Origin of the sequence: Roseivirga echinicomitans (genome assembly GCF_001592935.1) — a bacterium.
GTDB classification, from domain to species: domain Bacteria; phylum Bacteroidota; class Bacteroidia; order Cytophagales; family Cyclobacteriaceae; genus Roseivirga; species Roseivirga echinicomitans.
Window position 1 is genome coordinate 461,372 of record NZ_LRDB01000001.1, and the last position, 57,671, is coordinate 519,042.

Annotated in this window: 49 protein-coding genes (2 of these 49 running past the window's edge); 23 read left to right on the top strand and 26 right to left on the bottom strand. The window is 41.2% G+C overall.

What is annotated here, in order from left to right:
* The 4 genes from AWN68_RS18890 to AWN68_RS02005 all read left to right on the top strand — a co-directional run.
* Positions 1-2,032 carry the 3' end of a PKD domain-containing protein gene (locus AWN68_RS18890; protein WP_068410704.1) on the top strand. Its footprint begins 6,143 nt before the window's first position, so 2,032 of the gene's 8,175 nt are visible here — the last part of the coding sequence; its start codon lies beyond the left edge, outside the window; it ends in the stop codon at positions 2,030-2,032.
* A 13-nt stretch (positions 2,033-2,045) separates the two neighbouring features.
* Complete coding sequence (locus tag AWN68_RS01995; protein WP_068410707.1) at positions 2,046-3,074, top strand: PorP/SprF family type IX secretion system membrane protein; 1,029 nt, start codon at positions 2,046-2,048, stop codon at positions 3,072-3,074.
* 125 nt (positions 3,075-3,199) lie between these two features.
* Positions 3,200-3,448 (top strand): hypothetical protein, encoded by a 249-nt coding sequence (locus AWN68_RS02000; RefSeq protein ID WP_068410710.1) that lies wholly within the window; start codon positions 3,200-3,202, stop codon positions 3,446-3,448.
* 6 nt (positions 3,449-3,454) lie between these two features.
* Positions 3,455-3,766 (top strand): type II toxin-antitoxin system RelE/ParE family toxin, encoded by a 312-nt coding sequence (locus AWN68_RS02005; RefSeq protein WP_068410712.1) that lies wholly within the window; start codon positions 3,455-3,457, stop codon positions 3,764-3,766.
* 176 nt (positions 3,767-3,942) lie between these two features.
* Here AWN68_RS02005 and AWN68_RS02010 read toward each other — a convergent pair whose 3' ends face one another.
* Together AWN68_RS02010 and AWN68_RS02015 are read right to left on the bottom strand one after the other, a co-directional pair.
* Positions 3,943-4,389 (bottom strand): DUF2141 domain-containing protein, encoded by a 447-nt coding sequence (locus AWN68_RS02010; RefSeq protein ID WP_068410714.1) that lies wholly within the window; start codon positions 4,387-4,389, stop codon positions 3,943-3,945.
* Positions 4,390-4,658: 269 nt separating this feature from the next.
* Entirely contained in the window at positions 4,659-6,311 is a 1,653-nt protein-coding gene (locus AWN68_RS02015) for a hypothetical protein (RefSeq protein ID WP_068410716.1), read from the bottom strand.
* 750 nt (positions 6,312-7,061) lie between these two features.
* Between AWN68_RS02015 and AWN68_RS02025 the strand changes: the two genes are divergently transcribed.
* Positions 7,062-7,619 (top strand): hypothetical protein, encoded by a 558-nt coding sequence (locus AWN68_RS02025; protein WP_068410721.1) that lies wholly within the window; start codon positions 7,062-7,064, stop codon positions 7,617-7,619.
* 187 nt (positions 7,620-7,806) lie between these two features.
* Here the strand turns inward: AWN68_RS02025 and AWN68_RS02030 are convergent, their stop codons facing one another.
* A complete protein-coding gene (locus AWN68_RS02030) occupies positions 7,807-8,571 on the bottom strand; it encodes a type III pantothenate kinase (RefSeq protein ID WP_068410723.1) in 765 nt (254 codons plus the stop codon).
* A gap of 42 nt (positions 8,572-8,613) precedes the next feature.
* Positions 8,614-10,314 carry an amidase gene (locus AWN68_RS02035; protein ID WP_068410725.1) on the bottom strand — a complete coding sequence of 567 codons (1,701 nt, stop codon included), beginning with the start codon at positions 10,312-10,314 and terminating at the stop codon, positions 8,614-8,616.
* A gap of 73 nt (positions 10,315-10,387) precedes the next feature.
* Here AWN68_RS02035 and AWN68_RS02040 point away from each other — a divergent pair, with 73 nt between their 5' ends.
* Together AWN68_RS02040 and AWN68_RS02045 are read left to right on the top strand one after the other, a co-directional pair.
* Complete coding sequence (locus AWN68_RS02040) at positions 10,388-10,813, top strand: hypothetical protein (RefSeq protein ID WP_157716035.1); 426 nt, start codon at positions 10,388-10,390, stop codon at positions 10,811-10,813.
* Between the two features lie 47 nt (positions 10,814-10,860).
* The gene (locus AWN68_RS02045; protein WP_068410734.1) at positions 10,861-11,310 is read left to right on the top strand and encodes a DinB family protein; all 450 of its coding nucleotides are present in this window, start codon (positions 10,861-10,863) and stop codon (positions 11,308-11,310) included.
* On the opposite strand, the gene AWN68_RS02050 is transcribed toward AWN68_RS02045, so the two are convergent.
* Positions 11,311-12,807 carry a DUF5723 family protein gene (locus tag AWN68_RS02050; RefSeq protein WP_157716036.1) on the bottom strand — a complete coding sequence of 499 codons (1,497 nt, stop codon included), beginning with the start codon at positions 12,805-12,807 and terminating at the stop codon, positions 11,311-11,313.
* A gap of 182 nt (positions 12,808-12,989) precedes the next feature.
* Between AWN68_RS02050 and polA the strand changes: the two genes are divergently transcribed.
* A complete protein-coding gene (gene polA, locus AWN68_RS02055) occupies positions 12,990-15,803 on the top strand; it encodes a DNA polymerase I (RefSeq protein WP_068410738.1) in 2,814 nt (937 codons plus the stop codon).
* A gap of 127 nt (positions 15,804-15,930) precedes the next feature.
* Positions 15,931-16,878: a pyridoxal-phosphate dependent enzyme gene (locus tag AWN68_RS02060; RefSeq protein WP_068410739.1), complete on the top strand. Its 948-nt coding sequence runs from the start codon at positions 15,931-15,933 to the stop codon at positions 16,876-16,878.
* 7 nt (positions 16,879-16,885) lie between these two features.
* On the opposite strand, the gene AWN68_RS02065 is transcribed toward AWN68_RS02060, so the two are convergent.
* Both AWN68_RS02065 and AWN68_RS02070 read right to left on the bottom strand, forming a co-directional pair.
* Positions 16,886-17,554 (bottom strand): LytR/AlgR family response regulator transcription factor, encoded by a 669-nt coding sequence (locus AWN68_RS02065; RefSeq protein WP_068410742.1) that lies wholly within the window; start codon positions 17,552-17,554, stop codon positions 16,886-16,888.
* Entirely contained in the window at positions 17,551-19,080 is a 1,530-nt protein-coding gene (locus tag AWN68_RS02070; protein ID WP_068410745.1) for a sensor histidine kinase, read from the bottom strand. Before AWN68_RS02070 ends, AWN68_RS02065 begins: the two co-directional genes overlap by 4 nt.
* Before the next feature lie 137 nt (positions 19,081-19,217).
* Between AWN68_RS02070 and AWN68_RS02075 the strand changes: the two genes are divergently transcribed.
* The 3 genes from AWN68_RS02075 to AWN68_RS02085 are packed head-to-tail and all read left to right on the top strand — an operon-like array spanning position 19,218 to position 21,627.
* Complete coding sequence (locus AWN68_RS02075; protein ID WP_068410748.1) at positions 19,218-19,634, top strand: VOC family protein; 417 nt, start codon at positions 19,218-19,220, stop codon at positions 19,632-19,634.
* Positions 19,631-20,893: a metal-dependent hydrolase family protein gene (locus tag AWN68_RS02080; RefSeq protein ID WP_068410751.1), complete on the top strand. Its 1,263-nt coding sequence runs from the start codon at positions 19,631-19,633 to the stop codon at positions 20,891-20,893. Before AWN68_RS02075 ends, AWN68_RS02080 begins: the two co-directional genes overlap by 4 nt.
* Complete coding sequence (locus tag AWN68_RS02085; protein ID WP_068410753.1) at positions 20,893-21,627, top strand: DJ-1/PfpI family protein; 735 nt, start codon at positions 20,893-20,895, stop codon at positions 21,625-21,627. The genes AWN68_RS02080 and AWN68_RS02085 overlap by 1 nt, the downstream gene beginning before the upstream one ends.
* A gap of 14 nt (positions 21,628-21,641) precedes the next feature.
* Here the strand turns inward: AWN68_RS02085 and AWN68_RS02090 are convergent, their stop codons facing one another.
* Genes AWN68_RS02090 through AWN68_RS02100 form a run of 3 tightly spaced genes read right to left on the bottom strand, consistent with a single transcriptional unit; the run spans position 21,642 to position 24,723 of the window.
* Entirely contained in the window at positions 21,642-22,337 is a 696-nt protein-coding gene (locus tag AWN68_RS02090; protein WP_068410756.1) for an ABC transporter ATP-binding protein, read from the bottom strand.
* Between the two features lie 9 nt (positions 22,338-22,346).
* Complete coding sequence (locus tag AWN68_RS02095) at positions 22,347-23,819, bottom strand: DUF5687 family protein (protein WP_068410759.1); 1,473 nt, start codon at positions 23,817-23,819, stop codon at positions 22,347-22,349.
* Between the two features lie 4 nt (positions 23,820-23,823).
* Positions 23,824-24,723 carry a M28 family peptidase gene (locus AWN68_RS02100; protein ID WP_084362748.1) on the bottom strand — a complete coding sequence of 300 codons (900 nt, stop codon included), beginning with the start codon at positions 24,721-24,723 and terminating at the stop codon, positions 23,824-23,826.
* A 189-nt stretch (positions 24,724-24,912) separates the two neighbouring features.
* Between AWN68_RS02100 and AWN68_RS02105 the strand changes: the two genes are divergently transcribed.
* Positions 24,913-25,860: a hypothetical protein gene (locus tag AWN68_RS02105; protein WP_157716037.1), complete on the top strand. Its 948-nt coding sequence runs from the start codon at positions 24,913-24,915 to the stop codon at positions 25,858-25,860.
* Positions 25,861-25,953: 93 nt separating this feature from the next.
* A complete protein-coding gene (locus tag AWN68_RS02110) occupies positions 25,954-27,474 on the top strand; it encodes a M20/M25/M40 family metallo-hydrolase (RefSeq protein WP_068410764.1) in 1,521 nt (506 codons plus the stop codon).
* Positions 27,475-27,548: 74 nt separating this feature from the next.
* Here the strand turns inward: AWN68_RS02110 and yjjX are convergent, their stop codons facing one another.
* The 4 genes from yjjX to AWN68_RS02130 all read right to left on the bottom strand — a co-directional run bounded on the left by yjjX (position 27,549) and on the right by AWN68_RS02130 (position 34,598).
* Entirely contained in the window at positions 27,549-28,079 is a 531-nt protein-coding gene (yjjX, locus tag AWN68_RS02115) for an inosine/xanthosine triphosphatase (protein WP_068410766.1), read from the bottom strand.
* A gap of 6 nt (positions 28,080-28,085) precedes the next feature.
* A complete protein-coding gene (locus AWN68_RS02120) occupies positions 28,086-29,237 on the bottom strand; it encodes a tetratricopeptide repeat protein (protein ID WP_068410769.1) in 1,152 nt (383 codons plus the stop codon).
* 316 nt (positions 29,238-29,553) lie between these two features.
* Positions 29,554-32,868, bottom strand: coding sequence for a WD40/YVTN/BNR-like repeat-containing protein (locus tag AWN68_RS02125; RefSeq protein ID WP_068410772.1), 3,315 nt, complete (start codon positions 32,866-32,868; stop codon positions 29,554-29,556).
* Positions 32,869-33,047: 179 nt separating this feature from the next.
* Positions 33,048-34,598, bottom strand: a complete 1,551-nt coding sequence (locus AWN68_RS02130; protein WP_068410775.1) for a glycine--tRNA ligase — start codon at positions 34,596-34,598, stop codon at positions 33,048-33,050.
* Between the two features lie 136 nt (positions 34,599-34,734).
* On the opposite strand from AWN68_RS02130, the gene AWN68_RS02135 reads away from it, so the two are divergent.
* On the top strand, positions 34,735-35,274 hold the full coding sequence (locus tag AWN68_RS02135) for a DUF2911 domain-containing protein (RefSeq protein ID WP_068410777.1): 540 nt from the start codon (positions 34,735-34,737) through the stop codon (positions 35,272-35,274).
* 249 nt (positions 35,275-35,523) lie between these two features.
* The gene (locus AWN68_RS02140) at positions 35,524-35,931 is read left to right on the top strand and encodes a hypothetical protein (protein ID WP_157716038.1); all 408 of its coding nucleotides are present in this window, start codon (positions 35,524-35,526) and stop codon (positions 35,929-35,931) included.
* A gap of 70 nt (positions 35,932-36,001) precedes the next feature.
* Here the strand turns inward: AWN68_RS02140 and AWN68_RS02145 are convergent, their stop codons facing one another.
* Together AWN68_RS02145 and AWN68_RS02150 are read right to left on the bottom strand one after the other, a co-directional pair.
* Positions 36,002-37,927: a cation:proton antiporter domain-containing protein gene (locus AWN68_RS02145; protein WP_068410784.1), complete on the bottom strand. Its 1,926-nt coding sequence runs from the start codon at positions 37,925-37,927 to the stop codon at positions 36,002-36,004.
* A gap of 99 nt (positions 37,928-38,026) precedes the next feature.
* Positions 38,027-39,238, bottom strand: coding sequence for a bifunctional alpha/beta hydrolase/OsmC family protein (locus tag AWN68_RS02150; protein ID WP_068411472.1), 1,212 nt, complete (start codon positions 39,236-39,238; stop codon positions 38,027-38,029).
* A gap of 547 nt (positions 39,239-39,785) precedes the next feature.
* Between AWN68_RS02150 and hemH the strand changes: the two genes are divergently transcribed.
* On the top strand, positions 39,786-40,805 hold the full coding sequence (gene hemH / locus AWN68_RS02155; protein ID WP_068410787.1) for a ferrochelatase: 1,020 nt from the start codon (positions 39,786-39,788) through the stop codon (positions 40,803-40,805).
* A 44-nt stretch (positions 40,806-40,849) separates the two neighbouring features.
* Here the strand turns inward: hemH and AWN68_RS02160 are convergent, their stop codons facing one another.
* From AWN68_RS02160 to AWN68_RS02175, 4 genes are all read right to left on the bottom strand, one after another.
* Complete coding sequence (locus AWN68_RS02160; protein ID WP_157716039.1) at positions 40,850-41,191, bottom strand: hypothetical protein; 342 nt, start codon at positions 41,189-41,191, stop codon at positions 40,850-40,852.
* 5 nt (positions 41,192-41,196) lie between these two features.
* Entirely contained in the window at positions 41,197-42,339 is a 1,143-nt protein-coding gene (locus tag AWN68_RS02165) for a cysteine desulfurase family protein (RefSeq protein ID WP_068410793.1), read from the bottom strand.
* Positions 42,340-42,343: 4 nt separating this feature from the next.
* Positions 42,344-43,735, bottom strand: a complete 1,392-nt coding sequence (gene glmM, locus AWN68_RS02170; protein WP_068410796.1) for a phosphoglucosamine mutase — start codon at positions 43,733-43,735, stop codon at positions 42,344-42,346.
* A 94-nt stretch (positions 43,736-43,829) separates the two neighbouring features.
* The gene (locus tag AWN68_RS02175; protein ID WP_068410799.1) at positions 43,830-44,060 is read right to left on the bottom strand and encodes a hypothetical protein; all 231 of its coding nucleotides are present in this window, start codon (positions 44,058-44,060) and stop codon (positions 43,830-43,832) included.
* A gap of 86 nt (positions 44,061-44,146) precedes the next feature.
* Here AWN68_RS02175 and mazG point away from each other — a divergent pair, with 86 nt between their 5' ends.
* The 3 genes from mazG (at position 44,147) to AWN68_RS02195 (ending at position 47,993) form a co-directional block, all read left to right on the top strand.
* Positions 44,147-44,956 (top strand): nucleoside triphosphate pyrophosphohydrolase, encoded by an 810-nt coding sequence (gene mazG, locus AWN68_RS02180; RefSeq protein ID WP_068410802.1) that lies wholly within the window; start codon positions 44,147-44,149, stop codon positions 44,954-44,956.
* 20 nt (positions 44,957-44,976) lie between these two features.
* Positions 44,977-46,752 carry a chloride channel protein gene (locus AWN68_RS02185; RefSeq protein ID WP_068410805.1) on the top strand — a complete coding sequence of 592 codons (1,776 nt, stop codon included), beginning with the start codon at positions 44,977-44,979 and terminating at the stop codon, positions 46,750-46,752.
* Between the two features lie 638 nt (positions 46,753-47,390).
* The gene (locus AWN68_RS02195) at positions 47,391-47,993 is read left to right on the top strand and encodes a thioredoxin family protein (protein WP_068410811.1); all 603 of its coding nucleotides are present in this window, start codon (positions 47,391-47,393) and stop codon (positions 47,991-47,993) included.
* Positions 47,994-48,041: 48 nt separating this feature from the next.
* Here AWN68_RS02195 and AWN68_RS02200 read toward each other — a convergent pair whose 3' ends face one another.
* From AWN68_RS02200 to fumC, 5 genes are all read right to left on the bottom strand, one after another.
* Positions 48,042-49,547, bottom strand: coding sequence for a GH3 auxin-responsive promoter family protein (locus AWN68_RS02200; protein WP_245657936.1), 1,506 nt, complete (start codon positions 49,545-49,547; stop codon positions 48,042-48,044).
* A gap of 33 nt (positions 49,548-49,580) precedes the next feature.
* Positions 49,581-50,312, bottom strand: a complete 732-nt coding sequence (lptB, locus tag AWN68_RS02205) for an LPS export ABC transporter ATP-binding protein (RefSeq protein WP_068410816.1) — start codon at positions 50,310-50,312, stop codon at positions 49,581-49,583.
* 24 nt (positions 50,313-50,336) lie between these two features.
* Positions 50,337-52,037, bottom strand: coding sequence for a single-stranded-DNA-specific exonuclease RecJ (gene recJ, locus AWN68_RS02210; protein ID WP_068410818.1), 1,701 nt, complete (start codon positions 52,035-52,037; stop codon positions 50,337-50,339).
* A gap of 91 nt (positions 52,038-52,128) precedes the next feature.
* A complete protein-coding gene (locus AWN68_RS02215) occupies positions 52,129-52,788 on the bottom strand; it encodes a hypothetical protein (RefSeq protein ID WP_068410821.1) in 660 nt (219 codons plus the stop codon).
* 56 nt (positions 52,789-52,844) lie between these two features.
* Positions 52,845-54,245 carry a class II fumarate hydratase gene (fumC, locus tag AWN68_RS02220; protein WP_068410824.1) on the bottom strand — a complete coding sequence of 467 codons (1,401 nt, stop codon included), beginning with the start codon at positions 54,243-54,245 and terminating at the stop codon, positions 52,845-52,847.
* Positions 54,246-54,547: 302 nt separating this feature from the next.
* On the opposite strand from fumC, the gene AWN68_RS02225 reads away from it, so the two are divergent.
* The 3 genes from AWN68_RS02225 to AWN68_RS02235 all read left to right on the top strand — a co-directional run bounded on the left by AWN68_RS02225 (position 54,548) and on the right by AWN68_RS02235 (position 57,165).
* Positions 54,548-55,246: a LiaF transmembrane domain-containing protein gene (locus AWN68_RS02225; protein WP_068410827.1), complete on the top strand. Its 699-nt coding sequence runs from the start codon at positions 54,548-54,550 to the stop codon at positions 55,244-55,246.
* 120 nt (positions 55,247-55,366) lie between these two features.
* Positions 55,367-56,422: a sensor histidine kinase gene (locus AWN68_RS02230; RefSeq protein ID WP_068410830.1), complete on the top strand. Its 1,056-nt coding sequence runs from the start codon at positions 55,367-55,369 to the stop codon at positions 56,420-56,422.
* Complete coding sequence (locus AWN68_RS02235; RefSeq protein WP_068410833.1) at positions 56,419-57,165, top strand: LytR/AlgR family response regulator transcription factor; 747 nt, start codon at positions 56,419-56,421, stop codon at positions 57,163-57,165. Before AWN68_RS02230 ends, AWN68_RS02235 begins: the two co-directional genes overlap by 4 nt.
* Positions 57,166-57,456: 291 nt before the next feature.
* Here AWN68_RS02235 and AWN68_RS02240 read toward each other — a convergent pair whose 3' ends face one another.
* Positions 57,457-57,671: the final stretch of a TPM domain-containing protein gene (locus tag AWN68_RS02240; protein ID WP_068410836.1), read on the bottom strand. It continues 586 nt past the right edge of the window; 215 of the gene's 801 nt are visible here — the last part of the coding sequence; the start codon falls outside the window, past its right edge; the stop codon is at positions 57,457-57,459.

Below are 57,671 nucleotides of genomic sequence, written 5' to 3' on the forward strand. Positions count from 1 at the left end.
CAACGGATCGGAGGGAAAGGTGCTCAATAACCTTTCCGCAGGTGTATATAGTGTGTTAATCTCCGATGCCGCGGGTTGTGCGACCACTGCTTCTGTTGTTATTTCTGAACCAACACTTGCCCTCGGGGTAACGGTAGATAGGACTGAAGAATTTGCCTGTTTTGGTGAAAATACTGGCTTCGCCAATGCAATTACTTCAGGTGGCGTTGCTCCTTATACCTACTTGTGGAGCAATGGGGCTCGAACAAGACAAATCAATAACCTAATGGCTGGCAATTATACGGTAAGTGTTACCGATGCCAATGGATGTTTAGTTCAGCAGAGCTTTAGTATTCAACAACCAGCAAAGCCCGTCAGCATAAGTGCCAAAGGTGGTTTGCAATTGTCATGTGCTAGCGATGGAGACGGAGCCCTCGAACTGAGCGTGGAAGGTGGTACTGCTCCCTATACTTATCTATGGAGTACGGGAAGTACAGCCTCCAAAATTAAAAATTTAACTGCTGGAGATTATACCATTCGAGTTTCAGATGCAAAAGGCTGTATCACGGAAAAAGTATTCTCAGTGGAGGAGCCAAGCCCTCTGGTTATTGCAGACGCTAAAATAAATGAAAGTCAATGTTTTGATGATAGAAACGGTTCTATTGACCTCGATGTCAGTGGAGGAGTATTCCCTTATACCTATCAGTGGAGCAACGGAGCAACCACCAAAAACCTAGTTGGCATTTCAGCCGGAACTTTCATTGTTGAAATTACCGATGCCAATGGCTGCTCTGTGCAAGGATCTTATACACTCAGCACTCCTGAACGCTTTATTGCAGCTCCTTTTATTTCGGAAGTGAGTTGCGTAGGGGCGAATGACGCTTCCATTTCCCTCAATATTGAAGGTGGAATTGAACCACTCTCCATCCAATGGAATACAGGGGCTTCTACAGAAGTAATTACAGGTTTGGCGCCTGGCCAATACAACGTGCTGATATCGGACAACAAAGGCTGCACCATTCAAAAGTTGTTCAACATTATTGAACCTTTACCACTCAACTTAGACGCCTATATTGAAGAGGCCGCGCGTTGCAACGACCCAAAAAGTGGAAGGGTGAATGTGATCGTTTCCGGAGGAAGAGAGCCATATACCTACCGTTGGAACAACGGACAAACAACGTCCGAACTTGTTGACGTTCTACCAGGAACTTATGTGGTAACTGTATCAGATCAATACGGTTGTGAAGTGCAAGGTACCTACACCGTACAGCAGCCAGAGCCTTTGCGCATAGGGCTCACCTCTGTTCGCGAAGTAGATTGTGAAAACCGACTGGCTGGCATGAGGGTAAAAGCCAATGTAACGGGCGGGTCAGGAGACTACAGCTACAGATGGAGTTTAGGCAGTAGCAACAACAACGAAATTTTTCTTACCCAACCCGGAAGGCTTAGTTTAGAAATATTAGACAACCGAGGCTGTGTTCAATCCAAAGCCATAGACATTTCCATTCCAGATTTTGGAGAAGCAGAATTCTCATACAATGCAGAATCACTCAGGAAAATGGGAGATTTAGCCGCTAATGACCCTGTCAATTTCTATGATAAATCTGTAGGAGACATTATCGATTGGGATTGGGAATTTGGAGATGGTTTCGATTCAGATGAAATCGACCCAATTCATACTTATGATTCTCCCGGAAAGTACACTGTCACCCTTATTACAACAGACAATACGGGTTGTACCTCCTCTAAAACCACTGTTCTGGAAATTACAGAAGGCTACAGAATTATGACCCCGAATGCTTTTAGTCCCAATGGAGATGGCAATAACGACTACTTCCGCCCAGAGTTCTTAGGCCTAGTTACCGTCCAATTCTCTGTTTTCAATACTTGGGGTGAATTGGTTTTCAGTACCACCCTTTTAGAGACCAAAGGCTGGGATGGAATTGTAAAAGGGATTCCTGCGGAAAATGGAAACTATGTCTACAAAATTTCAGGGTTTACCCAAAACGGTTTGAAGGCAGAACGAAACGGGGTTTTCTCACTGATTAAATAATTAAACAAACACTATGAAAAGACTTTTACTTATCACTTTGTGTTTAACCAGTCTCTTCTGGTCAGAAAAGGCGCAAGCCCAAGACCCCCAATTTTCGCAGTTTTATGCCTCGCCCATGTACCTCAACCCAGCTTTAGTAGGTTCTACTGACCGAGGCAGAGCAGGGATCAATTATCGAAATCAATGGCCTTCACTTGCCCATTCCTTCACAACCATGTCGGCCTATGCCGACTTCTTTTCCAAAGCCATCGAGAGTGGTGTGGGTGTTATTGTAAACCAATACAGAGAAAGCTTTTTAAATTATGAATCCAATGAAATTGGAGCCGCTTATTCCTACAAAATGAGAATTTCAGATGCCTTGGTCATGCGCACAGGTATTCAGCTTTCCTACTTTAGCAAAGACCTTAATTTCGAACAGTTAGTGTTCGGAAACCAGATTGACATTGACAACGGGCAGGTCATTGGGCCTTCAGGCGAAGCTTTTGACCGTGGTAAAAAAGTTGATTTTATGAGTGCCTCGGCTGGCGGCTTGTTTTATACCAATACGCTATGGATTGGTGCGGCAGTGCATCATATCAATGAGCCCAACCAATCCTTTTTAGGAGAAGAAAGTAGATTGGCTAGAAAATTTTCCGTTCATGCGGGATATAAACTCAACTTAGGAAACGGTAGAAGACTCCGCACTATTTCTTATGCCTTTCAGGAGCGATCGGTCACTTTTGCGCTCAACTATAAAAAGCAAGCGGGCTTCAATCAATTGGATGCGGGTATGCAGTTCTATTTTCAGCCTTTGGTGATTGGTGGTTGGTACCGAGGAATCCCCGTTCAAACCGTTGATAAAGTCATAAAAAATGAATCCATCATTGGCCTATTGGGCTTGGAAATCACCCCAGACCTGTCCATAGGTTATAGCTATGACTTTACTGTTTCTAGCCTTGCGGGCTCCACCGGTGGCGCCCATGAATTTTCGTTGACCATCAGTTTTGGCCAAATCGTAAAACGCACCCGTAGAGATACCCTTTTGCCTTGCTTTAAGTATTGATACAAACTGGCCTTCCTGCTCGTTTGCAACGAGAAGTAAAACAACACCTCAGATAAACTCGTTTATTCTAAGTGCAATAAATTAGTTGCAATATAACTTTTGTCTCAAATCGTTATCTTTGAATTATGGACATACAAACAGAGAAGCTCCACTTAATAGAACAGCTGACAAGATTACAGGACGTCAGTATTATTAAACGAGTTAAGGAATTGCTACAGAGTGTTCCAAAAGAAAAAATTATTGGATCAACCCCTGACGGCAGCACCATAACGGAATCAGACCTTATTGCTCGTGCCCAAGCGTCCGAACGAGCAATTGAGCAAGGTGATGTAATTAGTATTGAATCACTGGAAGAAGAAACCAAGACTTGGTAAGGCTAAATGAAAGTCCTCATTACAGGCCCAGCCAAAGCCGCATTAAAAGCCATCTTTGAATATTATAAGTCCGAGGGATTTGGCGAATATGGCATCAAGCTTACGCAGGTAATAATCACCAAAGCCAAAAGCCTCTCCAAAAATTATCAGAGAGGACAAAAAGAAGAAATGCTCAAGCATTTACTGAAAGGACATCGTTACCTGATTGCCAAAAAACACTACAAGATCATATATAGGACAGAAGCTGAAATTGTAATAGTAACTGATATTTTCGATACCCGTCAGCAGCCTGAAAAACTGATTAAACGTAATAAGTAAATTCACTCCCACTCTCGTTTGTAACGAGCAGGAACTTCTAAAACATTTTGGTTTCATCATTGTGCAGCATCCTCGTTACAAACGAGGATGAGTGAGGGCATGATGATGTTTTGAAACTCACGAAAACAAAAAAAGCCGTACTCACGCACGGCTTCAATTTATTTGCAAGCTCAGGTTTAGTAGCCTCCCAAATACATCATACTAAAAGAGATTTCGGCATTCTTATTTACTGCAAAAGCAGCGTCATTGAATGATGGGGGGCCATCACTTCCCATAGCATTGTTCGAAAATCCAAAGCCTTCAGTAGGCATTCCATATTCGTTTGTATCCATATCTTCATTTCCGTTTTCATCGTGAATTACCGCTATGGCATAATCTCCGGCAGGCACTCCTTCAAAAGTTATTTTTTTATCAGATGATGATTTTAACGCCACTGCCTGAGTCATATAAGGCTCGCCTTGTGGAAAATCAGCATCCTTATTATATAGTCCGACCAATAACGAACCCGTACTGTTACGAACATTACTTATGGTTACCGTAATGGTGACATTGTCTTGTGGTTGTGGATTGAATGAACTTGTAAATAATAATAGGGCTGTAATAACTATGCTTAAAATTTTCATGGCTTTTGGCTTTAAGTTTTGACTTCGTGTTTTAATGATGACACTAAAGTGAGGGCAAATTGCTAGGCCTAAAAAAAAGAGTTACCGAACCGTAGAATCCGTTGGATGACTTGTAAGAAAGGCCCTCACTCCTTATCGTTTGCAACGAGGAGGAACAACTAAAGCATTTTTAATGCGGTTTACACTGTGCAGCATACTCGTTACAAACGAGTATGAGTGAAGAGTCGAAAATGAGTCAGTCTTCATACATATCTTCCAGCCTTTAGCGACTAATCTTGCACCGTGATGAGCTTCACCTGATCATCCACTCCAGTCATTTGCCAATGACCTAGCGATATTGGAATAGAGCCAATACTATTCAATTCGTCAAAGAAATTCTTGAGAAGAAAGGTTTCTCCTTTGCCTTCGGTCACCCGTGCATAATCTGCCATAGCGCTTTCTAAAAGATACTTACCCGTAATATAGCTGGTGCCATAACCCGGCTGCCTTAAATAAAGATGCTGTTCAAAAAGAAGCAATTCCTTCTCGGTTTTCATCCAACCACGAGGTGTAAATTCTGAATGTATGCCTCCCGCTTCTTCGCTGTTCATTTCGTTGGCATGGGCATAGAGAGAGCCCAATCCTCGCGCTGCCCTTTGCGCAATCATAATGTATACGATTTCGCGCACCCTCGGATCATCATCATACAATCCAGCATCCATAAACATTTCTTCCACAGCGGTGGCGGTGCCTTCATTTCGCGAATCGAAAATATTGTAGAGCAAAGCACCTCGTCTGATTTCACTTTCGTGTGGCTCATTGTCCATTCTTGCCAATTCGAACCAATGGTAGAAATGAGAGTAAAGTGGGCGGGCATCAAAATGCTGACCAATGGAGAAGAAGTTCCTTTTTTCACGCGGCACATATTCACCCAAGTGGGCGTACAAAGCAGTGTCGAAGTAATCTTTTACGGTGACTATTTCCTGCTCATACAAAAAGGTGAGCAAGCCTTTGGCCGATCGATCTGCCATGGCATCGTATTCCTCTGGCGAATTGGCATCCTCAAGCTCCGATAAATAGCGGTTGCGATGTTCTTCCAATTTCAAGGCCGTCCAAGCACGGGCCAATTCTCTTTTGAGAATCATTACTTCATCATCCCAAGTAAGCGGCACCAAATGAACGTTTTGCTGATACCAAGTATAATTCTCTTTACCAATACCCGATGGACCCGTTTTACTTTCCCCCTCACTTTCTAGCCAAGTGACGAAGTCGTTCGTGGAGTTGATTGCCTTATCAATCGCGCTGGTCATTTCATTATCACTGGCTATGCTTTCCCATTTTTTGATGGCGTTTAAGTCATTCGTTTGGTTTCGAATGTCTCTGATGCCCGCAATCCACAGGTCTTTTGCATTGCCCGTGAGGTTCTTTTTGGCTTGCTCATTAAAGGCGGGTATGGATTTAAACCCTCTTAAAAGCTTTGCTTTATCTTCAGTATTTAAAGGGAAATCGTATTTCCAGATATCGATGGCGCCATGGTTCGTTGGGCCTTCGTGTGCGGGAACATCACTGCGCGCCATCCAAATGGTTTTATAAAAAGCAGGGTCTCTTTGCCAAGGTTTTAGAATCCGGTCGTTGAAATCATAGCCGTTCATTTCTGCCCAAACAATGTGATAATCTACCTGCTCTGCTACCGACCAACCAGCGGTATCCATCGCCAATAACTTTGCTTGAAGTTGCTTAAAGGCTGGAAACCGTTCTTTGAAAGTAGCTTGGCTGTAATCAGGCGCACCATCAAGGAGTGGAGGGTTTTCAAATGTTCTCCATGCCTTAAAAAGATCGACCAAATCGGAATATTCTCTGGTGATAGCAGCCGTTGGCTCACTTGAAGGCGTTTTACAGCCTAACATTACGAAGAGCAGCAAAAAGGGAAGGTACTTGTGCATAAGGTTGAATTGTGGTTGGAGGCTTAATTTAGTCAATTTGAAAAAGATTAATACGGATTGCGCTGGTGAAATAAGTTGTTGTTTCTACGGCTCATTTTCTGAGGCTAGCATCTAGCGCTTACTTATCAACAGAAGTAACTGGTGCTTGCCTTTGGCGAGTACCTATTTTGTTATGTACTTTAAGTACATATTTAGTCAGGAGTAAAATTAAATAAGGCTAGTCCACATTACCAGCTTCAACTAAAAGACATTCATAACCATGAACTCAAAACTCCAGCTCTCAGCTATCCAGTCCATACTGATATTCCTTTTCATACTAATTGGCTGGGAATTGTTAGCGTTAGTTTACACCCCACATGGAGATAACTGGATGTGGGGTCAATCTTTGATCATCTATTGTGTTTTCATATCTGCCCTCATCTCTGTCTCAAATATTATAAGTAGTAGCTTCAATCGAAGAGGCGAGAGTGCTGCCTTAATTTTTCAAATAATGGTGGTCATTACATATTTAGCATTCAACTTTGGCCAAAGGCCTTACCGAAGCATATTCATAGCTACTTTCAGCATAGCGGCAATAGTGCTGGGCACTTATTTAATGAAGTGGTTCTTTACAAAACAAACTAAGTAATTGGCTCTACTTTGATTCTCACTCCCGCATCTAGTGCTTACTTATAAACTGAAGTAACTGGTGCTTGCCTTTGGCGAGTACCTGTTTTGTTATGTACTTTAGTGTAGTTTTAATAGAGATAAATGAAGAGGCTCTTTAAAATATTGGTTTCTGTACTGGCTATCTTTTTAGTCGCAATAGTTCTTGTCCCAAACGCATTTATTGATACTGTTTCTTTTTTTGATGTGGAGCTTAGAAATAGTTCAAAATACTATTCCTCAATAGATGGCAAAAAAGGATGGAAAAGGCTTGATGTGGGGCCTTTTACAGTTGACATACCTGATGATTTTAGGTATATCAAAAGGAATAGTTCAGATGGTATTATTGGAGATATTAAAGGAAGGGGAACCAGAATCTATTTTAATCACGGTTCTTTTATTGGCTATGTAACTAATTTACAAGAGAGCGATATAAATCAAAATAACTATTCATTTAGCTCAGACACGGTTAATAACACCATCAGGTTATTAGCAATACCAAAAAACGGTGGCTCGATGAGCATACAGGTGGAAGATTATACTGAGGAGAAGTTTGAAGATGAATGGAGAACATTCTACGGGGTAGAAATGATGATATCTTCAAAAACCTATGATGAAGACCTTGTTCTCAAGATTTTTAAAACAATAAGGTTGAAGAATTAATCTCACACCTCCTTGTTTGCAACAAGGAGGAACCACTAAAGCATTTTTAATGCGGTTTAAACTTTGCAACATCTTCGTTACAAACGAAGATGAGTGAAGCGTTGAGGATGAAAAAGTCTACAACATTAATTGCACTTCAGCCGCTCAACTGGTCTTCGCGTCTCGCTGAGACCACATCTGATCATGTTCACTTCAACCGCTCATGAATCAACCTTAAACCATCAAGGGTAAGATGGCGGTTCACTTCGTCAAAGCGTTCGTGGAGCGGGGTAAGCACTGAAGAAAGACCTCCCGTAGCTACTACTTTGAAATTTCTACCCATCTCTTTTTGAATTCTATCGAGCATTCCTTCCACCATACTTACATAGCCCCAAAGCACGCCTGCTTGAATGGCATGTACCGTGTTTTTTCCAATGACCGAAGCGGGTAATTCCAAAGGCACTTCTGGTAGTTGTGCTGTATTTCCAACCAAAGCTTTAATGGCTGTTTTTAAGCCCGGGGCAATATTTACCCCGTGAATATTACCCGAAGCTTCCACCACCGTAAAGGTGAGGGCGGTGCCAAAATCCACCACAATGCAATCGGTTTTATAAAGGCAATGGGCCGCCATGGCATTGGCCATTAGGTCCGTGCCAATGCTGTGGGGGTTGCTGGTGATAATGGGCAATTGATCGTAATATTTCGGCCCAATAAATACATGCTCGCATTCAATTAAATTCGACCAAAACTCAGCCAAGATACCGTTCATTTGTGGCACCACCGATGAAATAATAATGCCGTCAACATCGCTCAATTTGAGATCGTTTTCCATAAAATTGAGACGCAAAAACACCTCATATTCGATCTGATTTTTTATCGGGAGTGTATTAAATCGCCACTCGTGAATCCACGCGTTTCCATCATGAACTCCGAAAACAATATTGGTATTCCCTGCATCAATGGCTAAGAGCATTTTCTCAATTTTTAAGCATCAAATTATAAACCCAAAAGATGTCTATTTTTTCGCAAACAGAGGTGGGTTCTCTTCATCAAAACCCGTGGCTTCTTGATAAGCCCTGGCCACCGCTAAAATCGAGGCTTCATCATACAAGTTCCCAATAAACGAAATACTCGTTGGACTACCATTTTGGTTATAGCCATTTTTCATCACCACAGCCGGGTGCCCTGTGAGGTTGGTTGTCGAAAGCTGGTTATTCCCTGAACTCGGACTAATGATCACATCATAATCCTTCATCAGTTCATTTACTTTTTGCATCACTTCATAGCGCACACGATTGGCGTTGATGTAATCTACCGCAGTAATAAAACGCGCTTCGCGGAAGGAGTTTGGCCAAGCGCCTGAGTTCTGTCGAACCAAAAGGCTGTCTCGGTTTGAGCGTGTCAGTTCATCAAAAGCAGCAGCAGCCTCGGCCGAAAGAATGTTCAACATTCCTCCAAAAGGCAGGTCAGAAACCCACTCTACGGGCTTTAAATCTGCGCCCAATTTCGTCAACTCGTCCAGCACCTGCTGGTCATTTTTCTTCTGAGTTTCGTTTCGGGTATTGTCGAAATAAGACTTGAGGTAACCCACTCTTAGTTTCGATAAATCTACTTTTCCATTATAATTGAAAGGGGCATCTTGTACCGAAAGGTCAATTCCATCCGAGCCTCGAATTACCTCAAAAACCAAAGCGCAATCGAAGGCATTTCTGGCAATCGGGCCAATCTTATCCATGCTCCAGCTAAGCGCCATCGCACCCGCCTTACTCACTCTACCAAAAGTAGGTCGTAGGCCAGTTACCCCGTTTCGAGTAGAAGGTGAAACAATAGAACCCAAGGTTTCTGTACCCAAAGCAAAAGGTACCAAACCGGCCGAAGTAGCTGAAGCCGATCCCGCTGAAGATCCGCTCGCGCCTTGTTCTAAATTCCATGGGTTTTTGGTGGTTCCGCCATACCAAACATCGCCCATGGCCAAAGCACCTAAAGTAAGTTTAGCGACCAATACGGCTCCTGCATCGTCTAATTTTTTAATTACGGTGGCCAATTCATCACCACGGTCTTGGTCTTTATAAGGTGCAGCTCCCCAAGTCGTTTTATAACCCGGAACCGCAAGCAAATCTTTAGCACCATAAGGGATACCATGCAGCGGCCCCAAATAAGTGCCTTTTGCCAATAAATCATCCGCCTTTTTGGCCTGCGCTAAAGCGCGGTCTTTGGTAATGGTAATGACGGCCTCTAGGGTTCCTCCATGTTTTTCTAATCTGTCGAGGAAGAATTGGGTAAGCTCAACCGAACTAATTTTCTTGTTTTTAATCAGAGAGGAAAGCTGCGCTACGGTATAAAAAGCCAAGTCGTTTTTATCCTTTGGCATTTCTACCTTATTCGGCAAAAGCCATTCAATTTTCTTTTGTGCCGGAAAGTTCGTTTTCCCAATATTCGGGTTGAACAAAACGGCTGGTGGAGTGGCATTATCTAAGTGATATTCGTGCAGTTCGCGAACGTCTGCCAAACCCCTGTTCAGGTTAGGAAGTAGCTGTTCAATCTCATCATCAGTCAGTTGCAGGTCAATTATTTTTTGAGCCGATTGAACATCGGCCTTTTCGATCTTGATTTCTTGAGCTACTTTGTAGCCCATTACAAAACCAGAGGAAACCAATAGTACCACCAATAAAGCGGCAATCGGAATTCTGAATTTACGGGGATTTGGTTGTTTCATGGGTTTAATTTAAATGTTTTGCCGTCCTTTGCAGAACAATAACAAATCTAACAATCTGCTGAAGTTTTAAGTTATGAAAACGATAGAAACACAACAAGCTTTATTTCCTAACTGGATGCGCGGATTTCTACTGATCGCCTGTGTTTACAATATGTTTTGGGGCATTTTCATCGCTTGGTTTCCAGAAAGCTTTTACCACTGGGTAACCGAAAGCCAAAATGCCCAACCAGACATTATCATTTGGCAAGGAAGGGCCGTTTTGATTTTGGGCTTCGTTTATTTCGCTGCCGCACTTCATCCCGGAAGACTTTGGTACCTGGCTCTTGTTGGAGCACTCACGAAAATTGGTGGCGCCATATGGTTCTACGCTGTAATTTTGGAAGGGAAAGCTGGCGACCAAGGCTTATTCCACCTGATTATGAACGATGGAATTTGGGTTCCTTTTTTAATAGCAATTGCCATTAAAGGACTGGCCTATAAAAAGGCAAAGGCGAGTTAATTCTGTTTGTTCCATGTTCTCAATTATAACCTTCTAACGATTAAATTATGAAAGAGCGCTTTACCAGACTTTATGAATATAACATTTGGGCAAATAACCTGTTTGTCGATGTGCTCAAATCCAACGTTTATAAAAACGAGAAAATCACTACCCTTTTCCACCACATTGGGAATGCCCAACTCATTTGGCTCGACAGAATTACCCATGCTGAAGAGAATGTTCCAGGAGTTTGGACTGAAGGGAGTTTACCAGATGCGATTAAGCTCGTAAACCGAAGCAGCCAACGATGGCTAGATTTTATCTATTCTCAAGAAGAATATGAAGAGGTGATTAAGTACAAAAACTCAAAAGGCGAGGCTTACGAAAACCGAATTTCCGATATTCTAACCCATGTAGCAAATCACGGAACGCACCACAGAGGTCAATTAGCCACTTTGCTTCGCGAAGAAGAAATTACGCCACCAGTAAGCGACTTTATTTTTTACGTAAGGACTTGATCAAAAGAAGATCCACTTCTTCCTTTTGTAGATCGGAGTGCGCTTTGTATTGGTCATGGCTGTTCCACGTGAAGTACCAAAGCAGTAAGGTTTTTTGGCATTGGCCTTGAGCTGATTGATATTAATGCTGAAGAAAAAACTACCTGTATTGGGTTCGCTACTCAAAAGCGACCCTAAGCTTTGAGTGCCGAGCGTAAAAATGCCATAACGAGCGGCCAAGCCCAAATGAAAGGCCCCTTGTTGATTGATGTATAATGGAGCGTAAATGGCTTTCTTTTCATGTTCCCAACGGGGAGAAATGGTGAGGCTATGCTGGTAATTGAGTCGGTAGTCCGCTTTAGAAAAACTGGTTAAATCTACCCTAGCAAAAGCACCCACGTAATAATCGTTTCCAAAATTGTAATCATAACCAAGGTTAAGCGTTGTGGGTAAACTCATCGTGTATTCACCATTCAAAGAAGAAGTTTGAGCCACTGTAGAAAGACTATCTGCTACGCCTCTAAAGCTGTCAATCTCGCTAAAAAGAGTGTCCAAATTTGACGCAATAATGTTGCTCAATAAACCAGTGCTTTGTGTCGAAGCCGTTCCATATTGAAACTTCATCTTCCCAATATCGGTGATACTTGCACTCAGTTTAAATTCATAATCAATATCCCTATTTCGGTTGGTTCCGTTCTCATTTTTTGAGGTCTCCCAAAATGACACTCTTTCGTAAACGACACCAAAATCAAGTCCAAAACGGTTGCCAATTAAATCAGGCAAACGGTTTAATTTTTCGCTGCCATCAAATTGTTCAAAGCTGTTAAGGTTAGAAGAATAACCAAAAGCCAACTCAGCATTGTTTAAATTGGCAACACCTGTGTTATCGGTTGAATAACTAATTTCTTTAATGTCCAGAAAAGCACTTCCCCTTGGGTTGATCAGTTTAAAGGTGGCTCCGGCTTTCCAGCGATGAAAGCCGTCATCCTTTAAAATTTTAGCATAGGTAAGCCCATATTCTCTCCAAAATGCAGTCGCAAATTCTCCCGATTGAGCAGTCGCGTTCGTATTCAAAAACTGCGGTTGCGTGAACCTTCCCATTTGGGTAATAAACTCTGGGCTAAAATCGATAGCACTGCCGTGCGCCCGGATTCGATAAGTAAACCCTATGGATTCATTCCCCTTTAAGCTAACCATTCCCGAAATTCCTCCTAAGGCAATGTTTGAGTGTAAAAACCTTTGTCCGTCATTGAGGTACCGAACAAGACCACGACTGGTTTCAGTACTTTTTATGTAGGCTAAGTTATTGGTGAGGAAGTAATTCGCATTCACCAAACTGATGTCGTACTTGTAAGGCGAGCCGGCCAAGTTTGCTGGTTGAAACTGCGCCCCTATTATTCCAGAAAAATCTGAATGCACATAGCCATTAAAGCTTTGGCCCATAACAAGCTGTGCCGATAAAAAACTTACAACGAAAAGTAAAAATCGCAAAATAGAGGTGTACAATCGATGGAACATTGAAAGTACGGTAAAATCCCATAAATATTTTAGTCATCGGCAGATTTCCACAAAACCTTATAAATCAACTGACTGGCAATGCCTTTCTTTGCTTTAGCCAAATAAATTCTCAGCTCCTTTTTTTAAAAGGAATTAATCAAAATTCTATTTCCCTAAGTACTCGGATTACTTACCTTTATTGAATGAGTAAACCTGAAAAAACACTCTTCCTTCTGGATGCCATGGCATTGATTTATCGTGCCCACTTTGCCTTCAGTAAAAACCCAAGAATCAGTTCGAAAGGACTCAACACAGGAGCCGCTTTTGGTTTCACCAATAGCCTTTATGAGATCTTAGACAAAAAGAAACCTACTCATATAGCAGTGGCCTTCGATACGCATGCCCCAACTTTTAGACATGTCGACTATCCCTTATACAAGGCCAATCGTGATGCCCAGCCTGAAGATATTCGTATTGCTATTCCTTTGGTTAAAGACATCGTTCGGGCATTTAACATTCCTGTGTTGGAACTCGATGGCTACGAAGCCGATGATGTGATTGGCACTTTTGCCAAAAAAGCTTCAGCCGAAGGTTTTGAAGTTTTTATGATGACACCCGATAAAGATTTCGGTCAGTTGGTGGAAGAGCATGTGTACCTCTATAAGCCTGCATTTATGGGCAATGGGGTTGATATTATGGGGATTCCGGAAGTATTGGCCAAATGGGACATTGAAAGAATCGATCAGGTGGTGGACATGCTCGGTTTACAAGGTGATGCCGTAGATAACATCCCTGGAATCCCTGGTGTAGGGCCTAAAACTGCTGCTAAACTTTTGAAGGATTATGATACAGTAGAAGGCATCATTGCACATTCGCATGAGTTAAAAGGAAAGCTAAAAGAACGGGTTGAAGAGTTTGCTGCTCAAGGTTTACAATCGAAAGAATTGGCTAGAATTTGCATTACCGTGCCCATTGACTTTGATTCCTCCACCATGGAGTACAAAGGCCCCGACAAAGAAAAACTGACTGAGATTTTTGAAGAGCTAGAGTTCCGTACCACTTTGAAACGGATTTTGGGAGAAACTCCTGCGGCTCCAACGGCATCAAAGCCAAAAGCAGTTACCAATTCTTCTCAAATGGGGCTTTTTGGCGATTCCACGCCAACACTTTCAAATGACCCTGAAGAAGCTGCCGCATCGGAAAAAAACACACTCGCCAACACCGAGCACGATTACCATTTAATCGACACACCTCAAAAGAGAAAGCGCTTGATCAAGTATTTGATGGTGCAAAAAGAGCTTTGCTTCGATACCGAAACCGATAATTTGGAGCCAATCGAAGCAAATATGGTTGGCCTGGCCTTTTCATACAAAAAAGGAGAAGCCTATTACGTGCCCACCCCGCAAGACCGTGAAGAAGCCCAAGCCATTATTGAGGAATTCAGACCGGTTTTTGAAAATGAAGCCATTCTGAAGATTGCGCAAAACGCGAAATACGATATTCAGATCTTGAAGAATTACCATGTTGAAGTAAAGGGACCAATCTTCGACACAATGATTGCCCATTATTTGATCGACCCAGACACGCGCCATAATATGGATGTGTTGGCCGAAAATTACCTCAATTATACGCCCGTTTCGATTACCGAACTCATCGGTAAAAAAGGAGTGAAGCAGGGCAACATGAAAGATGTTGACATCCATAAAGTAGCGGAATACGCGGGCGAAGATGCCGATATCACCTTCCAGCTAAAACAGGTTTTCGCGCCATTGATGGAAGAAAGCAAGGTGACCAAACTCTTTGACGAAGTGGAAATTCCTTTGGTCAACGTATTGGCCGACATTGAATACAATGGCGTAAAAATCGATGTCGATGCCTTGGCCGTGATGTCGAAAGAACTGGAAGAAGAAAGCCTAAAAGCCCAAACTCAAATCTTCGAATTGGCGGGGGTCGAGTTCAACATTGCATCGCCAAAACAGTTGGGCGAAATCCTTTTCGATCAGATGAAGCTGATTGAAAAACCGAAGAAAACTAAAACGGGTCAGTATGCTACGGGCGAAGATATTCTTTCGAAACTGGCAGTAGAGCATGACATTGCACGCATCATTTTGGAGTTCAGGGAGTACCAAAAACTGAAATCCACTTATGTGGATGCACTTCCAAAAATGATCAGTCCGATTGATGGTTTGGTGCACACCGATTACCGTCAGGCGGTAGCGGCTACGGGGCGTTTGAGTTCCAATAACCCAAACCTCCAAAACATTCCAATCAGGACTGAGAAAGGACGTGAAATCAGAAAAGCATTTATTCCTCGTTCCGAAGATCACATTCTTTTGGCTGCGGATTACTCGCAAATAGAACTGCGCATTGTAGCGGCTTTTGCGGAAGATGAAAGTATGATGGATGCCTTTAAAAATGGGCGAGATATTCACTCCACCACGGCCTCAAAAGTATTTGGCGTTCCCTTGGAAGAAGTGGATCGCGACATGCGAAGGAAAGCCAAAGAAGTAAACTTCGGTTTGATCTATGGCATTTCAGCTTTTGGTTTGGCACAAAACATTGGCATTTCCCGCACCGAAGCACAGCAGATTATCACGGCTTATTTCAATGAGTTTCCTGGCGTGAAAAAATACATGGATGCCCAAGTGAACAAAGCGCGCGAGTTCACTTATGTAGAAACCATTTTAGGCCGAAGAAGGTACTTGCGTGACATTCATTCTAAAAATATGGTAGGTAGAGGCCATGCAGAACGAAACGCCATTAATGCACCTATTCAGGGCAGTGCTGCGGACATGATTAAAGTGGCCATGATCAGCATTCACGATTGGATGAAGAAAGAAAAGCTTCAGTCAAAAATGATTATGCAAGTGCATGATGAACTCGTTTTCGATGTGTACAAACCAGAGCTTGAAATGATGAAAGAGCGCGTTCCAGCATTAATGAAATCGGCCATTGAACTTTCGATTCCTATGGAAGTGGAAGTGGGCGTGGGCGACAACTGGCTGAAAGCACATTAATAATTTAAGTCTGTTTATTTTACTCAACCCTCCAAAAGTTCAAGTTCACAGTTCAGATGTGTTTAATAAATTCTGAGCCTATCGAAGTATCAACTTTTGGAGGGTTTTTACCATATTTAAAACCACTATGGAATTACCGATCAGTTTAGCACAGCTTCGCGAAGCACACGAACGCATCAAGCCGTTCATTCATCGTACCCCGATTCTTACTTCGGAAAGTATCAATGCAATTGCCGGCTGCGAGGTGTATTTCAAGTGCGAGAACTTACAGAAGATTGGAGCGTTTAAAGCACGCGGTGGTTTAAACGCTGTGCTTTCTCTTTCTGAGGAACAAAGGGCGAAGGGTGTGGTAACGCATAGTTCGGGAAACCATGCACAGGCCATGGCCATGGCGGCCAAAACCTGCGGCATTCCCGCTTACATCGTAATGCCCAACACCGCCCCTGAAGTAAAGAAAAAAGCAGTGGCGGGCTATGGCGCAGAAATCACCTTTTGCGAACCCAACCAAGCGGCTCGTGAAGCAGCAGCCAATCAGATTATGGAGACAACCGGAGCTACTTATGTTTCTCCTTACAACGATAATAAAGTCATCGAAGGGCAGGGCACTGCGGCCATAGAGTTTATGGAAGACCAGCCTGATTTGGAAGTTTTGATGACGCCTGTGGGTGGGGGTGGCCTCTTGGCCGGAACCGCATTGGCGGCTCATTATTTAAAGCCCGATCTCAAGATTTATGCTGGCGAACCAGAGGGCGCCATGGACACTTTTCTCTCCATACAAAAGGGTGAAATTGTACCGAATACAACCACCAATACCATTGCCGATGGCCTTTTGGTGACTGTAGGCGATAAGAACTTTGCCATTATTCAGAAATTGGTGGATGGTATTTTAGTGGTGAATGACCAAGAAATTGCCCATGCCATGCGCTTGATTTGGGAGCGGATGAAAATTGTGGTGGAGCCTTCTGGGGCTGTGCCTTTTGCTGCCCTATTAAAGTACAAAGCCCAGTTTGCTGGCCAAAAAGTCGGTATCATTATCAGTGGTGGCAATGTAGATTTAGGGAAGTTGCCTTTCTAAACTACCATTAAGAAATAGCCTCCACCAACAACTGATAATAGATGGAGCTAATTGGAATCATCTCTTTACCGATGTTCAATTGATGTTTTTCTATTTTATTGATAAAGGCCTTATTGACCAAAAAGGAGCGGTGGGTCTTTAAAAAACCCTGCGGCAAAAGTGCGTTTTCAGCTTGTTGCATTGTCATTCGACTAAGAACTTGTTCGCTTTCCGTCACAAACTTTACATAGTTGCCTTCTGCCTTGGCGTATTTGATTTGCGCTATTTCAAGTCGTACATATTCATAGCCCGTTTTCAGAAAAAGGTGCTGATCGTTCTTTTGTTCCAGTCGATCGCTGGCCTTGTTTACCGCCTTTAAAAACCTCCCGAAATCGAAAGGTTTCAGCAGGTAATCCACGGTTTGAAAATCATAACTCTCTAGCGCATATTCCTGATAAGCAGTGGTAAAGATCACCAAAGGTGCTTTTGAAAGGCTTTTCAGAAAATCCATTCCAGAGATATCCGGCATTTTTACATCCAAAAAAAGCAAGTCAACCGAATTGGTTTTTAGGAACTCAAGGGCCTGATAGGCATTAGTAAAGCTCGCTTTCAATTCCAAAAACGGAATTTTATTGGCGTGGCTTTCGATAATGTCCAGCGCAATCGGTTCGTCATCTATGGCAATGGCTCTGATCATATCAAGGTGATTTTAATGTTGGCCTCAAAGCTGTCTTCCGTTTCATAAATTTGAAATAAGTGTTTTTCAGGATAAAGAATGCCCAAACGCTTTCTCACATTCTCCAGCCCAATTCCCGATTTTCCTTTTTCAGGATCTCCCCCATGTTTGTGAACGCTGTTTTGAACATTCAAATGCACCTCTTCCGCATTACAAGTTAATTTTATTTTTACCCAAGAGGGTTTCTGAAAACTCACTCCATGTTTAAAAGCATTTTCAACAAAAGGAATCAGCACCATGGGCGTAATTTCTCCTTGGCAACCTTCAGCTACATCTACTTCCAATTGAAAATGATCTTTTTGTGAAATTCGCAAAGTTTGAAGTTCGATGTAATTACGGAGGTAGTCAATTTCCTTCTGCAATGGAATTTTCTCAGCGTGGTTTTCGTGCAACATAAAACGCATCATCTCGCTGAGCTGCTGCACCGCATGGGCCGTTTTTGGGCTCTCCTCATTGAGCGCCAAACCATAGACCGTATTTAAGGAGTTAAACAGAAAGTGCGGGTTGATTTGAGATTTGAGCAGGGAGAGTTCGGACTCTGAGCTAGCTATTTGTAATTGAGTCCTTACCCCAGCCACATTAAATTTCCAAACCAGTATGGCAACTGTTCCTGATATAATGGCAAAAAATAGAAGCCTAAGAAATCCAGCTGGAACTGGGTCAAAGGAAGTAAGTAAGGAGGAGTCAAACCCAAAAGCGATGCCCCCTAAGACCATCACAAAAGAAACGACTCCAAAAATAGAGACAAACCCAAGAGATACTCTTTCAGATAAGTTGTTAAAAACCCATTTACCGCGCTCAACAATAGTGGAAAGAATGAGCGAACCAATGAAAGTAGAAACTAAAGCAGCAATTAAAAGATTGATAACGAGGAAAATAAAAGCTAAAGAAAACACATGAATTTGAATAACTACGAAGTAGATAATTAAAATTATAAGAAAATTTAAAAAGTAGTTTACCGTCCAAAACCTTAACCCAAAGGACTGTATACTTACGCCTATAGGCTTAGCGTTTTTAATCGTCAGTAATGAAAAAGTGATGGAAGAAAATAGTGCGCCTAACCCAATGATTGAGTAATAAAAGAATGGAGGTATAGCTTCAAAAGTTTGAGAATCATTCAGGGGACCTTTTAGTAAACTAAATTCAAAAAATGGATTTAAAAACTCATGAACCAATGCACACAATCCACCATAGACTATAGCATATAGTACAAACAGAAATGGCAAAAAGCGAACCCTAGCCTTTTCTATTGATTTTTTCGATATCGTACTTCCAAAGTAAAATAACGCGACTAACAATACCACCGATATCCCTTTAGCAAAAATGGAGTTCGTCAGTATAGACTTGGCTTCCTCTGAACTCTTCCCAACTTGAATAGCTTGGTCAATAATGTAGTCGCCTTGATTAATAAAAATCACAACGCCCACCATAACGGCAAAAAGAAAAAGGCCAATGACAATGCTCTCAATTATGTGTGTGTTTCTCATCTTTTTTTCTTCAATGATACCCTCTCATACACTCTTCAAAAAATAAATGTGACCAAAGCCCAAAACAATGTGACGGAATATAATCTATTCTTGCAAGCCAATAGATAATTAAGCATTTTGCTGTAAATATTAATACTATGAACACTCCTTTTCATTTGGCCTTTCCCGTAAAGGACATCGAATCTACCCGATCTTTCTTTGGCGACTTGCTGGGCTGCGAAATTGGCCGCTCTACGGAGAAATGGATCGACTTTAATTTCTTTGGTCATCAATTGAGTGCACACGTAAAGCCAGAAGAATTGGCCCAAGCGCATGCTAATATTGTAGATGGTAAAAATGTGCCTGTTCGCCATTTCGGAGCTATTTTGGAATGGAACCAATGGCACACATTAGCCGACAAGCTAAAAACCCACGGAACCGAATTTGTGATTGAACCTTACATTCGTTTCGAAGGCCAAGTAGGCGAACAAGCAACCATGTTCTTTCTCGACCCCAGCGGAAACGCTTTAGAATTCAAAGCCTTTAAAGACACAAGCCAAATTTTCGCCAAATGAGAAAACTCACTGGTTTACTTTCGGCAGCACTCATCTCCCTTTCAGTTTTCAGTCTTAAAGCACAAGACGACTTTCTCTTCAAACCCAAACAGGTTTTTGATGGAAAAGAAACGCATGCCAATTGGGTCGTAGCGGTAAAAGGCAACCGAATTACTTACGTTGGGGCAAAATACACGGGTCAAGCAAATGAGGTGATTGAGTTGAAAAACCAAACCCTATTGCCTGGCTTAATCGAAGGGCACTCGCATATTTTATTGCACCCTTATAATGAGGTGTCTTGGAACGATCAAGTGCTTAAAGAATCTATTGCCGAACGTTCCGCCAGGGCAGTTAATCACTTGGAGGCCTCGCTAATGGCTGGCATTACCACCATGCGCGATTTGGGTTCCGAAGGGGCGGGCTATGCCGATGTAGGCATGAAGCAGGCCGTAGAAAAAGGAGTCATTCCTGGACCACGGCTTTTGGTGGCAGGAAAAGCCATTGTGGCGACTGGCAGTTATGGTCCAAAGGGTTTTCATGAGGGAGTAGAAGTGCCACTCGGTGCCGAAACGGCCGATGGTTTTGATGACCTCATTCGGGTAACGCGTGATCAAATAGGGCATGGAGCCGATTTTATTAAAGTGTATGCCGATTACCGTTGGGGGCCAAACGGCACAGCCGAGGCTACTTTCACTATAACAGAGTTAAAAACCATTGTAGAAATTGCTGAGTCCAGCGGACGCTATGTAGTGGCACATGCTTCTTCAGAAGAAGGGATGCGCAGGGCGATTGATGCGGGTATAGAAACCATAGAACATGGCGATGGTGCCACTCCAGAAATTTTTAAAATGATGAAGGAAAAAGGTGTCGCCTTTTGCCCAACGCTAGCCGCTGGTGATGCCATTACACAATATGGCGGTTGGAAAAGGGGCGTTGACCCAGAGCCCGCCCGAATAGCAGCCAAAAGAAAAAGCTTTAAAATGGCCTTAGACTCAGGTGTAAAATTGGTTTTTGGTGGCGATGTTGGCGTTTTTCCACATGGCGAAAATGTTAGAGAGTTGGAGATGATGGTAGAGTACGGAATGAATACCGAGGCTGCTTTAATTTCTGCTACTTCGGCCAATGCTGAACAGTTTCACCTTGACCAACTTGGCCAAATCAAAGCTGGATTTCTAGCCGATATTATTGCCGTTCAAGGCGATCCATCCAAAGACATCGCCTCACTTAAAAAGGTGAGCTTGGTAATGAAAGATGGTAAAATTTATAAAAACGAAAATTGATGAAAAAGCTACTTTCTATTTTCTGCTTTCTGCTCATGGTGGCTTGTCAGGCACCACAAGAAAACAAACAAGTTGCACAGACAACTAAAGAGGTTTTCAAACCAGAGAACAAACCCACCAAAGAACTGAATGTAGCTTTTCTGGCCATCAACGGAGTGTATAATTCAGAGCTGATGGCACCTTTCGATATTTTTCAGCACACCATTTTTCATACAGAAAAAGGAATGAAGACTTTCATCGTCTCTCCCACCAAAGAAGTGATTACTACTTTTGAAGGTATTCGCATTTTACCCGATTACGATTTTGATGATGTACCGAATATTGACATCCTAGTGGTGCCCAGTGCAGAAAACAACATGGGGTCAGATTTGGAAGACGAACGCCTGATCAACTTTGTGAAGGAAAAAGGGGGGAACGCCATGTACATTATGTCCTTATGCGATGGTGCATTTATTCTGGCCAAAGCGGGTCTCTTAGATAAAGTAAAGTCTACCACTTTCCCCAGCGACATTGGCCAATTCAGACAGACTTTTCCTGAGTTAGATGTTTATGAAAACGTCAGCTTTGTGCACGATGGCAAAACCATTACCTCATCGGGTGGCGCCAAGTCTTACGACCCAGCATTATACTTAGTCGAATTTCTTTATGGTAAAAAAGCAGCCGATGGCGTAGCAGGTGGCTTGGTCATCGATTGGAATGTAGGCGAAATCAAATCCATTACCCCAGAGAAGTGAATGCTACAAGGCTATTAAGCCGTAAAGTAATCCTCTAAGTCTTTTAAAGTAGTTTCGCTGGTTTGGATATCCTTCTGAACTTTGCCCTTTTCCAGCAAAACTATACGTTCGCAGACTTCCGTAACGTGACTTAAGTCGTGGCTAGAAATCATTAGCGTAACGTCCTTTTCTTTCTTCAGTTTTCTCAAAATTTCCTTTAGCCGAATTTGTGTGGTGGGGTCAAGGTTAGCAAAAGGTTCGTCCAATAAAATGATTTCAGGATTTCCCATCAAAGCCGCCACAATGCCTACTTTCTTTTGATTTCCTTTCGAAAGGTCACGGATGTACTTTTTCTTCCCTCTGATTTCATCGTTGAACAAATCGTCAAACTGATTCAAAAACTCCTGTAAATCACCTTTTGAGTAATTGTGCAAAGAGGCAATAAACTCGAAATATTCATCAGGTGTTAGGTAGTCAATTAGGAAGGATTCGTCCAAGAACGAACCAGTGTAATATTTCCAGTCCTCATTATTTTGAACGTTTACACCCTTAGAAAGCACCTCACCTGTTGAGGGTCTAATCAGGTCTAAAATCATTCTGAAGAAGGTCGTTTTGCCCGCTCCATTATTTCCAACCAAACCGTAGCTTTCGCCTTTGGCAATATGCATTTCAGGAATATTGACAACCTCAACTCCTTTATAACTTTTCGAAAGTTTTTTTACGTCAATCATCTTAATGGTTTATTGGGATCTAAAACTGGCAGCAAATTTATGTCTTCGACTAATGAAAAATTGGGTGAGCGCATTGAGCATTTTATCTCGGAATAAGAAGCCAATGAGTCCGGCCAAGCCTGTTAAAAACAGCCCCAAATTTTCGTAACCAAAGATTAAAAACGGAGCATAAAGCACGTAGGGCAAAATCATCATGGGAATCATAATGAGGAATTGCGCTGCACCTACGCCTTCATAATTAAAGGCTGCTCCTTTATTTAAATCAATCTTTTTCGGGTTGAACATGGCCAATCGCATTACAGCAAACACGTTTAATCCAATGTTAAATAGATAAGCAGCCAGATTAATCAAGACAATCTTCCATCCGAAATAACCATAGGCCAACGACACCACGAATGCTATGGTGGAGGTGGCCACGAATAACCAGTATTTTGATTCTATAAACTGCCTGAAGCTTACTCTTCTCGTAAGGATAAAATCGAAATAGCCACTTTCCCAGCTCAATAAAAACTGACCATAGTTGATAAAGAAAATTCCAGTAATAAACACCCCGGCAAACATGAAGATAAACTGCATTTGTTGGTAGTTATCGTTAGTATAAAAAATCAACCCATAGAGCAACAAAAGGGCACTCATGATCAATGTATTTCTTGGTCGCTTGTGACGCAAAATCAATTTCAGTTCGAGCTGAATCAGCTCTCCCATTCTTCCGTATTGCTTTAAGAAACCGAAATCTCCCGTAACCTTTTCTTCCTTTCTAATGGCCAACTCTTCTGGGTAAGTGTTATTTACCAAGAAGTTGTAGTTGAGTCTGTAAAACACAAAAGCCAGTACAACTGGGATAGCTCCTAAAGCTGGCTGCTCCACAATAAAGCCGAAAGTGGCAGAAGATAGGTCCGAGAACGAAACGATATTAAAATAATCGAGCGCACTAAGTGCCGCCACAAAGGCGATCAGACCAATGAAAAGGTTAGGTATATCATTCATCTTCTTTTTAAAGAGAATGACTACAAAATGCAGCGTAATAGAGAGGCCAACAATTGAAGCCAGCCAGCCAACAGCACTTACAACGCCATAATCAGCACCCACCCTTAAGATTGAAAAAGGAAGAAAAAGCAGAATAGCCAACAGGTTAAAAACGCTGAAAAGGCTCTTCCTGAACATAAAATGAATAATCTTCCCCTTCTTAATCGGTAGATGTAAGTAAGGCTGAATTTCTAAAACAGGTACATTCTGTAAAAAGAACCGGAGCATAAACTCAACCAAAAAATAGTAGAGAATAAAACCATTAACAAAAACTAGGGGGTCATTTTCCGGAAAAAAATCCCGCACCAGTTTATCAATAAGTACACCGGCAGTAAAAACATAAACCAGCATCATTAGGGCCGCAAAGCCCAAAAAAACATTTGTGAGTAAGCTCTTTGCCCAAACAGGCGAGCGAAATTCCTTTTTCCAAATGTGAGATATAAGCTGGCTTATCATTGATTTAATTTAGATTTCGATCTAGCTCTATAATTGAATAAAGTACGGCATGAGCAGCTTTGATATAGAATGATTGATTTACATTCTCAAATTCATCAGACCCTTTGTGATAGTGCTCGTGATCTTCTACTCCAAAATAGAGGAAGGGAATGTTATTCTTGTGGAAAACACCATGATCCGACTGCATCGTCCAATCGTCTTTACCTAAATCTGGAGAATCGTGACCAAACCTTAGTCTCAAAGGTGGTATTTCAACCTTTTCTAAAATAGACTTGTATCTAGGGTAGAAATGCGTTCCAGCCACATAAAGCTCATTCTTATCATTCATACTAATCATGTCCATATTAATGTTCAGTATGACATTCTTGATTGGAGTGTTTGGGTCATTAAAAATGGCCTTGGCTCCTTGAAGCCCCATTTCTTCACCATCCAGAGCAGCAAATATTAATGTGTGCCTTGGTTTATTGTTCTTGAAATACTCCATCATGGCAAGCATGGCTGCAACTCCTGAGGCATTATCATCAGCGCCATTAAATACTTCCCCATTAATTATCCCAACATGGTCGTAATGGGCCGTAATAATAAAAGCCGAATCGGATACCCCTTGGATATAACTTATGATATTTTCACCCATAACGGTATCTCCCTTGCTAATAAAAGTAAAAGGATGGCGGTACCCCTTCACAAAACGCTTTGGTTTTACCCTTTCAATCTGTTTGACAATAAATTGTCGAGCTATTTCTGCTCCTTTTGTCCCTGTTTTTCTGCCCTCAGCGGCATCATGTGAAAGTTTTCTTAAATCTTCCAACATGTATTCTGAATCTAAATCATTTTGGGAATAGGCGGTAATTGGCGCGCTCACAAATAAGATAATAAGCGCTAGGTTGAGGATATGCTTTTTCATTTTTATTTGGTTAAGTTCGAACAAAAAGAAATCGAACATTCAATATTTCGACTCTTTTCATGTTAAACTTAGTGAATTGAATAGTAAGTTTTGAAGGTCATAATATATAATTTTCTTTTTGTGCTTTTACTCAGCAGCTCACCACTGAATGCTCAAGGGACGAATGATTCACTATTTACACAGCTTCATATGAATGAAGCATACGATCCACCTCAAGATATTCTAAGTAGCAAATCAATTGTGTTGATGGATGTACCAAAGGGTATATCAGTGGAAGAAAGGTTAAAATTAGCAGATGAATTGCAGGCCTTTTTTGCAAAAGTGGGCGTTGACGCGGCCGCCTATTTTCAGATAAATAGCTTCAGTTCCGTGAGTGGAATGCAAGAGCAAATCCCAGATTTCATCTTAAAACGTGACATTAAAAACCTTATTTTTCTAACCGTTTTAAACCAGGAAGATGACTTTATATTAGGAATGGGGCCTTTTAATGGCAAACATAATTTTTATGATAAGGGAGCATCGTTTTGGTTGAGAAGAACTACTGATTTGGAAACCGTTTTCAGCGAACTCACGACAAGGCTAAAAACCGATGCTTTTCCAAAAGAAAACCTACTGTTAAGTAATTCAGCAGAGTTTTTCGAACCCACCGTTTCGGGTTTTAAACAAGCCTATGTTACCTTACCTAAAGACTTTGAAGGTAAAAAAATTGCGATTCCTCGAATAGATATAAACCCTTTTGCTGAACCCAATCCTCAGGCTTTAAGCATAGCGGCTCTAACATCGGCAAATATGTTTAAAAAGGAGCTATCAGATAGAAGTCATTCTTACGAAACGCTTGCCACCAAAGATTCCGTTTTATATCAAATCATAAGCGTAGAGAACAAAACCGATGCAGATTTGAGGCGCACTAGAGTAGATTATGTACTTCATTATATAGAGGCAGATGCTCAAAACGTTTACACCTTTTTACCCTTCGAAAAGCGTGAAGAAAACAAAACAGGGGTCTTAGTAAAGTTCTTCCTGCGTGACACCAGAACGAATATTGCATTTTTGGGGAGCAATTGGGACGCCAAGGAGGATTGGAATGAAGCCCTGAATTCATTTATTGCTCAGATCAACAGTATGAGGGGCAAATAACCCGATTGAACACATTATTGCCCATCAGTATATTTTAGAAAGGTTCTAAAAGCGCTATTAGCTACCTTCCTCCTCAATTAAAAACTTAAAAAAATGAGGATATCAGCATTATTAGGGTTTCTATTTTTAGGGCTGCAAGCACTAGCTCAGAACACCCAAGTAGATTACGAATCAATCTACAAAATCAAAGACGAAGGATTCAACAACAGTCAAGTAATGGACATTGCTTGGAACTTAACTGACAGAATCGGGCCTAGACTTACAGGTTCTGAAGGCTTGAAAAAAGCTTACGATTGGACTTCTCAAATGTATAAAGATTGGGGTTTAACCAATGTTAAGGTTGAAGCTTGGGGCGATTTCGGTCCAGGATGGGAAGTAGACAAAAACTACATTGCCATGACCGTGCCTTACTACCAAGCCATGATTGCTATTCCAAAAGCATGGACACCTGGTACTGGTAAAGAAATTACTGCCGAAGTGGTTTATGTTGAAATAAACTCGGAAGAAGATTTAGCCAAATACAAAGGTAATCTTAAAGGCAAAGTGGTTTTAATGCCAACTACAACTGAAGCCGTTAATGGTTATGATGCTGATGCACGTAGATACACAGATGAAGAGTTGGAAGGTATGACCAAAGTTGCTGTAAGAGGTGGCCGTGGTGGCGGAAACTTCAGCGCCAGTAGAATGTCTGATTTCAGAAGAGCTTCTAACCTAAGAAGAGCGGCTTACACTATGTTAAAAGAAGAAGGTGTAGCCATGGTGTTGAACACTAACCGTGGTGGACAAGGTACTTTCTTTACTTCTAACGGAGCAAGAAATGATGACAGCGCACTTCCTGAAATGGAAATGGCTCCTGAGCATTATAACAGAATGGTTCGTTTGCTACAAAAAGGCGAAAAAGTAATGGTTGAGGCTGAGACTAAAACTCGTTTTTTGAAGAGCGATACCAAAGGATACAATGTCGTTGGAGATATTGTTGGATCAGATGCTAGGTTGAAGAATGAAGTGGTAATGGTTGGAGCTCACCTTGATTCTTGGTTTGCAGGAACAGGCGCTACAGATAATGCTGCGGGATCTGCAGTAATGATGGAAGTAATGAGAATATTGAAAACTTCAGGTGTAAAGCTAAAAAGAACCGTAAGAATTGGTCTTTGGAGTGGTGAAGAGCAAGGTATATTCGGATCAAGAAACTACGTTCAAAACACTTTCATGACAGACAAAAAACCTAATGCAGCACACCAAAATTTCTCTGCTTACTATAACATGGATAATGGAACTGGTGCTATTAGAGGAATTTACCTACAAGGTAATGAAGCGACTAAAGGTCTATTCGAAGAGTGGTTCAAGCCTTTCCATGAAATTGGAGCAAGTACAATTACAACAAGCAACACGGGCGGAACTGACCACTTGGCCTTTGATGGTGTAGGCTTACCTGGTTTCCAGTTTATCCAAGATCCTATTGCTTACAATACAAGAACACACCATTCTAACATGGACATTTATGAAGCTTTGGAAGAAGTGGACTTGAAAAAGAACGCAGTAATTATTGCTGCTCTGGTAATGCAAACGGCTAATATGGATGCCAAAATGCCGAGAAAACCGAAAGATTTTTAATAAGCGTTTTTAGATTTTAGAAATAGCGAAAGGCCTTGTCTACAATAGACAAGGCCTTTTTCTTTGACTTTAAATCAGTAAAGTTCTGGATTAATGAAAGGAATAAGCGCCAGTACAATGGCTGGCCTATAATATTCAGCCCTATCAATCAGATCGTGAGTAAGGATACCTACCGCGCCATTTGATTGTTTGGAGTTCGATCGCTTAAATACCATATCGTCTGCTACACCTAATTCAATCCCTTGATGAATGAGCTCCGTAATTTTTGGTGGTAATGCAAAAGTAGCCGTTCTGGCTTCTCCCTTTTGATGCTTAGAAATGATGCTAATCCAAGCAAAGGCAATCATTTCGCCTTCTTCAGTTTCAGCAATTCCGCCTTCTATCCCGACCCAATAATCTGCATTAGGCTTAGCGGACTCTGCGTTCTTAGCCCTGTTTCTCGCGCCTAGAAGAGTTTCCGGGTCGCTCATCGGCTGGTCAGCCACATTAGAGGGGACATTTATTCCATTAAAGACAAAGACCTTCTCTTTAAATACTTCTGAAAAGGCCTTTTCAGTACATTTTATTTTTACAGGGTTTTGAGAGGCTATTACAACATTGATCATTCCTAATTATCCCTTTCCGTCTAGTTCCGCAAGTTTGTCGTTCATTTTCAGGCGCTCATAGAAAACCTTAAGCGCCCGGATGGTTCCTGGGTCACTAGGCTTGATTTTTCTGCACATTTCCATATAAGGTAATGCCTTTCGTGTCCAGTTATGACCCACTTCTTCAGTGCTTTTTCCACTAATAACATACTCCTCCGCACTCATCATGTTGATTCGGTCATACACGCGGTTGGCCTGCTCATTGAGCATTACCGCATAATTATAGTTGGCCGTAAAATCCTGAGGATACTTATTGAGGTAGATCTCATAATCCTCTGAAGCCATCTCAAAATATTTTTCAGAGCGATCTGGTAATCCGTTAACATAAGATTCTTTAAAAATACGATCAAAGAGATCGGCACGCCTTAATCTCAAATCAAAATTACTTGGAAATCGTTCTAAACCAGTGTTCAAACGAGATTCAGCCTCATCGAACTTATTCAACCTAATTAAGACCCTTACCTCCTCAGCTATGTATGGAGGGTGATCTGGGTATTCGAAAAGAGCTTCTTCAATCATGCTCAGCCTTTCTTGAAGAGGAGCATTCATGGATTGATTACACATGATAAGTCTATCATAAACCATTTGACTAAGCTTAGTCAAAGGCTTCATTCCTAAATAGTAATCAATGGCTTGCCGATAGTTTTGAGCATTTTGAGCACTCAAGCCAGCATATAAATAGGCGGTAGTATCTTGTGGTTTAACAGCCCTGGCCACCTCAAAAAGCTTTGTTGCCAATTCAAATTTCTGTTCTTGATAATATTTATAACCTTTATTAATTCCATCTGTCCAGAGAATCTCCAATTGATTGGAGGCAAGACGAAAAAGGTTGTTTTCAGGGTCGGTAAGTGCCTTCGTATTTTTATAGCACAGTGTTACTTCGGCTGCAAAGCCATTAAGGTCTACCTTAAATTTATCAAACTCGGGGGCCTCGCTCTTTAAGATTTCATGATATATACGGCCTTTGGTGTACCAAGCACGAGCACTTTTATTTCCCTCTGGGTTTTCAAAAACGTCATCTATTGTCTCTTTAGCTTCTATATATTTATTGTCATTCAAAAAAGTGCTGGCCACAGTCACCAAGTCCTGAGAATACCCAGACCCTGTAATCAATGTCAATAATATGGTTATAGCTAGCCTCAAATTGGTCAAATAGAACGACACGTGAAAATATGAAATATTGTAACAGTGGACATTATACTTTTCAAACTACATTAATTATTGTTGGAATACAGAAATAAGCATTTTATTTCTGTACATCAAAAATTTGGAGCACACTTATTAGAACCTAATTCAGTTTGTACTCGAAAACTAGATACAAAACAAGTAATGTTGGAGAGATTGTGAGGTTAAAGAATTCGCTAAATCGAATTGGATCAAATATATGAAAAATAGTACAAGGGCCATATTTAGCATGACCCCTGTATATCTTTCTCTATTGTTTTTTCCAATTAGGGAGCCTTCCTGATGTAAGTGGTGCCTCCAATTGGTCTAATTTGGTATCCATTCTAGTAAACTCACTCACTAAGGCTTTCACTTTAGGAAGAATTGGGGCGAACTCATCTGCGGCAATATCATAATTGGTTTTAGCCGTTCCAGTTACATTAGAAGTTGAACCAAAAATATCATAAACTGCGTTTTGTGCTCTTTGCCCTGTACTATATTCACCGTCCATGTCTAGTTGACCATAGTCAGAATCGCCATTGAGTTCAATACCAAGTGCTTTCACTTTAGACTCTAGCGCTAAGATTTCCTTCATGAGCTCATTACTTTCTCGCGCAGGAAAACCTTTGGCTGCAGCTTTATAGCTAGCAATTTTTCCATTCATTTCACCCAATACGGATCGGGTTGAATTGGCTGCCTGCATTAAGGCCATGGCCTTCTTTTTAAAATTTGCCATGTCTGCCCAATCTGCTGCTGGAATGGTTTTGTTGTCGATGTCTTTTACTTTGAAAGCGACAGGCCCAACCAATTCACTAATTTCGCCTTTTACATTTTGCGACAAACTCACGGTATAGTTGCCTGGAACAACATAAACGTTAGAAGAAGGCAAACTGCTGGTTACTGAAGCTTGTCTTTCGTTTACGGGGCCAAAGCCAGCATAGGTCATGTCCCAATTCATTTCGCTAATGCCTTTTCTCAAAGGGCTTCTTAATTCACTCACAATATCCCCCGATTGATCTTTTATGGTGAAGATTAAGAAAGAAGGAAGTTCGCTTTCTTCAGCCTTCAATTCTTCTAAAGTTGGGTAAGGAATAGCCTTTCCATTTTTAAAGGCTTCCGCGTCTTTTTTTGATCTTTCTGCTTTCAATGAACTTACACCTTCTTTCACGTAATAGGTAAAGATTGCCCCTCTAGTCGGGTTATCAGCTGAATAGAACATCTCGCCTTGAAAGCCTTTGTCTACACTACCCAAGCTACCCAGCGGTTGCCAAGTGTTGTACATCAAACCATCCTTTATTTTGAAAATATGACCGTCCTTGGCCAATAAGTCTTGGGTCATTTCACGCAGCGGAGCATAATTGTCTAACACATAAAAGCCTCTTCCAAAAGTACCCAGCACCAAATCATTTTCTCTTTCTTGAATTGCTATATCGCGTACATTCACCGCAGCAGGCAATCCAGCCGATAACTTCGTCCAGCTTTCGCCTTCATTCATAGAAACAAAAACACCGTATTCAGTTCCAGCAAATAGAATATTTGCGTTTACATGGTCTTGTTCTAAAGCATAAACCGCTCCTTTAGGTAGGTTCGAAGAAATACTCGACCATGTTTTTCCCTTGTCGTCACTTTTATACACATATGGGTTGAAATCGCCACTTTTATGATTGTTGAAAGCTGCATAAACTGTATTCACATCATGCTTCGATGCAATTAAATCATACACATAAGTATTTTCTGGAACGTCAGGAAAACGATTGATTTTCCTCCAGTTCTTTCCACCGTCTTCAGTGATATTGATTTGGCCATCGTCAGTACCTGCATAAAGTAATCCTTCTTGCAAACGCGATTCATCTAAAGAAACCGCAGCACCATAGCGAGAAGTTGATCCATTTTTCGCAACGGCATCCATAGGCCAAATTTTGCCCATAATCGGCAGTAAGTTTCTATCAATGTCTTGGTCAAGCTCACCACTAATTACTTCCCAAGAATCACCGCGATCTGTACTTTTAAACAACTTATTTCCACCAAAATATACCGTTTTGTGATCGTGTGGACTGATCATCAAAGGAGCGTCCCAGTTAAAGTTATACTGCCTTTCATCCTTTCTTGGTTTAGGCTGAATACTTACTGCCTCGCCACTTTTTCTATCAAAGCGAACAATGCCGCCATTTTGCGACTGAGAATATACAATGTTAGGGTCTTGAGGGTCAGGAACAGATTCGAAACCGTCACCACCTTGGGTTACAATCCAATCGGAACTTACGATACCATGGCGGCTTAACGTTTGCGAAGGCCCATGCAGACTGTAGTTGTCTTGGGTTCCTCCCATTATATTATAGAATGGGTATTCATTATCTACTGACACTTTGTAGAACTGGGTAACAGGCAAATTGCTAAAGAACTTCCAGTTTTGGCCTCTGTCAAACGATTCGTAAACGCCACCATCACAGCCTTGTAATAAATGATCTGTATTATTTGGGTCAATCCACATGGCGTGGTTATCCCAGTGTTTACTCTTCTCGCCCAAGCCAGAGAATGTTTTTCCACCGTCTTCAGTGATTTGTGTAAACGTGTCCAAAAGATAAACACGACCTACATGGACAGGATCAGCTACAATTTCTTGGTAATAATTTCCGCTGGAAGAAGTACTACTCATTTTCTCCCAAGAGGCGCCTCGGTTGGTACTTCTATAAAATCCCCCTTGACCACTTTGAGCTTCGACTACAGCATACAAAACTTCAGGGTCTGCTGGAGAAATAGCCATTCCAATTCTACCTTTATCCCCACCTGGCAAACCACGGTTAATTTTTTCCCAAGACTTCCCTGCATCCATCGATCTGTAAATGCCAGACTCTGGGCCTCCGCCTAAATAAGTCCATTGTCTTCTTCGTCTTTGGTGAGCTGTGGCATAAAGTATATCAGGATTTCTTGGGTCGAAGTGTACTTCGTTTACTCCTGTGTGCTCACTGATTTCTAAGACTTTCTCCCAGTTTTCGCCACCATCTGTAGTTTTGTAAAGTCCTCGATCCCCGCCTGCGCTCCAAACCGGACCATATGCGGCCACGTAAACTACATCAGAATTTCGTGGGTCAATGGCAACCATACCAATGTGCTCTGAGTTTTTCAAACCCATGTTTTTCCAAGAGCTTCCACCATCTTCTGATTTGTAAACTCCATCACCATAAGAAACGGAACGCTGGTTGTTGTTCTCACCAGTACCTACCCAAATTACACTATGGTTGTTTGGGTCAATTTCAACTGTTCCGATAGAATAGGAGCCTTGACCATCAAAAATCGGGGTGAAAGTTGTTCCTGCATTGGAAGTTTTCCAAACACCGCCAGCGGCTGCGCCCACATAAAATTCGCTATGGTTAGATGGGTTCACCGCTATGTCGGCAATTCTACCAGAGGTAAGTGCTGGGCCGACACTTCTAAACTTTAGGGTACCCAAAGAAATCCCTTTTAAAGGGTCATTTACTTCAGCTTTAGCTGGGTCTTTTTTATTGCGCTGGGCAAAAGAGATTGTAGAAACAAGGACAAATGCTAAGAATAAGCAAAGCACCTTGAAAGGACGAATATTTTTCATTTACATTGGTTTTGAGTTGAATAAATATAGCGTTTATTCGAAATAGCACACAATGTACATTTTAAGTATGGCATGGAAAAGCGCACAATAAAAACGGTCTGACTTTGGGCATAGCTCAATTAAAAGCCATAAACCGAAAATCAGACCGCAGTAAACTCAGTTGGAAGAGGGTATTACACTTACAGTTTCCTAAGCAAATTAGTAATCGAAGTTACTTCTGTAAGTTTGGCCTTCAGCTCGTCAATAGAAATTCTGATTTGACTTAAATCATCTCTATCACGAATCGTAACCGTGTTGTCTTCCAAAGTTTGATGATCGATAGTCACACAATATGGTGTTCCAATCGCATCCTGTCTTCTGTAGCGTTTACCAATCGCGTCTTTTTCATCGTATTGGCAATTAAAATCGAACTGAAGTTCGGCCAAAATTTCTCTTGCTTTTTGTGGCAATCCCGAATCTTCCTTTTTAAGTAATGGCAAGATGGCTACTTGATAAGGCGCCAAAGCTGCTGGTAATTTCAATACCGTTCTTTCGCTACCATCAGCCAATGTTTCTTCCGTATAAGCAGCACTCAATACCGCCAAGAACATTCTGTCCAAACCAATCGAGGTTTCTACCACATAAGGCACAAAAGATTCGTTTTCGACTGAATCGAAGAATTGAAGTTTTTTACCTGAGTGCTCTTCGTGTGCTTTTAAATCAAAGTCGGTTCTAGAGTGAATCCCTTCCAATTCTTTAAAGCCCATCGGGAAGTTGAACTGAATATCGGCAGCGGCATTCGCGTAATGTGCTAAGTTAATGTGGTCGTGGAAACGGTAATTTTCATCACCCAAACCAAGGGCTTTGTGCCATTTGATTCGTTTTTCTTTCCAGCTTTCATACCAAGTCAATTCTTCCCCTGGTTTTACAAAAAACTGCATTTCCATTTGTTCGAATTCGCGCATTCTGAAAATGAACTGACGTGCGATAATTTCATTTCTGAAGGCTTTTCCAATTTGGGCAATACCAAAAGGCACCTTCATTCTACCTGATTTTTGAACATTCAAGAAATTGACGAAAATCCCTTGAGCCGTTTCTGGACGTAAGTATATTTTGCTCGCGCCTTCTGCCACAGAACCCATTTCTGTAGAGAACATTAAGTTGAACTGACGAACGTCTGTCCAGTTTTTAGAACCCGAAACAGGATCGGCAATGCCCAATTCTTCGATCAGTGCTTTTACATCGGCTAGGTTTTCTGTTTCCAAGCTATTGCCTAAGCGCTGGCTAATTTCATCCATTTTCGCCTGATTTCTCAGTACGTTAGGATTGGTGGCCATAAACTGCTCTTTGTCGAAAGTATCGCCAAAACGCTTCTCTGCTTTTTCTATTTCTTTGGTAATTTTAGCCTCAATTTTATCAAGGTACTCCTCCACCAAAACATCGGCACGGTATCTTTTTTTCGAATCCTTATTATCGATCATCGGATCATTAAAAGCATCTACGTGCCCTGAGGCTTTCCAAGTAGTGGGGTGCATGAAAATCGAGGTATCAATGCCCACAATGTTCTCATTCATTTGCACCATGGCCTTCCACCAATACTGCTTAATGTTATTTTTTAATTCAACTCCATTTTGGCCGTAGTCATACGCGGCAGAAAGACCGTCATAGATTTCGCTGGATTGAAAAATAAAACCGTACTCCTTCGCATGTCCTGCGATTTTTTTAAGCTGATTATCGTCATTTTGTGCCATGCGGCAAAGATATGGAAAAGGCTTTCAACATATGCAATGCATTACTGAAAAAGGAAATTTCCGTTTATCAAGTCTCGGCATAATCCTTGAGGCCTTTTGCGAGTCTTAGAAATCAGAATCCTTATATTTGTTTGGTATGAAAAGAAAGCTTTCCACAGCAGTACTTATTTTGGCCGTCATTGTCGGTGGTATTGTTGGCGTACAACAGTATCAGCTTTATCAAACAAAAAAGTACAGTCCAGCTGAAGTAGCCTCTTATAACAACAATGCTATAAACATTGAGGTAACCTACAGCAGGCCATTCAAAAAAGACCGCGAGATCTTCGGAAAACTTGTTCCCTACGGAAAATGGTGGAGAACTGGCGCTAACGAAGCCACTACTATCCGCCTTTCAAGAGACGTTTCTTTTTCGGGAAAAACCTTAAAAGCAGGTTTCTATTCTTTAATAACTTTTCCTGGTGAAACCGAATGGGAAATTGTTTTCAACAACCAAATTCACGATTGGGGCACTGTTTATACTCCAGAAGATGATGTATTAAGAGTTAGTGCTAAGGTGGAAAGCCTACCTGAAGTTGTTGAACAGTTTACCATTGATTTTTCTGAAGAAAACGGAAGCCCCGTGCTCATTATGGCTTGGGACAAAACCAAGGTCTCTACTCCCTTTAAAGTACTTTAATTCCCCCTTAAGTATTATTTCATTTTGCAAATCTCAGATTAAGTAGATAAAACCGCCTTTTCTAACCTAGTCAATTCTACATTTTTCCTTCCTCATTAAACCTTGATCTTGCTTTTCAATCCAAGGTTCACAACAAACGAAAAAGAAATGAGGTCAATAATCAAAATTTTAATGGTAAGCTTGATCGGAGTATCAGCAAACCAAATGTTAGCTCAAAACTCTAGTAAGACATTATTGCAAACAGAGCAAATGGCAGCGAAGCTCGGTTTAAATGAGCAACAAAAACTAGCGCTGGATAAGGAATTGAAAGCAGCGCAAACAGAGCGCAAAGCCTCCATGGAAAAAATGAAGGCAATGAGAGAAGAAATGAAACGCGATGCTTTCGTAGAAAGACAAGCCAAGGATGAACGTCTTAAGGAAATTCTGACCGAAGAGCAATACGCCAAGTTAAAGGAGTCCTCAAAAAATGGTCAAAGAGGTCGGGTTCAAGGTCAAAGAAACCGAGGGGAAATGAGGGGAAACAGGAATGAAGCTCGCTTTTCACCACAAAATAACAGAGAAAATATGGGCGCGCGTATGATGATGAGAAAACGTGGTCCTGAAATGAAAGAGAAGGCCAAAGAGAAAAACGAGTCTAAAAAAGACGGAGGAAATTAAAGATTTGTAAAAGTGTAATATGTGGTTGTTTTGTAAAAAGGGGTTGATCGAAAGGTTGGCTCCTTTTTCGTTATCGGTCGAACTTCAATGTCACTTTTTGTAAACTCTCTTTGGAACCCACAATCGTTAGCACATCTCCTATTCTCAATCGAGTGTAACCATGTGTAATAATACTTTGCCCATTGCGGTTTACTGAAAGCACTATGATATCCGCTGGTAATCTCAAGTCCCTTAAAGGAATACCCCTCAGGTTTGGATTGAGTACCTGAATGTCCATGGTGTCTTGGCCTTCTTTCATTCCCAAGAGAAGTGTAGCCGCCTGAGGAGAACGAACCAAATGATCCATTAAACTCACCATAGCGGTATGAGGGTCTACAATAAGACATCCTAATTTGTGGAACTTCTCGAAATTATAGCGCTGATTCAGCCTCACCACAATGTCCTTTGTCCCTACATTCTGATAAATAAGCTCAGCAATCTCAAGGTTCTCGTCATCAGTAAGCGTGAGCACAATTGCTTCTACTTTTTCAACTTTAATGCCCTTGAATGTTTCTAGATCAAATTCCTTGACTTGATGAATTATAAGATCTGGAAAATCCTCCACATTCAAGTCTTTCTTTTGTGTCACTATTTCAGCTTCCCAACCATGTTCTTTAAGCTGCCTAGCTAGGGCGACACTCTGAGAATCGAAGCCTACGATAAAGGCATCTCGCACACCATCGTATTGAGGGATATTAGCCCTTGTATGGCCTTCCCCCACCAAATTAATGGACCACTTAAAAAGTGGCGGCCCAACGAATTGATTCAACACGATAACCGCAACCACTACCGTTGCAAACTCTGATCCCCAAGTTGGAAATGCATCAGCAACTACGGTGGCCAAACCTAAGCCGACACCCGCCTGAGTAACATAAGGCATCCAACCAATTTTTCGGAACAAAGGAGAATCGCCAGCCAAAGCTCCACCAACAAATGAACCCAACACCATCGTGACCAAACGCAGCGTAAATAGCAAAACAGCAATTCCGAAAAGCTCAATAAAAACGTCCAATGAAACGCTTATTCCCGTGAGGGTAAAAAAAGCGATGTATATGTAAGGACCTATTTCTTCCAGAATTTTCAGAAATTCATAGCGAAACTTACTGTAATTGGTAACGATGAAACTACCGATGATACAGATCAGCAATGGTTCTAAGTGAAATTCCTTTCCAAATTCTTCAACGGTATAACTTTTTACGAAATAGTAAAATGCATAAACAGCATAACCGGTGGCCAAAATCAGGGCGGTTTTTAAATGCTGATGCATTCTTTGCTTTAAAAGAAATGTCAAGATTTTCCCTACCAAAAAGCCCAGCCCAAAGGAGGCAGTAAGTTCTGCCAATAAAGTCAGCAAGAATTTCAGACGCAAAGGATCACCATTGACCAAGGCCTGTGATACAGAGAAACAGATCGCAAAAAGAAGAATTACCAGAAAGTCCTTCACCACGGTTACGCCCATGGCCGTTCGGACAAAAGGGCCTTTTGCTCGCATTTCGGTAATTACCGCTATGGCCGAAGCGGGAGAGCGTGCCACGAAAATAGTAGCCATTAATAGAGAGACAGCAACCTTATTCGCTGCATTTAAATCGCTCATGAAAGGAATAATGCCAGCCATGAAATAGATGACAATAGAACTGACGATAAAAGTGACGACCAGCTGCCCGAAAGTCATCCATTTGATACTTTTGAACTGACTTCTAACTTCTTTCAAGTAAAGTTCCGCTGCAGCTGCAAAAGCGATAAATGCCAGAGAAATGTCATTGATAAAGTGCAGACCATTGCCCGCACCTTTCGGAAGCAAATTAAAAATGAAAGGGCCAGAAACTAAGCCAATGACCAAAAGCCCCGTAATAAAGGGCAGCTTGATCTTTGTAAAAAAGCCCGCCAATTGCTTCGCGGCTACAGCTACAATGGCAAAGCCACCCAATAATAAAATCGTGTTTTGGTTAAAGGTCATGTAAAGCTAATGCGAGTTTTTATCCTTACTTCAGTTTTGAACAAGCTCACAAAATAGCTAAAAAATCTCTCTGAAAGCCGATTTTCAAGCAGTTTATGGCTAGCCCTTTAGCTTCGTATTGACAGTTAAGCCTTTAGTAAGTGTTTTGTGTACCGGGCATTTATCTGCAATCTGCAAAATTCGCGCGCTTTGCTCTTCACTCAAATTTCCAGTTAGCTCCACCTCTCTATCTATAAATTCCATTTGCGCTGGCGACCCATTTATGGCATCATCCGCATGGCGCTTATCGAAAGTCAGGTGTACTTTCACATCATCGAGCTCTATCTTTTTGTGGTTTGCATAAAGTCTTATGGTCATGGCGGTGCAAGCACCTAAGGCCGAAACAAGCAAATCATAAGGAGTTCCACCCAAATTGGTTCCCCCTACATCTTTGGGCTCATCGGCAATTAAGTAATGCTTATTCGCCATAATTTCAGAAAGGAGGCCATCTTCCTTTTCGTTTCTTACCACCACCTGATGTGTAGTTTCAAGCCCCTCTTCATTTACTTCCAAATCTACATAACGCTTAGCCCAGGTGGCAATTATTTCACCTACATAAATAGAGTCTTCTTTCGAAGTTAGAAGATGATCAGCCTGGTCTAATGATATATAGCTTTTTGGATGATGGGCGGCCATATAAATCTTTTCCGCATTATTAATGTCCACCGTTTCGTCTTGTGGGGAATGGAAAATCAGCAATGGCTTTCTTAATTCACTAATGACAGAAGTCAGCTCTGTTTTATCCAAATCATCGATAAACTGCTTTTTAATTGTAAAAGGTCTTCCACCCAATGAAACCACGGCTTTACCATTTTCCTCAATTTCTTCAAGCGAACTTTTAAAAAGCTTTTTAAGATGTGGCGTATCAGATGGAGCGCCAATGGTAACTACTGATTTTATGAAATCCAGATGGCTAGCAGCCATCAATACTGCAGCACCACCCAAGGAATGGCCAATCAAAATACTTGGCGCTTCGTAATTTTTCGCCAAATACTTAGCAGCAACAATAAGGTCTTGAATATTGCCAGAAAAATTAGTGTCTGCAAAATCACCTTCACTTTCTCCCAGCCCCGTGAAATCAAACCTTAAAACGGCAATTCCCTTCGAGGTTAATGCCCTGCTAATATTGGTCACCGCAATTAAATTCTTGGAACAAGTGAAGCAATGCGCAAACAAAGCATAAGTCACTGGCTTCTTGTCTACAGGCTGTTCGAGTTTTGCTGAAAGCAGAAAACCTTCGGCATTTTTGAATTGAAGCTTGATTGTTTTCATGGCCATTTTGGGTTTCTTTTTAAGGTTAATCTATGAAACGAGTTGTAAAGGCATATACCTAAAACCCCAAAGGGCTTTATTCGTTAACACAATGTGCTCTTTATTGAGTCACTAATTAATGATTTATTTTTTAGGCATAGGTAAGGGTAAATACCAAAAGCCTTGTTTTCTAATAAATCTACCTATAAATAAGGTCGCTCAAATATCTCTCTAAAGGAAGAGGAGTCCAATAGAGAATAAAACAACAGATTTGAACGATATAGATGAGGCACTATCTTAACCGATAGTGCTTTTTTATTGTCTATTGAAAAGATCAATTGGCCTAGCAGCTTAAACCTGAATTATGCATTAACCTTTCTATTCCATAGATAAATTACTTCAAAAGAGTCACTTAACATGCATTTAGTGAATCACCATAGCTATGCTATGCCTCTTCAATATAAGTAACCCTTTTTTTGTACTTTATCTCTTCATTTCGAAACCCAATGCATAATTCAGGTTAAAACAAATATCTTTGCAAACGGTTTATCAAGGCTAAATTCCAACCATGCAAAAAGAAAAAATTGGTGTCTTACTCGTTAATCTAGGCACTCCAGACAGTCCCTCCACATCAGACGTTCGCAAATACTTACGCCAGTTCTTAATGGATGGAAGAGTTATAGACATCCCATTTCTTTCTAGGTTTCTCTTAGTTCAGGGTATTATTGCCCCTTTAAGAGCCCCTAAGTCGGCAAAGGAATATGCCAAGCTTTGGGTTGAAAGAGGTAGTCCGCTAAAGTTTTACGGATACGATGTTCGCGATTCTTTGCAAGAATTATTAGGCCCTGAGTACAAGGTGGCTTTGGGTATGCGCTATCAAAGCCCAAGTATTGAAGAGGCATTAAACGAACTAAAAGCTGCCAGCGTAAGCCGAATCGTAGTGATTCCTTTATTTCCGCAATACGCCTCTGCTTCGACAGGTTCCGCGGTGCAAGAAGTAAATGATGTAGTGAATAAGTGGCAGGTGATTCCTTCTATGAGCTATATCAACCAGTTTATGGACCACCCTAAGTTTATTCAGGCCTTTGCTGAAAACGGACTTAAGTTGATGGAAACTACAGATTACGACCATGTGGTTTTCAGTTACCATGGTTTGCCCGAACGTCAAATCAAAAAAGGGTCTGATGGCAATCAGTGTCAGTTAGGCAGTTGTTGTAATAAATTCCATGAAAAGAACCGCTACTGCTATAGAGCGCAGTGTTTTTACACTTCTCGCCTTTTGGCCGAAAAACTGGGCTTAAGCGAAGATCAGTATACCATTAGTTTTCAATCGAGGTTGGGTAAAGATCCATGGATCAAACCTTACACTGATGAAATTTTAAAAGACCTTCCTAAAAAAGGAATCAAAAAGGTATTGGCTTATTCTCCTGCTTTTATTGCCGATTGCTTAGAAACTACGGTGGAAGTGGGCGGACAGTTTAAAGAGGAGTTTATGGAAGCAGGTGGAGAAGTTTGGGATTTGGTACCAAGCCTTAATAACTCGGCTACTTGGATTGCAGGGTTGAAAGAAATGGTAGAAAACGCATAGTCGAACTACCGTTTTATCTTTCTGAATTAGGTTTTAGAGAGCGGTTAATTCGCTGCGCTGATTTGCTCTATTCGAATAAATGCTCCGTCACCCAATAAGTTGGCACAATCAGAAAGTTCGTCTAGAATTTCTCCCTTAATAAATACCAAAGCCCCATTTTGCTTGTATTGGGCGGGCAAAAATGTAGGGACATAATATCGTCCTCCATCGGTTTGGAAAATGTATTCGCAACTAAGGCTTACCGTAGCCCCTTCCACAATGGTGCCTCTGAGTTCAGAAATGTCGATGTCCTCATCAGAGCAACTCAAAAGAAAAAAAGAAAGCAAGGCCAACAGATATATTGGCCTTGTTGTAGTCTTATGTAATATGGAACGAAATTCGTTCATCAATTCTATGCGTGTACTGGGTTTAGAATCTCAACGAGTTTTTCAACGGTATAGTCTACTTCCTCTGCAGTAGAATACTTACCAAAAGAAAAACGGATGCCTTGTCTTTCTGGGTCTGCTTTTATTCCTGTTAACACATGTGAACCCGTGTTGGCTCCACTAGAGCAGGCACTTCCGCCAGAAGCAGAAATTCCATTAATATCTAAATTGAAGAGAAGCATATCATTGTCTTCGTGTGCCGGAAAGCTTGCGTTCAACACCGTGTAAAGGCTGTGGCCTTCTCTGATATCTCCGTTGAATTCAATGCCTGAAACATTGTTTTTCAAGCCTTCAATCATTCTGGTTTTTAACCCTTGAATATGCTTAGCATGGCTGTCCATATCGCGATAAGCAATTTCTAATGCCTTGGCCAGACCAACAATGCCGTAAACGTTTTCTGTTCCGCCCCTGTGGTTTCTTTCTTGGCCTCCACCTTCCACAAAACGACCAATTTTTTTACTCTTGCAAACTCTTAAAAAGCCAACGCCTTTTGGACCGTTGAATTTGTGCCCTGCACCAACAATAAAGTGGCAAGTCAATGCCTGCAAATCATGTTTGAAATGGCCCATGGTTTGCACCGTATCGGAATGGAAAACGGCATCGTACTCTTTACACATCTCACCAATTCTGGCAATATCGTTGAGTGTTCCAATTTCGTTATTGGCGTGCATGATAGACACCATTGAACGTGAATTATCCTTTAACAGGCTATTCAAATGGTCATAATCCATATGACCCTGGCTGTCTACATCAACAAAGCTCAATTTCACTTTGCCTTGCGCTTCTAGCTTTTCTGCCGTTTGCAAAACTGCCTTGTGCTCAATTTTAGAAGTGATTAAATGCTTTAAACCATAGGCTTCAACACTGCAAGTAATGGCAGTATTATCGGCCTCAGTTCCCCCAGAAGTAAAGAAGATTTCAGAAGGAGTTGTATTCAGCAACTCCGCCACCGTTTTCCTCGCCCTTTCTACTTTCGTTCTTACTTCTCTTCCATGCGCATGGGTTGAAGACGGGTTTCCGTAGAACTCAAGCATCATTGGTTTCATGGCCTCAAAAACCTCAGGATCCAATGGGGTTGTAGCAGCGTTGTCTAAATATATCTTCTTCATTCTATCAAGATTTTGACGAAACGATTTCTTTAATATCGGTAATAATTTTATTAGCCAAATACTCGGCAGTGGCCTGAGATTCTGACTCAGAATAAATACGAATAATTGGTTCCGTATTCGACTTTCGCAAATGTACCCATTCTTTGTCAAACTCTATTTTTACTCCATCAATGGTATTTATCGGCTGCTTAGCATATCGCTTTTGCATTCCTTCCAATACTTTATCCACATCAATATCTGGTGACAAATCAATCTTATTTTTTGAGATGTGATAGTTAGGGTAGCTGGCCCTCAACTGAGACATTTTCTTTCCATACTTAGCCAGGTGTGTTAAGAAAAGAGCGATTCCAACAAGTGCATCTCTACCGTAATGTAATTCAGGATAGATGATTCCACCATTTCCCTCGCCACCGATTACAGCATTTATTTCTTTCATTTTGGTTACCACGTTCACCTCACCCACCGCAGCGGCTTCATAAGTGCCTCCTCTTTTTTCCGTTACATCTCTCAATGCTCGGGTAGAAGAAAGGTTTGAAACGGTATTGCCTTTGGTTTGCGAAAGCACATAATCAGCAACAGCTACCAAAGTGTACTCTTCGCCAAAAGGATCACCGTTTTCGGATACCATGGCCAAACGGTCAACATCTGGGTCTACCACAATGCCAAGGTCATAAATGCCCTTCTGCATAATTCTAGTAATGTCTCCTAAATGTTCTGGAAGTGGCTCGGGATTATGAGGAAAATGGCCATTAGGTTCACAATAAAGTTCTTCAATTTGAACAACCCCCAATGCTTTCAACAAAGGAGGAAGTGAAATACCTCCTGTAGAGTTTACGCAGTCAATAGCCACTTTGAATTTGGCCGCCCTAATCGCTTCAACATCAACCAGTGGAAGTTTAAGTATGGCTTCAATATGTTTTTGAATGTAGGTATCGTCTGTTCTGTATTTGCCTAAAGACTTAACAGGAGCAAACTCATAAGCATCGTTCTCCGCAATTTCTAATACTGCTTTACCGTCATCACCGCTAATAAACTCACCCTTTGCATTCAAAAGCTTTAGCGCGTTCCATTGCACAGGATTATGACTGGCGGTTAGAATAATTCCTCCACAGGCGTTTTCAGCGGTAACTGCCATTTCAACAGTCGGGGTAGTCGAAAGGCCAAGATCAACTACATTCAAGCCTAAACCTTGAAGGGTAGAACTGACGAGAGAGGAAACCATTTCGCCCGATGGTCGAGCGTCACGGCCAATTACAATTGTGTTTTGTTTGGAGTTTTGCTTCGCCCAGGTGCCAAAAGCGGCAGAGAATTTGACAACATCAATTGGTGTAAGTGCTTCGTTTACTTTACCTCCAATGGTTCCTCTTATTCCTGAAATAGATTTGATTAAGGTCACGTATATATTGGGTTGATTGTATTTACAAAGCTAGCAAAAACAGAATATGACGGTTCGTTTTGATCAACTTTTGACGGTATTAAAGAAACTGGGATTATTTAAACTTGGAGAGGACTTTATCTACTTCATTATCAGGATTTCCACAGCTTTCACCTGCTTGTACAGTTTTTCCACAATAGCCACAGGCGGCACCATCCTTATTCAAAAAGGGATTTTGGGAAGCACATGTTCCTTTGAACTCTCCGTTTTTTAAAAAAATTAAGCGGACAGACATGAATATGAAAAACAATCCTACAAGTCCTAAGGTCAAATATAGCGTTATCATGGTAGACTAATTTTTTGCAAATTTAAGATAGTTGTGCGTAGAACGCTACCTTTGGACTGTAAGTTTCCCAAAAAGCCTTTATCTCAATGCTCCAACCCGAAAAAGACATTCGTAGAAAAGAAAAACTAGACGCCTTCGACCGCTTGCTTACCATAATGGATGAGTTGCGCTTAAACTGCCCCTGGGACAGAAAGCAAACACTGGAGAGTCTTCGCCATTTGACCATTGAAGAAACTTACGAACTTTCAGAAGCCATTCTCGAAAACAACCTTGATGAAATCAAAAAGGAAATTGGAGACGTCATGCTTCATTTGGTGTTTTATTCAAAAATAGCCGATGAACAAAAAGCTTTTGATGTTGCCGATAGCATAAACGCCATTTGCGATAAGCTTATTCACCGCCACCCACATATATATAGTGACGTGGAAGCCAAGGACGAACAGGCAGTTAAGGAGAACTGGGAAAAAATTAAATTAAAGGAAAAGGGAAATACTTCCGTTTTAGGAGGAGTACCTAAAGGCCTACCAGCCATGATAAAAGCCATGCGAATTCAAGACAAGGCAAGAGGAGTTGGGTTTGACTGGGAGAAGAAGGAGCAGGTTTGGGAAAAGGTAGAAGAAGAAATGCAGGAGTTCAAGGATGAATTCAACATTGAGAACACTGCTAAAATCGATAAGGAAAAAGCTTCTGGAGAATTTGGTGATATGCTTTTCTCGCTCATCAACTACTCTCGTTTTATAGATATCGATGCAGAGGAGGCTTTAGAGCGAACAAACCTTAAATTCATTAAACGTTTTCAGTTTTTAGAAACCGAATCGAAAAAGGATGGTAAAAACATAGCTGAAATGAGCCTTCAGGAAATGGATAAATATTGGGAAAGGGCTAAGAATCTTTAGAGATTTGCAGTGAAATATCTATGAAGTTCAATAAGACATTTTCAACATTTTTAATCTGGAGAATACGCCACATCAGTACGCGTAACTTCCTTATAATTCTAAGTGGGGTTATAGGTCTTTTGGGGGGAGTGGCGGCCGTGCTCTTAAAAAGCACCGTCCATTATATTCAACATACCCTCAGTGACTTTAGAGAAGATGTTGCCCATTATCTTTTTCTAATTTATCCACTAATAGGTATCGTTATCACTTCCATTGTTGCTGATAAACTTTTGAAGGAAAAATTAGGTCACGGAATCACCAGTATCCTGTACACCATCTCTAAAAAATCAAGCATTATAACATGGGTAAAAACCTATAGTAGTATGGTCACTTCGGCCATTACAGTAGGTTTTGGTGGTTCGGTAGGGCTAGAGGCGCCTATAGTGGTTACTGGCTCAGCCATTGGCTCAAACATTGGGCAGCTGATGCACCTTAGTTATAAGCAACGGACCTTAATGATTGGCTGTGGTGCAGCCGCAGCAATTTCCGGAATTTTCAACTCTCCTGTTGCAGGTGTTATTTTTAGTATCGAAGTTATTCTAACAGATGTAACCATTGCAGCCTTTATCCCACTGCTGATCGCTTCCGTGATTGGTTCACTCGTTTCCATGCTCACTCTAGGACCAGATGTGCTCTTCTCCTTCGACTTAAAGGATCCATTTCTCGCTTCTGATTTTCCTTACTTCCTAGTTTTAGGCGTTTTATGTGGTTTGGTTTCAGTGTATTTCACGCGGCTGACTCAGTATACTGAGTCTATTGCAGTAAAAATTAAGAGCAAAACAGGAAGGGCCGTTTTTGGAGGTTTAGCGTTGGGGATCATCATTTTTGTTTTTCATCCAATTTATGGTGAAGGTTACGATTCCATCACCACTATTCTCAATGGAAACCCTGAAGCACTTCTAAAAGAAAGCTTTTTCCTAAAAAATCAAGACAGTACACTTTACCTTATTCTTTTTTCTCTAGGAATTTTGCTGATCAAACCAATTGCCACCGGACTTACTTTGGGGGCTGGTGGTAGTGGAGGAATCTTTGCCCCCTCGCTTTTTATTGGAGCAATTACTGGGTACATCTACTCTCAAACCATCAACTTTTTAGGAATAGGCAAAACACTTTCAATAAGTAATTTCACCTTAGTTGGCATGTGCGGAGTAATGAGTGGTGTATTGCACGCCCCACTTACCGCCATATTCCTTATTGCAGAAATTACCAGTGGTTACACTTTGTTTCTACCCTTAATGCTGGTCTCGGCTATTGGGCTAAGCACCTCACGTTATTTCGAGCAGTACTCCTTTTATACTGGTCGTTTAATTAAAGCAGGAGACCTCATTACTAACGATAAAGACCGGCAGGTATTAAGCTTGATAAAAATCGAAAAGCTTATTGAAAACGACTTACTTACTATCCATCCAGAAAAAACCCTTGGCGATTTAGTGGCCTTAGTTCGAAAGTCTAAAAGGAATATATTTCCTGTCGTAAATGAGAAGGGTGAGCTTCAGGGAATCATTACGCTTGATGACATTCGTGAAATTATGTTTGATCCAGCATCTCAAAAAAGTGTTATTGTCGCAGCCTTAATGCATAAACCCCCTGCTACGGTTTCTACAAGCGATAAAATGGAAGAAGTAATGACAAAATTTGAGAAGACAGGCGCGTGGAATCTCCCTGTGATTAAGGACGATAAGTACTTAGGAATTATGTCAAAATCGCGTATTTTCAGTGCTTATCGTACTAAACTCAAGCGTCAGAATAAGGAATGATTGTTCCAAAAATAGACGCCCGTTTTTTATAAACTATTTTGCTCCCCATTTATGAAAATATACCTTCAGAATGTCCTAGGGCAATTTTTTTAAATACTTATCAACAAAAATCAAATTCCACTTGTTTAATTTAAACTCCTTAAAGTCAGTCACTTATGGATTTTGTGTTAATAAATGTGGACAACTTTGCAGTTTTGTGGAAAACATTATTTGACTTTAATCAATCTTTGTTTTGTCTAAAAATCTTCTCAGTAATCGATTTTAGAAAGCCCATTTCTGAACCAGAAACGCAGCTTTCAGCAGAGGCTTCAATTGTATTTTCAGTAGTAAGAGTTGACTCAAATCGAAACGCAAATAGTTCAATCTCTAATCACCTGAATGTTAACCCAATATTACGCTCATATGAGCACGTTATTCTTTTGTATTTGGCCTCAATAAAAACCGAAGTGAAAACAATTTGGTTACTTTGAGCCCTCATTAGAATATTCATATTTCTAAACATGAGTGATCGAGGTGCTCATTCTTGAATCCAGTGAAAAATTCTTCAAACAACAGTCACATAAAATATGTTGAATGAAAGACGGAGAATGACGAGCTTCAAGCTTTGAAAAAGGAATTGCCAATAAAGATCAAAGGTTATGGTTTATATTAAAGCATTTGTAACGTCATTTCTCTTTATAGTAGGAGGACTGAACCAAAATCCTCAGGGGGTTAAAATAGGGGGTACCGCTCCAGACTTTAACCTTAAAAATATTGATGGTAAAATGGTGTCACTTAATACCAATAAAAGCGCGAAGGGCTATATTATTATTTTCACTTGTAATACCTGCCCTTATTCAGACATGTACGAAGATCGAATTATAGCATTGCATCAGAAGTATGCCGCTTTAGGCTATCCTGTAATCGCAGTTCAACCCAACAACCCAACAATCTCTACAGGGGATTCTTATTCTAAAATGAAAGAAAGGGCCAACGACAAAGAGTTTCCTTTCCCCTATTTAATAGACACGGATAATCAGGAAACCACTGCTGCCTATGGCGCAACAAACACGCCTCAAGTATATGTTCTAAACAAAGAAGGAAAGGAATTTAGAGTAGCCTATATTGGTGCAATTGACAATAACAGTCGAAACCCTAAGGCAGCCACCAAACGATACGTAGAAAGTGCTGTAGATGCCCTTTTAAATGGGCAAAGCATAGAAACCAACAGTACCAAGGCGATTGGCTGTACTATTAAATAAAATGAAGACTAAACTCAATTAGTTAAAGCAGTCAACAGCAGCATTACTTTATAAAACTTGCTTGTGATTTGCCCCTAACATCTTGAGAATATCATCTAGGTACTCTCGTGTGTTAGAAAGCCTAGGCACTTTATTCTGACCACCTAGCTTTCCTCTCCCCTTCATCCATTTATAAAAAGTACCTACTTCGGCTTTATGAACTATCGGGCTGGTTAGGGCCATGTCTTTATAACGCTTAGCGTCATAGTCTGAATTGATTTCACGAAGCGTTTCATCCAAAAACCTTGTGAAGTCTTCGAGGCTGTCGGGTTCCTTTTCAAATTCAACCACCCATTCGTGGGCAGCCTTTTCATCTTGGCTAAAGTATTTTGGAGCGGCCGTAAAGTTGTTAATCAGAGCGCCCGTTTTTTCCGAAGCTACTGCAATTGCCCTTTCTGCGTTTTCAACCACCAACTCTTCACCAAAAGCATTTATATAGTGCTTCGTTCTTCCTGAAATTCGAATTCTATAAGGTGAAACCGAAGTAAATTGAATGGTATCACCGATTTTATACCTCCATAAACCAGCATTCGTAGAAATGAGCAAAGCATAATTCTCGCCTTCTTCAACTTCTTCCAGCCCAATTACCTTGGGCGAATCTTTGTGTATTTCGGCAAAAGGAATGAATTCGTAGAAAATTCCATAATCCAGCATAAGCAACATATCATCAGACCCCATTTCATCCTGAATACCAAAAAAGCCCTCAGAAGCATTATAGGTTTCCATATAGTGCATTCCGCTCGAAGGAATCATTTTCTGAAAAATGTTTTTGTAAGGGCCAAAAGCTACAGCGCCATGAAAGAACACTTCCAGGTTTGGCCAGACATCATGAATATTGTCTGTTCCCTTAAGCTCCATGATTTTCTGAAGCAGAATAATTGTCCATGTCGGTACTCCTGAAATACTCGTCACATTCTCGTCCATGGTCGTTTTGGCCATGATCTCGATTTTAGACTCCCACTCATCCATTAAGGCAATGTCCAGTGCAGGTGTACGAACAAATCTAGTCCAGTAGGGAAGGTTAGACATGATTACTGCCGAAACATCACCATAAAACGATTCTTGACTGCTGTCGAATTGATTCATCTGCTGGCTACCACCAATGGTGAGCCCCTTGCCATCGAACATCCGCGTTTCGGGATTATTATTGCAGTAGATAGAAAGCATGTCCTTGCCTCCTTTAAAGTGGCATTCCTCTAAAGCCTCATATGAAACGGGAATGAATTTGCTCCTGGCATTGGTGGTCCCCGATGATTTGGCAAACCACTTTACATCTGAGGGCCAAAGCAAATTTTGCTCGCCCATCATGTTTCTTTCTATATAGGGGTTGATTTCCTCATAAGAGAAGATGGGAATGTCTCTTCTAAACTGCTCTTGATTTTGAATGTCCGCAAAGCCGTGGGTACGACCGAACTCTGTATTTCTGGCAGTAGTAATCAGCTTCTTGAATAATTCGTCCTGCACCTCTAATGGGTATTTCATGAAAAGGCCGATTTGATACATCCGCTTTTTCATTACCCATGTCAGTATCGAGTTAATTATTGCCACTTATACTTTCCGTTTGAGTTCGAAGTTTTTACCTAGGTATACCTTTCTCACCTGCTCATCCTCTGCCAACTCTTCAGCAGTCCCTGCCTTTAAAAGTTTTCCTTCGAACATAAGGTAGGCTCGGTCGGTAATCGACAGAGTTTCATTCACATTATGGTCTGTGATAAGAATACCGATGTTTTTTTGCTTCAGTTTGAAAACAATGGACTGAATCTCCTCCACGGCAATGGGGTCTACACCAGCAAAGGGTTCATCAAGCAATACAAACTTAGGGTCTACGGATAGTGCCCTAGCAATCTCGGTTCTTCTTCTTTCTCCCCCAGAAAGCACCTGACCTTTGTTTTTTCTTACATGGGTAAGACTGAACTCTTCTAAAAGAGATTCCATCTTTTCCTTCTGTAATTTCTTTGGGAGTTTTGTCATCTCCAGCACCGCCATGATGTTTTCTTCCACGGTAAGCTTTCTGAAAACACTAGGTTCCTGAGCCAAGTATCCAATGCCTAATTTGGCCCTTTTGAACATTGGTAAGGGGGTAATATCTTCATCTTCGAGGTAGACATTTCCCTCATTAGGCTTAATTAACCCAACAATCATATAGAATGTAGTGGTTTTCCCGGCACCATTTGGCCCCAGCAATCCAACGATTTCTCCCTGCTCAACTTGCACAGAAATGTCGTTAACTACTTTTCTTTTTTTATATGTCTTGACGAGATTATCGGCTCTTAATTTCATGATGGAATGGCAAAAATAGAATAATCATTCAAACTTAATATCCTTAATGAAGAGTTGAAGACTCTTATGTCCTCTAAAATCGTTCTCTTCAATGGTATAGGCCATGTGAAATTTCATGCCAGAATTTACCAAATCGTAATATTCTCCCAAACCAAAACCTATGGCATCAATAGAACCGTTTGTTCCCTCTTGTTTTACTGTAAACTTAAGGTGTTGTTCTTTCAGTACTTTGGCGTTTTCGGCATGTACATTTTCAGAAACAAACACAGGCTGCATGTTCTGCGGACCAAATGGCCCCATCTGCTTAAGCGTTTCATAAAACTTGAAATGGATGTCATCAAGAAAAATGACCAAATCAATTTTAATGGCTGGAACAAGTTGGTCTTCGGTGATGGTACTGGCCACCACACTTTCAAATTTTTCTTGGAATGCTTTTACGTTCTCTATCTCCATCGTCACCCCAGCGGCATACATATGTCCGCCATATTGATCGAGTAAGTCGGCACATTCGGTAATGGCATTGTAAACATCAAAACCCATCACTGAGCGCGCTGACCCTGTTACCTTGCCATTCGATTCTGTCAAAATAACCGTTGGGCGATAGTGCTTTTCGATACAGCGAGAAGCCACAATACCAATCACGCCTTTATGCCAATCTTCTTTATACAAAACAGTCGACTTTGCATTTAGCAGCACTTCGTCCGACTGAATCATCAACAGTGCCTCCTCTGTAATTGAGTTGTCGAAATCTCTACGCGCATCATTCTTATCATTAATAAGTGACGCTTTTGCATCTGCATCTTCTTCTGTTTTGGCCAAAAGTAATTTTACAGACGCCCTGGCGTGATCCATTCGTCCAGCAGCATTAATTCTTGGCCCAATACCAAAAACTATGCTGGAAACAGTAAAGTCATTTCTGTTCTTACAAAGATCTACCAGCGCTTTTAAACCTGGCCTGGGGTCTTGGTTCAGCTTTTTTAGTCCAAAATAGGTGAGCACTCGATTTTCCCCTGTAATAGGAACAATATCCGAAGCAATGCTCACCGCCAATAAATCGAGGTACTGTAAAAGGGCGTCTTGGGACATTTCTTTTCTTTGGCAATAGGCCTGTAAAAGCTTAAAACCAACGCCACAACCCGACAGTTCTTTATAGGGATATTTACAGTCCGTTCGCTTTGGGTCCAGCACAGCATAAGCCGTTGGCAATTCATCACCTGGGGTATGGTGGTCACAAATAATAACATCTATACCCGCTGATTGTGCTTGACTAACCCTGTCATGTGCCTTAATACCACAGTCTAATGTAACGATAAGCTGAAAACCGCTCTCGATGGCATATTCGATTCCAGCTTTTGAAACGCCATAGCCTTCTTTATATCTATCCGGAATATAGAACTCAAGCGTATCATGGGTTTCGGAAAGAAAACCATAAAAAGTGGCTACAGAAGTGGTTCCGTCAACATCGTAATCTCCATAAACGAGAATCTTTTCTCCGTTTTCCAAAGCGCTGGAAAGTCTATCCACTGCACGATCCATGTCCTTCATTAGAAAAGGATCATGCAACTGATCTAATTGAGGTCTAAAGTAGGCTTTAGCATCCTCATAATTTCTAATTCCTTTTTGCGCAAAAAGAAAAGCTAGATTTTCACTTATTCCGAGGTTTTCTTGAAGCGACTGTACCAGTTCACCATCTGTTTCTTCATTAAGTAACCACCTCTTTTGCATGTATAAAAATAGTAAATATTGAACCTAAAAGGGTATAAAAAAGCAGTGCTTTATTAATAAAGCACTGCTAAATTTCTAATGTCATAAGAGTTTACTTCGTTTTCTCTGCGGTTGGAAGAACGTCTTTGAGTGGAACTCTTTTACCATCTTTATATGGGACGATCCAAGCGTCTTCAACCCCCATTTCTCTCAAATATCTTTTAAGGACATTAGCATCTTCGTAATTTCTAAAATTACCAATTACATACTTTCTAAGTTCTTCCCCTTCTTCAGCAAAGTCCTTGGCCGTATCTGCATATTTTTTTAAATCTACCTTTCTGAAAGCACCCACTTGGACTTTGAACACAACACCCACACTAAAATCCTCCCCGTTGATGATCTCTGGGTTGTATGCTGGACGACTGTCAATTTGAGCCTTTAGGTTCTCTACTTCCTTTTGAGACGCTTGATAAGATGCTTGCATTCTGGCCACCTGTTTCTGCAAATCACCAATCTGGCCATCTTTACCACTCAATTGGGTTTCAAGCGTTTGAATATCACTCAAAGCTCCCGCATTGGAGGTTTTCAATTTACGATGTTCCTCAGAAAGTGTCTTGAAGTCTTCCGGAGACATCGACTTTTTCATTTTCTTCCAAACCTTCATTTCTTGTTTGAAGGCCTTCTTTTCGGCCTTGGTCATTTCTTGACCAATGGCGGCTGAGGCAATAAAGATGCCTAGTAAAAGCGTGAAAAATACTCTAGAAGCTTTCATCTTATCTTTGTTTTATTTGAGTGAAACCCATTAAATGACAAATTATAACTTTAATGTCAGCTTTTCAAACTTCCGATCATATCTTCTGGCCTTACCCATTCGTCAAACTCTTCGGCTGTTAAGTAGCCCAAATTAATAGCTTCTTGCTTTAATGTAGTTCCATTTTCGTGAGCGGTTTTCGCTATTTTAGCTGCCTTTTCATACCCTATTTTGGTATTCAAAGCGGTAACCAACATCAATGAATTGTTCACGTGTTGCTGAATGCTTTTATAATTAGGCTCAATCCCAACAGCGCAGTTTTCAGTGAAAGAAACGCAGGCATCTCCAATTAAACGTGCAGACTGCAATACATTGTATGCCATCATTGGCTTAAAAACATTCAACTCATAATGGCCTTGCGCACCACCTACTGAAACCGCAACATCATTACCCATTACCTGAGCACAAACCATTGTCATGGCTTCGCACTGCGTTGGATTTACTTTGCCCGGCATAATAGAAGACCCTGGTTCGTTTGAAGGAATGATGATTTCACCTATTCCGGAACGAGGGCCTGAAGCCAACATTCTAATGTCGTTGGCAATTTTGTTTAAAGAAACTGACATCTGCTTGAGTGCTCCGTGGGTTTCTACCAATGCATCGTGGGCTGCTAATGCTTCGAATTTATTTTCAGCAGTAATAAAAGGATGCCCAGTGAACTCAGCAATTTTCTCAGCTACTAATTCAGAATAGCCTTCTGGCGTATTAATACCCGTTCCTACTGCGGTACCACCCAAAGCCAGTTCTGAAAGGTGTTCTAAAGTATTTCTCAAGGCTTTTAAGCCATGGTTTAATTGAGAAACATAGCCCGAAAATTCTTGTCCTAAAGTAAGTGGTGTGGCGTCCATTAAGTGCGTACGACCAATTTTCACCACCTTCATAAACTCTTGAGATTTGGCCTGAAGCGTATCTCTCAACATTTCCACCCCTGGAATAGTGGTTTCAACAATCATTTTGTAGGCTGCTATGTGCATGCCTGTTGGATAAGTGTCGTTAGACGACTGCGACTTGTTCACATCGTCATTCGGGTGAACCTCTGTTTTGCCTTCACCTAATTTATGACCAGCAATTACATGTGCTCTATTGGCCACTACCTCGTTCACATTCATATTTGATTGCGTGCCCGAACCCGTTTGCCAAATCACCAATGGAAATTGGTCATCATGCTTTCCTTCTAAAATCTCATCACAAACTTTTGAAATAAGGTCACGCTTTTCTACCGCTAAAACACCCAAAGCGTGGTTGGTATGGGCTGCCGCTTTTTTAAGGTAGGCAAAACCATATACTACTTCAAGCGGCATACTGGCTTCTGGTCCAATTTTGAAGTTGTTTCTAGAGCGTTCCGTTTGGGCTCCCCAATACTTGTCTGCAGGAACTTTAACGTCCCCCATGGTATCCTTTTCTATTCTATATTCCATGTGATGAGATTTTATTCAATTCAAAATTAGGCAATGAAGCACTAGTTAGAAAGTAATTCGGTCATGTTATTCACCGATTATTTAAAACTGCTGAATGTAGTGGTCGAAAACATTGTGCGTTTACCGAGTTCAGGCGTTCGTTCACCGAATTCCGCCAACAAAAATGGCCTAATCCCACGTACATTTGAATGTGTTTCAAGCCCAAAGGTCAAAAAACATCGGTCAATTCAACAACAACAATTACTCAAAACAACAACCACAGCAGGCAGAAACTTTTCTGCCTGCATTTAACCAAAAAAATTATGTCACAATCAGCTAGTAAACGGTATATAGTAGGAGCATTATTTCTTGTCATCGGTTCGCTTTGGACTTTAGATAATATTGATGTCCTCAATATTCGTCTTCCTTGGTACTTTACCGAATGGTATTCAATTATGATCCTCATCGGTATTTTAATTGCCACGGTGAGAGAAAAAGTCGGATTAGGCTTAACGTTTGTAGCCATCGGAGCTGCCTTCCTAATTAGGGATGTATACTATCTTGACTTTAGAGACATCTTCGAATTCTGGCCAGTGATCTTCATCATTATAGGTGGGTCGCTTCTTTTCAGAAGAGGTATGGATAAAGACGGTTCTAGTGAAAAAAAAAATACTGAATCAGAAATAGATGGCATAGACGAAATCGCCATTTTCTGTGGAGCAGAAAGAAAAGTTACCTCGAAACAGTTTAGGGGAGGAAAGTTGACTACGATATTCGGAGGCACTGATATAAATCTTCTAAACGCAGAACTTGCCAGCGGCACGAATATTTTGGATGTATTTGTATTGTTCGGTGGAACCGAAATTAGAGTTCCGTCCGACATGAATGTGAAAGTACAGGTAACTGCCATTTTCGGAGGCTTTTCAGACGAAAGAAAAGTGATCACTGAAAATGAAGCCAACAACGGAAAAGAACTAGTAGTAAAAGGATTGGTGCTTTTTGGTGGAGGCGAGGTAAAGTAAAAACGGTAGCTTAAATCTAGAGTATTGAGATAGAGTTGGTCGCTCTTGTTTCAATACTCTTTTTCTTTTTTTGCCAAAGCCTTAGAAGAAATCACTAATTTTCCTTTCGTTTAGATTTTTATGAACCACCCCTTTCTAAAGAACAAAGGCATCATTTTTTATACCGCAGTATGGCTGTTTGTTGCCATTCTGTTTGGGCTCAGTCTTGGCTATTTTTACGATTTCAGTACTAAAGAAGCGAACATTGATAGCTTCATTTTTAATGGTACTTTCTATGGGTTGGGCTTGGCCTTTTGGTTCGTAGTACGGTATAATTCCTTCGATTCTTCTCAAATCCTAAATCTTATCGTAAGTCATTTGGCTGCCGCTGCACTCTCTGTAGCCGCAGGTGTTTTTATCACTGTTACCATTTTGAAAAACGTATTGCCTCAGACTGAAGAGTCATTAATTTACCTGAATAGCTCAGTTGTTTGGCGAGCAGGCTTGGGCTTACTTTACTATGCAGTGCTTATTTTAGTATATCACCTCATAAAATATTACGATGACTTAAGGGATAGAGGTCAACAACAAGCCCAGTTAGAAACGATGCTCAAGGAGTCGGAATTGGAGATGCTGAAATCTCAAATCAATCCGCATTTCATTTTCAACAGTCTTAATTCGGTTGCCTCGCTCACCATTACCGCCCCAAACCAAGCGCGCGAAATGGTGGTGAAACTCTCTGATTTTTTACGCTATTCTTTGGGAAAAGAAAACCATCAGCTAAACACTTTGGAAGAAGAAATGGCCAACCTGATGCTCTACCTAGAAATAGAGAAAGTTCGTTTTGGAGATCGCTTGAAAGTAGAAACCCAAATTGACATTGACGCTTTAAACTTCACTTTGCCCAACCTGATATTACAGCCTTTAATTGAAAACGCTGTTAAGCATGGCATTTACGAAAGCTTGGAAGATGTGACCATTCGAGTAAAGGCAAAAACCGAAAACGATATTCTTCGCCTTTATATGACCAACGAGTTCGACCCAAAAGCCGTGAGCAAAAAAGGTAAGGGTATTGGACTTAAAAATGTGCGAGAACGTTTGCGCGTCATTTATGGTGTGCCGAAATTGGTGTTTACCGAAACCAACGAAAATCTATTTACCGTCCGTTTGGACATTCCCCAACCCAGCGAAAAATGATCAAAGCCATAATAGTTGACGATGAAAAATTAGCCCGCGATATCATCAAGGCCTATTTGCAAAACTTTGCTCAAGTGGAATTGATTGCTGAATGTGGTGATGGTTTTCAAGGCCTAAAGGCCATTCAGGAGCATCGGCCCGATTTACTTTTTCTGGACATTCAGATGCCAAAAATCACGGGTTTCGAAATGCTGGAATTAATTGAAAACCCTCCAGTGGTCATCTTCAGCACCGCTTTCGATCAATATGCGATCAAAGCTTTTGAATTGAATGCCACCGACTATTTGCTAAAACCTTATGCCGAAGAGCGCTTTAAAGGAGCGGTTCAAAAAGCGATTGATAAAATTCAAACCAAAACTTCGGCCCAAAAAGAAATTGAGACCTTGACGGAAAAACGCGAAGAGCTTTCGGAAGGTATTGATCGATTGGTGGTAAAGACTGGAAACAAAATCCATATCCTAGACTTGGATCAAATTGCGCATTTCGAGGCGCAAGATGATTACGTAGCCATTCATTCAGACCAAGGTAAGTTTTTGAAATTGATGCGAATGAAGCACCTCGAAGATAACCTACCCACTGGTGATTTTATTCGTGTGCATCGTTCTCACATCGTCTCCATTAAGCACATTGAAAAACTGGAGCTCTACGAAAAGGACTCTTATTTACTCAGCCTAAAAACGGGGTCACAATTGCCCGTAAGCCGCAGCGGACACAGTAAGTTGAAAGAGGTGTTGAAGTACTGAACTGTTTGTGTGTTGGAGTGTTGAGATGTTGATGTGCCGCTTTAAGCCAACCTATTTCAGGACGAGACAAACCCAGCACTAGATTTAACCTTCAACTACTTAACCCATACAGACTTCCGCTAAAAATTATTACCCTCATAAGTAATCCCTCCTTTCTCTTGCGCCCGAAGCCTCAGCGAAGGAGGGTTGGGAGGTGAACAACCTAAGTATACCTTTCAAAATCGGGTTTCAAACAAAAACCCCTTCCAATTTCTTGAAAGGGGTTCAAATATCTTTTTAAGTGAATTAGGCTTACCAGCTTCCGCCAGATCCGCCACCTCCGAAGCTTCCGCCTCCGAAACCGCCAAAGCCGCCTCCACCACCGAAGCCAGAACCGCCTCCAAATGAGCCTCCGCCTCCACGGAAATTATCCCATTTGTCGTTATGGCTTCCACCTCCGCTACCCATCATAAGCCAAGCCCACCATGGAATACCTCGCGATCCATGACTATTTCCTCTCCTTTTCC

Coding starts and splice junctions, on each gene's coding strand:
- AWN68_RS02165 (WP_068410793.1), bottom strand. CDS start 42,339: ATGAAGAAGATATATTTAGACAACGCTGCTACAACCCCATTGGATCCT.
- AWN68_RS02215 (WP_068410821.1), bottom strand. CDS start 52,788: ATGAAAGCTTCTAGAGTATTTTTCACGCTTTTACTAGGCATCTTTATT.
- AWN68_RS01995 (WP_068410707.1), top strand. CDS start 2,046: ATGAAAAGACTTTTACTTATCACTTTGTGTTTAACCAGTCTCTTCTGG.
- AWN68_RS02195 (WP_068410811.1), top strand. CDS start 47,391: ATGGTTTATATTAAAGCATTTGTAACGTCATTTCTCTTTATAGTAGGA.
- AWN68_RS02035 (WP_068410725.1), bottom strand. CDS start 10,314: ATGAAACAACCAAATCCCCGTAAATTCAGAATTCCGATTGCCGCTTTA.
- AWN68_RS02095 (WP_068410759.1), bottom strand. CDS start 23,819: ATGATAAGCCAGCTTATATCTCACATTTGGAAAAAGGAATTTCGCTCG.
- lptB (WP_068410816.1), bottom strand. CDS start 50,312: ATGAAATTAAGAGCCGATAATCTCGTCAAGACATATAAAAAAAGAAAA.
- AWN68_RS02175 (WP_068410799.1), bottom strand. CDS start 44,060: ATGATAACGCTATATTTGACCTTAGGACTTGTAGGATTGTTTTTCATA.
- AWN68_RS02110 (WP_068410764.1), top strand. CDS start 25,954: ATGAGGATATCAGCATTATTAGGGTTTCTATTTTTAGGGCTGCAAGCA.
- AWN68_RS02060 (WP_068410739.1), top strand. CDS start 15,931: ATGGAATTACCGATCAGTTTAGCACAGCTTCGCGAAGCACACGAACGC.
- AWN68_RS02160 (WP_157716039.1), bottom strand. CDS start 41,191: ATGAACGAATTTCGTTCCATATTACATAAGACTACAACAAGGCCAATA.
- AWN68_RS02065 (WP_068410742.1), bottom strand. CDS start 17,554: ATGATCAGAGCCATTGCCATAGATGACGAACCGATTGCGCTGGACATT.
- AWN68_RS02130 (WP_068410775.1), bottom strand. CDS start 34,598: ATGGCACAAAATGACGATAATCAGCTTAAAAAAATCGCAGGACATGCG.
- AWN68_RS02100 (WP_084362748.1), bottom strand. CDS start 24,723: ATGAAAAAGCATATCCTCAACCTAGCGCTTATTATCTTATTTGTGAGC.
- AWN68_RS02140 (WP_157716038.1), top strand. CDS start 35,524: ATGGCAGCGAAGCTCGGTTTAAATGAGCAACAAAAACTAGCGCTGGAT.
- AWN68_RS02085 (WP_068410753.1), top strand. CDS start 20,893: ATGAAAAAGCTACTTTCTATTTTCTGCTTTCTGCTCATGGTGGCTTGT.
- AWN68_RS02105 (WP_157716037.1), top strand. CDS start 24,913: ATGAATGAAGCATACGATCCACCTCAAGATATTCTAAGTAGCAAATCA.
- AWN68_RS02025 (WP_068410721.1), top strand. CDS start 7,062: ATGAAGAGGCTCTTTAAAATATTGGTTTCTGTACTGGCTATCTTTTTA.
- AWN68_RS02080 (WP_068410751.1), top strand. CDS start 19,631: ATGAGAAAACTCACTGGTTTACTTTCGGCAGCACTCATCTCCCTTTCA.
- AWN68_RS02050 (WP_157716036.1), bottom strand. CDS start 12,807: ATGTTCCATCGATTGTACACCTCTATTTTGCGATTTTTACTTTTCGTT.
- polA (WP_068410738.1), top strand. CDS start 12,990: ATGAGTAAACCTGAAAAAACACTCTTCCTTCTGGATGCCATGGCATTG.
- yjjX (WP_068410766.1), bottom strand. CDS start 28,079: ATGATCAATGTTGTAATAGCCTCTCAAAACCCTGTAAAAATAAAATGT.
- AWN68_RS02000 (WP_068410710.1), top strand. CDS start 3,200: ATGGACATACAAACAGAGAAGCTCCACTTAATAGAACAGCTGACAAGA.
- AWN68_RS02230 (WP_068410830.1), top strand. CDS start 55,367: ATGAACCACCCCTTTCTAAAGAACAAAGGCATCATTTTTTATACCGCA.
- AWN68_RS02145 (WP_068410784.1), bottom strand. CDS start 37,927: ATGACCTTTAACCAAAACACGATTTTATTATTGGGTGGCTTTGCCATT.
- AWN68_RS02135 (WP_068410777.1), top strand. CDS start 34,735: ATGAAAAGAAAGCTTTCCACAGCAGTACTTATTTTGGCCGTCATTGTC.
- AWN68_RS02015 (WP_068410716.1), bottom strand. CDS start 6,311: ATGCACAAGTACCTTCCCTTTTTGCTGCTCTTCGTAATGTTAGGCTGT.
- AWN68_RS02070 (WP_068410745.1), bottom strand. CDS start 19,080: ATGAGAAACACACACATAATTGAGAGCATTGTCATTGGCCTTTTTCTT.
- AWN68_RS02225 (WP_068410827.1), top strand. CDS start 54,548: ATGTCACAATCAGCTAGTAAACGGTATATAGTAGGAGCATTATTTCTT.
- AWN68_RS02005 (WP_068410712.1), top strand. CDS start 3,455: ATGAAAGTCCTCATTACAGGCCCAGCCAAAGCCGCATTAAAAGCCATC.
- AWN68_RS02075 (WP_068410748.1), top strand. CDS start 19,218: ATGAACACTCCTTTTCATTTGGCCTTTCCCGTAAAGGACATCGAATCT.
- AWN68_RS02090 (WP_068410756.1), bottom strand. CDS start 22,337: ATGATTGACGTAAAAAAACTTTCGAAAAGTTATAAAGGAGTTGAGGTT.
- AWN68_RS02010 (WP_068410714.1), bottom strand. CDS start 4,389: ATGAAAATTTTAAGCATAGTTATTACAGCCCTATTATTATTTACAAGT.
- AWN68_RS02235 (WP_068410833.1), top strand. CDS start 56,419: ATGATCAAAGCCATAATAGTTGACGATGAAAAATTAGCCCGCGATATC.
- AWN68_RS02125 (WP_068410772.1), bottom strand. CDS start 32,868: ATGAAAAATATTCGTCCTTTCAAGGTGCTTTGCTTATTCTTAGCATTT.
- AWN68_RS02200 (WP_245657936.1), bottom strand. CDS start 49,547: ATGAAAAAGCGGATGTATCAAATCGGCCTTTTCATGAAATACCCATTA.
- AWN68_RS02045 (WP_068410734.1), top strand. CDS start 10,861: ATGAAAGAGCGCTTTACCAGACTTTATGAATATAACATTTGGGCAAAT.
- AWN68_RS02185 (WP_068410805.1), top strand. CDS start 44,977: ATGAAGTTCAATAAGACATTTTCAACATTTTTAATCTGGAGAATACGC.
- fumC (WP_068410824.1), bottom strand. CDS start 54,245: ATGGAATATAGAATAGAAAAGGATACCATGGGGGACGTTAAAGTTCCT.
- recJ (WP_068410818.1), bottom strand. CDS start 52,037: ATGCAAAAGAGGTGGTTACTTAATGAAGAAACAGATGGTGAACTGGTA.
- AWN68_RS02040 (WP_157716035.1), top strand. CDS start 10,388: ATGAAAACGATAGAAACACAACAAGCTTTATTTCCTAACTGGATGCGC.
- AWN68_RS02150 (WP_068411472.1), bottom strand. CDS start 39,238: ATGAAAACAATCAAGCTTCAATTCAAAAATGCCGAAGGTTTTCTGCTT.
- mazG (WP_068410802.1), top strand. CDS start 44,147: ATGCTCCAACCCGAAAAAGACATTCGTAGAAAAGAAAAACTAGACGCC.
- hemH (WP_068410787.1), top strand. CDS start 39,786: ATGCAAAAAGAAAAAATTGGTGTCTTACTCGTTAATCTAGGCACTCCA.
- AWN68_RS02030 (WP_068410723.1), bottom strand. CDS start 8,571: ATGCTCTTAGCCATTGATGCAGGGAATACCAATATTGTTTTCGGAGTT.